Consider the following 57,671-nt stretch of genomic DNA (forward strand, 5'->3'; position numbering starts at 1 on the left):
ATAAGAGACAGGCAGGCCCCCGCGCCCCGCTCCCGACATACGCTCATCCCATGGCAGTCCCCGTCCCGCTCGGCACCGAGGACCGCACCGCCCGCCTCACCCTCCGCCGCCCGGACTCCTGGCGCCGCGAGGACTCAGCCCAGGCGGACCTGCGCGTCACCGGCGACGACGTCGTCCTCACCGTCCGATCCCGCCCCAGCGACCGCGCGATCGGCGACGAGAACACCGGCCTGCTCGAACGGCTGCCCGGCTCCGTCGAGGGCCTGCTGCTCGTCGGCTGCGACCCGTGGACCACCGCCGGCGCCCCGGCCCGGCTGGTCGAGTACGTCCGGCCGGACGAGCACGGCGACGTCGCCGGCACCCACCTGCTCTTCGTCACCGGTCGGCACCGTGTCGACCTGACGATCGAACGCCCGCTCGCCCGGCTGCTCGAGACCGACGACCTCGTGCTCGCCGTCCTCGAGAGCGTCCGCGCCACCGAGACGGCCCCGGTCCGCCCCGAGCGTGACCTCGAACCCCTGCCGGCCCCCGCCCCGTCGGCACCGCTCGACGGCCCACGGCTCAGCACGGACGCGATCGGCACCCTGCAGAGCCTCGCCGGACGCCGGTGGAACCCCACGCTCCTCCGCACCGCGGCGGGCCGCGAACTCATCGAGGCGGGCCTCGTCGGCCGGCTCGGCACGCTGCCGGAGTCGACCCAGACACTCCTCGAACCCTGGCAGGGCGATGCCCAGCCGGTCACGCTGGAACAGCACCTGCCCGACGGGGGCGAGTCGCGCCTCCAGGCCTGGTCGCAGACCGTCGTCGACGGGACCGACGCGGCGGGCGCCGTGGTCGCGTCCGTCACGCCAGACCGGGCCGTCGCGCTGCTGGCCGGGAGGCTCGGCATCGGTCCGACGTGGACCTTCCCGTTCCGCACGGGGTCGCTCCCAGGGCACCTGCTCGGCCGCAGGCTGGCCGGCGGTCCGGACGCACCGGACCTGCCGGAGGCCCTCGTCGAGGCGGACCCCCGCCTCGCGCGGTTCTGGGCGGCGCCGTGGACCGTCTCGTACCTGCGTCGACCCGGCAAGCCGAAGCCGATCACGATCGTGCGGGCCGAGGGGCACGGGTTCGCGCGCGTGGGCGCGACGAAGGCCGGGGAGACCGCCTTCCGGACGGACTCCCCGGCCAACGTCTACCGGTCGGTGGTGCGGGCGCTGCTGGGTTGAGCGCGCCCGGGTTCTCCCGCTACGCGGCGGGGCCGGCGGTCAGGGTGATCGTGACCGTCTTGGCGGCGCCGGTGCTGTCGGTGTAGCGGACGCTCACCTTGTCGCCCACCGAGTGCGACTGGATGACCTTGGTCAGCTGGTCCGAGCTCGTGACCGCGGTGCCGTCGATGCTCGTGATCGTGTCCCCGGCGGTCAGGCCGGCGCTCGCGGCGCCGGAACCCTCGACCGTGCCGGCGACGGCGACGCCGCCCGTGGTGCCGGTGGTGTTGCTGACCTCGACCCCGAGGAACGCGGGCAGCCCGATGGTGATCGTGCTCGAGGACTCCCCGGCGAGGATCTTCTCGGCGATCGTCTTCGCGGTGGTGATCGGGATGGCGTAGCCGGTGACGTCGGCGGTGCCGGAGGACGCTGCCGTGGCCATGCCGACGACCTCGCCCTCGCTGTCGAGCACCGGTCCGCCGGAGTCGCCGGAGACGATGTCCGCCGAGATCTCGATCAGGCCGGTCAGGGACTCGGTGCCGGTGCCGGACTCGCTCTGCACCTGGATGTCCTGATCGGTCGCGGTGACGGTGCCCTCGGCGGCGACGAGGTTGCCGGTGCCCTCGGCGTTGCCGACGTCCTTGACGGTGTCACCGGTGCTCGGCTCGCCGTCGTCGTCGAGCGTGACCGTGGACAGCCCAGAGGCGTTCTCGAGCTTCAGCACGGCGACGTCGTTCGTGGCGTCGGCCCCGACCACGTCGGCCTTGTACTCCTTGCCGGTGGTCTCGTCGGTGACGGTGATGCTCGTCGCGCCCTGGATCACGTGGTTGTTCGTCAGGATCGTGCCGTCGGAGGTCAGGACCATGCCGGTGCCGGCCGCCTGTGACGACTCGTCGTAGTTCAGGACGGTGTTGATCGTCACGACGCCCTTCTTGTCGGCGGCCGTCGCTGCGGTGGCGGGGGACTGGGTCGTGCCGGTGCCGGTGCTGCCGTCGCTGGTGCCGCTGCCGCTGCCGCTGCCGTCGCCGGGCACCGTGAAGCCGTTCGTCCCGTCGCTGCTGCCGGTGCCGCCGGTGCCGCCGGTCCCGTCGGTGCCGGATCCGGTGCCGGGGAGCGTGGTGGTGCCCTGCGACTGGCTCGACGTCGTGGTCGTCCCCTGCGAGGACAGGCCGAGGGCGGTGCCGCCGGCCGCACCGACGATGGCGAGTGCAGCGATGCCAGAGCCGATCATCAGTCCCAGGCGACGCGGGCGCTTCGTCCCACCGGGGTGGTTCGCGGTCGACGCCGAGTACGCCCACGCGTGGTTCGCGCCGGCGAGGGCGGGGCTGCCGATCAGGTACGGGCCGCGGCCGTCCGGCGTGTAGGCGTAGGGGCCGGAGCCGTCCGGACCGTAGAGGTAGGGACCCGAGCCGTCGAACGCGTACGCCGGGCGCAGGGAGGCCGGGTCGGCGTGCGGCGCCTCCCAGTGCATCCCGGGAGCCTGCTGCTGCGCGGCGGGGGTGCCGTCCTCGTCGTGGTCGGCGGCTGCGGGGTTCGGGGTCTCGTTCATCGGTGCTCTCCGGTCGTCCCTCGACGGCCCGGTCGGGCGTCGATGGAGACCAGTACAGGGCGCTTCCCCATGACGAGCCTATGAACGAACCCTGCGCATGCTCCGGGCTTGCTCGGGGGACGCCGAGTGGAGCTGCGGCGTTAGGGTGGCCTTACTTCCATGCCTCCGTCGACGTCCACGCCCCCGGCTCCCAGCTCCGTCCCCCGACTCGTCGGTGCGACCGTGCTGGCGGTCGTCGTCCTCGCCGTGGCGTGTGCGCTGTCGATCGCGTACGGCTCGCGGCCGATCCCGCTCGGCACCGTCCTCGACACGGTGATGCACCCCGGGCGGAGCGACGAGGTCGGGCTCATCGTGCTCGGCAACCGCGTGCCCCGCACCGTCGTCGGACTGCTCGCCGGAACCGCGCTCGGGGTGGCCGGAGCCGTGATGCAGGGCGTGACGCGGAACCCGCTCGCCGACCCGAGCGTCCTCGGCATCAACTCCGGAGCGACGCTGGCCGTGGTGGCCGGGATCGCGCTCTTCGGCGTGAGCGGCACGGCTGCCTACCTGCCGTTCGCCTTCGTCGGGGCCGCCCTCGCCGCCGTGCTCGTGTACGGGATCGCGACCGTCGCCCGTCGAGGCCTCTCGCCCGTCGGGCTCGCCCTCGCCGGAGCCGTGGTCGCCGCCGCGCTGTCGTCGGTCACCACCGCGGTGCTCGTGACCGACCAGAGCCTGCTCGACCAGCTGCGGTTCTGGCAGGTCGGCGCCCTCGCCGGCAAGGACCTCGGCACGGCGGGGATCATCACGGCGCCGGTGCTCGTCGGGCTGGCGATCGCGTTCGGCCTCGGTCGGTCGCTCAACACCCTCGCGCTCGGGGACGAACTCGCGGCGTCGCTCGGGCAGCGGGTCGTGCTCGTCCGCGCCGTCGGCGGTCTGGTCGCGGTGCTGCTGGCCGGCTCCGCGGTGGCCGCCGCCGGGCCGATCGCCTTCGTCGGGCTCGCCGTGCCGCACGCCGTCCGCCGGCTGAGCGGCCCGGACCACCGCTGGACCATCCTGCTGTCGGCGATCGTCGCCCCCGCACTGCTGCTCGTCGCCGACGTCATCGGCCGAGTCGTGGCGTACCCGGGGGAGCTGCAGGTCGGCATCGTCACGGCGCTGATCGGGGCGCCGGTGTTCATCGCGCTCGTGCGGTCGAGGGCGGTGCGGGGACTGTGAGGCAGTTGTTCGGCTCCGGCCGCCCGCGGTCCGGCGGTCTGCGCCGCTCGGCCGGCCTGCGTCGTGAGGTCGCGGTGCTCGTCGCCGTGGTGGCGGTCGTCGTGGTGCTCGTCCTGGTCGGGCTCGGCGCCGGTTCGATCCCGCTCACCCCGGGCCAGGTGCTCGCGTCCCTGTTCGGCCAGGGGGACCGGATCTCGGACTTCGTGATCGGGCAGCTCCGCGGGCCGCGGGTGCTCGGAGCCGTCCTCGTCGGCGCCAGTCTCGGCGTCGCGGGCGCGATCGTGCAGAGCGTCGTGCGGAACCCGATCGCGAGCCCCGACGTCATCGGGATCACCTCGGGCGCTAGCGCCGCCGGACTCACCGCCATCGTGCTGTTCGGTGCGAGCGGTGGCACGCTCTTCTCGGTCGTGCTCGTCGGCGCCGTGGTGGTCTCGATCGTCATCGCCGGGCTCGCCTGGCGACGGGGGATCACCGGCAACCGGGTGATCCTCGTCGGGATCGGCGTCGCGGCCATCTGCCTGAGCATCACCGGCTGGATGCTCACGAGCGGCACCGTCACCCAGGCCGGCACCGCGCTGCTCTGGCTCTCCGGCAGCCTGAACGCCGTCGACCGCGACCTGGTCGGGGTGCTCGGCGTCGCGTTCGGCGTGCTCGGCGTGCTCGCGCTGCTGCAGTCCGCCCGTCTGCAGGTCCTGAGCCTCGGGGACGAGGTCGCCGCCGCGCTCGGACTCCGGCCGGACCGGGCGAAGGTGCTCCTGCTCCTCACCGCCGTGTGCCTGACGGCCGCAGCCGTCGCCACCGCGGGGCCCGTCTCCTTCGTGGCACTGATGGCCGCGCCGATCGCGCGACGCCTCGTCGGCGGCGGACGGGTGGCACTCGCGCCGGCTGCTGCCGTCGGTGCCGCGATCACGCTCGGCAGCGACCTGCTGGCACAGTTCGCCTTCCCCGGCACCGCGCTGCCGGTGGGCGTCGTGACAGGCGTCGTGGGAGCGCCGTACCTGCTCTGGTTGCTCGCGCGGGGACGGTGACGCCGGGTCCCACGGGTCGCTGACGTCGGGTCCCACGGGTCGCTGACGCGGCTCGTGCGTTCGCGGATCGCGGAAGTCCCTCCACAGTCCCAGATCGGGGCTGCCGCTCGGGGCTTCGTTTCCGATACGCTGGTGGGCCAAGAGGAGGAGGTCCACCGATGCCAGATCCAGTGGTCCCGCAGCCGGGCGGTCAGAAGACCCCGGAGCAGCGGCTGGTCGACACCACGCTGACCTTCAGCATGGACATGGGCGCGGCGCTCACCGCCGAGTCCGGTGTCTCGACCGAAGAACGTGAAGCCGTCAACGCCCTGCCCTCCGGGTCAGCGTTGCTCGTGGTCCGTCGCGGCCCCAACGTGGGTGCGCGGTTCCTCCTCGACTCCGACGTCACGACGGCCGGTCGACACCCCGACGCCGACATCTTCCTCGACGACGTCACCGTGTCGCGCAAGCACGCGCAGTTCCTGCGCCACGGCACGAGCTTCAGCGTCAAGGACAACGGTTCGCTGAACGGCACGTACTTCGACGGTGTCCGCATCGACGAAGCGCTGCTCACCGACGGGGCCGAGGTCCAGGTCGGCAAGTTCCGCCTGACGTTCTACGCATCTCGGGTCGACCTGGCGCGCCTGGCGAACGCGTAGTGGCCGCACGGTCCGCTGCGGCCCGGGCGGGGTCCGCGGCACCGGACCTGCTCACCATCGGGCAGGTCCTCGCTCGCCTCAAGCCCGAGTTCCCGGACCTGTCGAGCTCCAAGCTGCGGTTCCTCGAAGAGCGAGAGCTCGTCACCCCGATCCGCACGGCCAGTGGGTACCGCAAGTTCTCCGCTGCCGACCTCGAGCGGCTCCGGGTGATCCTCGGACTGCAGCGTGACCACTACCTGCCGCTCAAGGTCATCAAGGAGTACCTCGCCGACCTCGATGCCGGACGCGAACCCGTCCTGCCCGGCGGAGGCGACGCGCCGAAGCCGTCGATCCTCGGCCGCGAACGCCGGTACACCCGCGACGAGACGGTCCGGGCAGCCGGAGCCTCCCCGATGCTCCTGGCCGACGCGGTCTCGGCCTCGCTGCTGCCGGCCACCGACACCTACGGCGACGACGGCGTCTCCGTGCTGAAGGCCCTGGTCGAACTGCAGCGAACGGGTATCGAGCCGCGACACCTCCGCACGCTGCGCAGCACCGCCGAGCGCGAGGTCGGTCTCATCGAGTCCGCCCTCATGCCGGTCTCCCGCCGGGGCGACGCCACCTCGCGGGCCAAGGCCACGGAGCTCGCGCGTGAGATCGCCGGGCACCTCGAGATCATCCGGTCGAACCTCATCCGCCAGGCCATCGGTCGTCTCGACGCATGACGCCGTCCGGTGCTCCGACAGGGCTTGTGTGTCAGTGGCCGAGGCGTATCCTCGACACGCCGGACGCGCCGGGTCGGATGTCCCGCGCGGGAGCGGTCGGAGTCGCTACCGTGGACCTCGGAACAACTCTCAACCCGTCGTTGAAGCTTCGGGTGGGAGCTCGATCGTCGTGGAAGGCAAGCTCATGAGTGGGAACGACACCCCTGGCACCGAGTCTGATGTGACCCGGTACGACCTCGGGCTGCTCTTCACCGATGGTCTGCCCGAGCACGACGAGCAGAACGGCTACCGCGGCACCGTCGCCGCACGGGCAGCCGGCATCTCGTACCGCCAGCTCGACTACTGGGCCCGCACCGAACTCGTGCAGCCGACGATCCGCGGGGCCGCCGGCTCCGGATCGCAGCGCCTGTACGGGTTCCGCGACATCCTCGTGCTCAAGCTCGTGAAGCGCCTGCTCGACACCGGCATCTCGCTGCAGCAGATCCGCACCGCGGTCAACCAGCTCCGGGAGTCCGGCGTCTCCGACCTGGCGCAGACCACGCTCATGTCCGACGGCGCCTCGGTGTACCTGTGCACCTCCGACGACGAGGTCATCGACCTCGTGTCCCGCGGCCAGGGTGTCTTCGGCATCGCGGTCGGCAAGGTCCTGCGCGAGGTCGAGAGCTCCCTGGTCGAGCTCGACGCCACCGCCGCGGCCGACCCCTCCGACGAGCTCGCCGCTCGTCGCGCTTCCCGCGCTTCCTGACCGTTCGGGTTCGGGCCCGGGTTCAACGGTCGCGAACCGCCGTGTGCGCTTCGCCGAGGGGTCACGAACTGTCGCCTGCGACGTCGCCTGCCGACAGTTGGTGACCTTTCGGCGGACGTGAGCGGCATGTGTGACCGCTGGCCGGGCCGGGGCCGGGCGTGTCTGTCGGGGCCGGGGCGGCCTCCCGGCAGTCGGCGCGTGGTCACGAACCGTCGTGTGCGCGTCGCCGAGGTGTCACGAACTGTCGGCTGCGACGCTGCCCGCCGACAGTTGGTGACCCCTCGCCGGACGTGAGCGGTGTGTTGTGGCCGCTGGGCGAGCCGGGGTCGGGCGTGTCTGCCGGGGCAGGGGTGGGCCTCCCGGGAGTCGGCGCGCGGTCACGAACCGCCGTGTGCGCGTCGCCGAGGTGTCACGAACTGTCGGCTGCGACGCTGCCGGCCGACAGTTGGTGACCGCTCGTCGGACGCGAGCGGTGTGTTGTGGCCGCTGGCTGAGCCGGGGTCGGGCGTGTCTGCCGGGGCCGGGGCAGGCCTCCCGGCAGTCGCCGAGGTGTCACGAACCGTCGCCTGCGACGCTGCCTGCCGACAGTTGGTGACCGCTCGGCGGACGCGAGCGGCATGTCACGCGACCGCGACCGCGACCGCGATCACGACCGCGCCGCGACCGCGTGAGCACCGACCTACGCGGCGCCACCCTCGGCGTACGGACCGATCTTGCCGGTGCGCATGATGCGCTCGAGCAGCTGGTCGAAGTTCTTCGCCATCTCCTGCGCGGACTCGCCGGGCCAAACGTGCAGCGGCTTCGCGGCACCCTGCGCCTGCTGCAGCGACGTGCGCTCCGGCAGCTGCGGGGAGAGCACGAGCGGGCCGAACATGTCCCGGAGTTCCTTGATGCGGAACTGGTGCTCGAGCGACTGCACCCGGGCACGGTTCACGATGATGCCGAGGGGCTGCAGGCGTGGGGAGAGGCCGCGGCGGATCTCCTCGATGGCGCGCAGCGCACGGTCGGCGGCGGCGACGGAGAACAGGCCGGGCTCGGTGACGACGGTGACGCGGTCGGACGCGGCCCACGCGGTGCGGGTCAGGGCGTTCAGCGACGGCGCACAGTCGATGAGGACGAGCTCGTAGTCCTGCTCGACGTTGGCCAGGGCCTCTTCGAGCTTCCAGATGTCGCGGATCGACGGGTGCGGCCCGTCGAAGTTGATGGCGGAGGGCGACCCGACCATGACGTCGATCTTGCCCTGCGACCCCTTCGTCCAGCCCGAGGGGGCGATCGCCTGACGGACGATCTTCTCCTTCGGGTTCTCGAGGACGTCGGCGACGTTGAGGTGGCCGGCGAGGTTGATGTCGAGGCCCGTCGAGACGTCGGACTGCGGGTCCAGATCCACCACCAGCGTGCGCAGTCCCTTGGCGAACGCGGCCGAGGTCAGGCCGAGCGTCACCGTCGTCTTGCCGACACCACCCTTGAGGGAGCTCACGCTGAGTACATGCACGTTGAGCAACGTTACCGCCACTAGGGTTGTCTCACCTCAACCCGGGCTGAAAGGGACGTCGTGTTCACGAAGATCCTCGTTGCGAACCGTGGCGAGATCGCCATCCGCGCGTTCCGTGCCGCCTACGAGTTGGGGGCCCGTACGGTGGCCGTCTACCCGTACGAAGACCGGAACTCCCTGCACCGGCTCAAGGCCGACGAGGCCTACCTGATCGGGGAGCGGGGCCACCCGGTCCGGGCGTACCTGGACGTCTCCGAGATCATCCGCGTCGCCCGCGAGTCGGGGGCCGACGCGATCTACCCGGGGTACGGATTCCTGTCCGAGAACCCTGAGCTCGCCGCGGCAGCAGCCGCGAACGGCATCACCTTCATCGGTCCGGGCGAGCACGTGCTCGAGATGGCCGGCAACAAGGTCACCGCGAAGGAGCACGCGATCGCGGCCGGCGTCCCGGTCCTGGCGAGCACCCCGGCGAGCCGCGACATCGACGAACTGATCGCCGGCGCCGACGCGATCGGGTTCCCGGTCTTCGCCAAGGCCGTCGCCGGTGGTGGTGGCCGAGGCATGCGCCGGGTGGAGACGAAGCCCGAGCTGCGCGACGCCCTCGAAGCAGCCATGCGCGAGGCCGACAGTGCGTTCGGCGACCCGACGATGTTCCTCGAGCAGGCCGTCATCCGTCCGCGCCACATCGAGGTGCAGATCCTCGCCGACGCGACCGGCACCGACTCGGGCACGATCCACCTGTTCGAGCGGGACTGCTCGGTCCAGCGGCGCAACCAGAAGGTCGTCGAGATCGCTCCGGCGCCGAACCTCGACCCCGCGATCGCGCAGGCACTGCACCGTGACGCCGTGGCCTTCGCCCGGTCGATCGGGTACGTGAACGCGGGCACCGTGGAGTTCCTGCTCGACACCGAGGGCGAGCGCGAGGGGCAGCACGTCTTCATCGAGATGAACCCGCGCATCCAGGTCGAGCACACGGTCACCGAAGAGGTCACCGACGTCGACCTGGTGCAGTCGCAGATGCGCATCGCGGCGGGGGAGACCCTCGCCGACCTCGGCCTGTCGCAGGACACCGTCGCCGTGCACGGCGCCGCGCTGCAGACCCGCATCACGACCGAGGACCCGACGCAGGGCTTCCGTCCGGACACCGGCCGGATCAGCACCTACCGCAGCCCCGGCGGCGCGGGCGTCCGGCTCGACGGCGGCACGGTCGCCACCGGCGCGCAGATCAGCCCGCACTTCGACTCGATGCTCGCGAAGATGACGTGCCGCGGCCGTGACTTCCCGGCGGCGGTGTCCCGGGCCAAGCGCGCCCTCGCCGAGTTCCGCATCCGCGGCGTCAGCACGAACATCCCGTTCCTGCAGGCCGTGCTCGAGGACCCGGACTTCGCCCGCGGCGACGTCTCGACGAAGTTCATCGAGGAACGCCCGCAGCTCTTCGGCGGCCACGTCTCGAAGGACCGCGGCACGAAGGTGCTCACCTGGCTCGCCGACGTCACGGTGAACAAGCCGAACGGGGAGCGGTCGCCGCTCGTCACCGACCCGGCCGACAAGCTCCCGGCCACGGACCTGACGGCGCCGGTGCCCGAGGGACAGCGCGACCGCCTGCTGGCCATGGGGCCGGCCGAGTGGTCGAAGGCCCTGCGCGCCCAGACGGCCCTCGCGGTGACCGAGACGACGATGCGCGACGCCCACCAGTCGCTCCTCGCCACCCGGGTCCGCACGAAGGACCTCGTCGCCGTCGCGCCGCACGTCGCGCGGCTCACCCCGCAGCTGCTCAGCGTCGAGGCCTGGGGCGGCGCCACGTACGACGTGGCACTCCGGTTCCTCGGTGAGGACCCCTGGGAGCGCCTGTCCTCGCTGCGCGAAGCGATGCCGAACATCCCGATCCAGATGCTGCTGCGCGGCCGCAACACGGTCGGGTACACGCCGTACCCGACCGAGGTCACCGACGCCTTCGTCGACGAGGCGGCCCGGTCCGGCGTCGACGTCTTCCGCGTGTTCGACGCGCTGAACGACGTCAGCCAGCTGCGTCCAGCCCTGGAGGCCGTGCTCGCGACCGGCACGGCGGTCGCCGAGGCGGCGCTCTGCTACACCGCCGACCTCCTCGACCCCGCCGAGGACCTCTACACGCTCGACTACTACCTCCGCCTGGCGGAGCAGATGGTCGACGCCGGCGCGCACGTCATCGGCATCAAGGACATGGCGGGGCTCCTCCGTGCCGGTGCGGCCGAGAAGCTCGTCACCGCGCTGCGCGAGCGCTTCGACCAGCCCGTGCACGTGCACACCCACGACACCGCCGGCGGCCAGCTCGCGACCCTGCTCGCCGCCTCGCGCGCCGGGGCGGACGCCGTCGACGTGGCCGCAGCACCCATGGCCGGCACGACCAGCCAGCCGAGCATGTCAGCCCTGGTCGCCGCCCTGGCCCACACCGAGCGGGACACCGGTCTGTCCCTCGACGCCGTCGGTGACCTCGAGCCGTACTGGGAGTCGGTCCGTCGCGTGTACGCCCCGTTCGAGTCCGGGCTCGCCGGTCCGACCGGGCGTGTCTACAAGCACGAGATCCCCGGCGGTCAGCTGTCGAACCTCCGGCAGCAGGCGATCGCCCTCGGCCTCGGTGACCGGTTCGAGCAGGTCGAGGACTGGTACGCCGAGGCGAACCGGATCCTCGGACGCCCCACCAAGGTCACGCCGTCGTCGAAGGTCGTCGGTGACCTCGCGCTGCAGCTCGCCGCGGTCGGTGCCGACCCGGTCGACTTCGAGCAGAACCCCGACAAGTACGACATCCCGGACTCCGTGGTCGGGTTCATGGCCGGCGAACTGGGCGACCTGCCCGGCGGCTGGCCCGAGCCGTTCCGCTCGAAGGTCCTGGCCGGGCGCGACGTCCGACTCGAGATCACCCCGGTGCCCGCGGACGAACGCGCGCACCTTGAGACCCCCGGGCCGGAGCGCCAGCAGGCGCTCAACCGCCTGCTCTTCCCGCAGCCGACGCAGCAGTTCAAGCGCGTGCGGGAGCAGTACGGCGACCTGTCCGTCGTGCCGACCGTCGACTACCTGTACGGGCTGCGCCCCGGGCAGGAGCACAGCGTCCCGCTCGGCAAGGGCGTCGACCTGTTCGTCGGGCTCGAGGCGATCGGCGAGGTGGACGCCAAGGGCATCCGCACGGTCATGGCGACGATGAACGGGCAGCTCCGCCCGGTCGCCGTCCGCGACCGTTCGGTGGAGGTCGAGACGAAGGCGGCCGAGAAGGCCGACGCGTCCGACCCCAAGCACGTGGCCGCGCCGTTCTCCGGCGTGGTGACGCTCAAGGTCGCCGTCGGTGACGTCGTCGAGGCCGGTACGCCGGTGGCGAGCATCGAGGCGATGAAGATGGAAGCGGCCATCACGGCGCCCGTGTCGGGCACCGTCGGCCGACTCGCGATCCCGGTGACCCAGCAGGTGGACGCCGGCGACCTCCTGGTGGTGCTGCAGTAAATTGACCGTTCGTCCCATCCGCCTGTTCGGCGACCCCGTCCTCCGCTCGCCGGCCGACCCGATCCGCCCCGAACTGCTCGGGAGCGCCGGGGTCCGTGACCTCGTGCAGGACCTCATCGACACCGTCAAGGAACCCGGACGTGCCGGAGTGGCCGCGCCCCAGATCGGCGTCGGACTCCGTGCGTTCTCGTACAACGTGGACGGTGAGGTCGGTTACGTCCTCAACCCGGAGATCGTCGAGGTGTCCGGCGAGCCCGAGCTCATGGAGGAAGGCTGCCTCTCCGTCCCGGGGCTCGGCTACCCGACGCGTCGCTCCCCGTACGCGAAGGTGCGCGGCGTCGACGTCGACGGCGACGAGGTCGTCCTCGAGGGCACAGGCCTGATGGCCGAGGCGCTCCAGCACGAGTGCGACCACCTCGACGGCACCGTCTACGTGATGACGCTCGACCCCGAGGTCCGCCGTCAGGCACTGCGCGACATCCGTGCACAGGACTGGTTCCACTGAGCGCTTGCACAGTCCCGCGTTCGCCGGCTGTGAACTGTGGTGTGACACCCCCACGGGGGATTGTCGCTTTGTCCTGACGAGGGGGTACCGTGCTGCTGTCGGCCTCCCACCGACGACCATCCCATCCCCCCAGGACTCCCGCATGACCAGTCAGAACGACGAGCTCAGCTCGCACCGCACCCGCACCAACCGTCGACCAGCCGAGACCACCGTCACGACCGGTTCGACCGCCGTCCTCGACGCCCCCGCGACGGAGCAGTCGCAGGAGGCATGAGCCCCGCAGGCGCCCCCGGCGCCCGCTGAACGGCCTGGAGGCCCGGATCACGTCCGACGGACGTGATCCGGGCCTCCAGGCCGTTGCGTCCATACCCGCGCGTACCTGGCGGAATCGGGCGTACCTGGTCGGAAGGATCGACCCGGTACGCCCGAATTGACCCGGTACGCCCGAATCGACCCGGTACGCCCGAATCGACCCGGTACGCCCGGAACTGGTCGCTCAGCGGGGCGGCCGCGCGCGTACCTGGCGGAATCGGGCGTACCTGGTCGAAAGAACCGGCCCGGTACGCCCGAATCGACCAGGTACGCCCGGGGCTGGTCGCTCAGTGGGGCGGCCGCGCGCGTACCCGGCGGAATCAGGCGTACCTGGTCGAAAGAACCGGCCCGGTACGCCCGAATCGACCAGGTACGCCCGGGGCTGGTCGCTCAGTGGGGCGGCCGCGCGCGTCCCTGGCGGAATCGGGCGTACCTGGCCGGAAGAATCGACCCGGTACGCCCGGAACGACCTGGTACGGCCGGAACGACCTGGTACGCCCGAATCGACCGGTACGCCCGAATCGACCGGTACGCCCGAATCGACCGGTACGCCCGAATCGACCCGGCACGCCCGGGGCTGGTCGCTCAGCGGGGCGGCCGCGCGTGTACCTGGCGGAATCGGGTGTACCTGGTCAGAAGAATCGACCCGGTACGCCCGAAACGACCAGGTACGCCCGAAGCTGCCAGCCCGCACTCGCGGCGACCGCCTGGAGGCCCGGCGCCAGTCCGGCGGACCGGCGCCGGGCCTCCAGGTCGTCGCGTCCACGACCATGCGCACCTTACGCAATCGGGCGTACCTGGTCGGAAGAACCGACCCGGTACGCCCGGAACGACCAGGTACGCCCGGCGGGCGCTACGCGCGGTTGCGGCGCCGACCCTCGATCACCGGGGTCGCCGTCGTCTGCACCTTCGACCCGGAGTAGATGTGGTCGATGTCGGCGGCGAAGTCCTTGAGGATCACCGACCGCTTGATCGTGAGCTTTGGTGTGAGGTGCCCCGAGGCCTCGGTCAGGTCCGTGTCGAGGATCGTGAACGACCGGACCGACTCGGCGCGGGAGACCCGGCCGTTGGCGGCGTCGATGGCCTCCTGGACGGCGGAGAGCACGCGCTCGTCGTAGGCGGCCTCGTGCCCGCTCAGCGCCGGGGTGATCCCGCGGGACTCGCACCAGCCGGGGAGCATCTCGCGGTCGAGCGTGACGAGTGCTGCGACGAACGGCTTGCCCTCGCCGACGACCACGACCTGGCCGATGAGCGGGTGCTCGCGGATGCCGTCCTCGAGCGGTGCCGGTGCGACGTTCTTGCCGCTCGCGGTGACGATGAGCTCCTTGGCGCGGCCGGTGACCGTGAGGACCCCGTCGGCGTCGATCCGGCCGAGGTCGCCGGTGCGGAACCAGCCGTCGGCGAAGGCGTGCTCGGTCGCCTCGTCGTTCCGCCAGTAGCGGTCGAAGACGTCGACGCCGCGGATCAGGATCTCGCCGTCGTCGGCGATCCGGACCTCGATGCCGGGCAGCGCCCGACCGACCGTCCCGATGCGGAGTTCCCGGGCCCGGTTGACGGTGGCGGGTGCGGTGGTCTCGGTCAGGCCGTAGCCCTCGAGGATGAGCACCCCGATCGAGCGGAAGAAGTGCGAGAGCCGCGGGGAGAGGGGTGCCGAACCGCTGACGGCGTACTCGACCCGGCCGCCGAGGGCGTCGCGGAGCTTGGCGTACACGAGTCGGTCGAACAGCTTGAACTTCAGCCCGAGCAGGAACGGCACCCTGCCGGCTGCGAGGGCCTCGGAGTGGGCGACCGCGGTGTCGGCCGCCGCGCGGAAGATCCTGCCCTTGCCACCGAGGTCGGCCTTCTGCTCGGCGGAGTTGTAGATCTTCTCGAACACCCGGGGGACCGCGAGCAGGAACGTCGGCTTGAAGGTCGACACCGCCCGCATCAGGTCCTTCGTGTCCGGCTCGTGGCCGACGAGGACGCCTGCGGACACCGACATCGCGGCGATGAACCGGGCGAAGACGTGGGCGAGCGGGATGAACAGGAGGGTCGAGGCGCCGTCGGCGACGACCTCGGGCATGGCTTCGCTCGCGCCCTCCACCGTGGCGGTGAAGTTGTCGTGCCGCAGGACGCAGCCCTTCGGTCGACCGGTGCTGCCCGAGGTGTAGATGATCGTGGCGTCGTCGTGCCCGTGCACGGTCGCGGTCCGGGCGTCGAGTTCGTCGTCGGTGACGTCCTCGCCGAGCCGGGTGAGGTCGTCGAGGCCGCCGCCGTCGATCGTCCAGTGCTGGCCCAGGGACGGCAGGTCGGGTGCGATGGAGGCGACGCGGCGCGCGTGTTCCTCCTGCTCCACGATGATCGCGACCGACTCGGAGTCGGACAGGATCCAGCGCACCTGGTCGGGGGAGCTCGTCTCGTACACGGGCACGGACACCAGGCCGGCTGTCCACACGGCGAAGTCGACCAGGGTCCACTCCAGACGGGTGCGGGACAGGATCGCGACGTGCGCGCCCGGTTCGAGGCCGGCGGCGACGAAGCCCTTCGCGATGCCGCGCACCCGGGCGAGCGTCTCCGCCGCGGTGAAGGTGGTCCAGGTGTCGCCGTGGCGCTGGGCGAGGATCGGACGGTCGGGCGTCAGACGGACGCGGTCGCCGAGGAGCCGCGCTGCCGAGCCGTGGTCCGGGGCGACGGGACCGGCGCTGGGCGGTGTGACGTGCCTCCCGGCCGACGGCGTGGTCCCGGTGGCGGCGCTGCCAGCGGTGGACGTGTCGGTGGAGGCGCTGCTGCGTGCAGGACGCTGATCGTTCACGGTGACTCCCTTGTCTGCCGGTTCGACTCGAGTGCGCCTCAACACCGAGGCGACACCGCCAGCATAGGACGCGTCACCGGGCGTTCCGTGACTTCGCGGCGAACCGGTAGGCTCGTTGCTCGTGCACGCCATCGGAATCGACATCGGGGGCACCAAGATCGCGGGTGCGGTCGTGACGGAACTGGGCGAGATCGTCGCCGAGGACCGCGTGGCCACCAACGCTGCGGACCCGAACGCCATGCTCGACGACGTCGTCTCGATGGTCGAGCGACTCAGCTCGCTCCACCAGGTCGGCGCCGTGGGGGTCGCTGCCCCCGGGTTCATCGACGCCTCGCAGTCGATCGTCTACTACACGCCGAACATCCGGTGGCGGAACGAACCGCTCCGGCAGAAGCTGCAGCAGCGCCTCGGCGACCTCCACATCACGGTGGACAACGACGCGAACGCCGCCGGCTGGGCCGAGTTCCGGTTCGGCGCCGGTCGACTCGTGTCCGACATGACCATGCTCACCATCGGCACGGGTGTCGGCGGCGCCATCGTGACCGAGGACCGCCTGTTCCGCGGGGGCTTCGGCACCGGCGGCGAGATCGGCCACCTGCGCATCGTCCCGAACGGGCTGCCCTGCGGCTGCGGTGCCCGCGGCTGCATCGAGCAGTACGGCTCCGGCCGGGCCCTGCAGCGCATGGCGAACGACGTCGCCGACGCCGGTGGCATCGGTTCGGCACTGGCCGACGCCCGCGCTGACAACGGCGGCCAGCTCGACGGCAAGATCGTCGGCGACCTGATCCTGGTCGACGACCCGGGTGCCCTCGCGGCCCTCCGTCGGCTCGGTCGGCACCTCGGCGAGGCGTGCGCGTCGCTGTCCGCGGTGCTCGACCCGCAGCTCTTCGTGTTCGGCGGCGGCGTCGCCAGCGCGGGGGACCGGCTGCTCGACCCGATCAAGCAGGCGTACCTCAACAACCTGCCGGCCCGCGGGTACCACCCCGAGCCGGACTTCGTGATCGCCGAACTCGTCAACGACGCCGGCGTCGTCGGTGCCGCCGACCTCGCCCGCATCCACGCCCGCACGGCGTAGGGTCGGCGCGCACACACGCACACACGAACGACCGCCCACCCCGGGCCGTGCACCACCCGGACCTTCTCACCACCTGGAGTCGTCGATGACCTACTGGCTGCTGAAGAACTTCGTGCTCGGCCCGCTCATCCTCACCCTGTTCCGGCCGTGGGTCGTCGGGCGTGAGCACGTCCCGACCTCGGGACCGGTCATCTTCGCGTCGAACCACATCTCGTTCATCGACTCGGTGATCCTGCCGGCGGTGCTCGACCGGCGACTCTCGTTCCTGGCGAAGAGCGACTACTTCACCGGCCGCGGGTTGAAGGGCTGGGCGACGAAGACGTTCTTCAACGCCATCGGCCAGCTGCCGATCGACCGCTCCGGCGGCAAGGCGTCCGAGGCATCGCTCCGCACCGGCCTGCAGGTCCTGGCGCGCGGTGAGCAGCTCGGCATCTACCCCGAGGGCACCCGCAGCCCCGACGGCAAGCTCTACCGCGGCCGCACCGGCATCGCCCGGATGATCCTCGAGGGGCGCGTGCTCGTCGTCCCCGTGGCCATGGTCGGCACGCGCGAGGTGCAGCAGATCGGGCAGCGCTTCCCGAAGATCAAGCGCGTCGGGGTCGTGTTCGGCAAGCCGCTCGACTTCTCGCGGTTCCAGGGGTTCGAGACCGACCGCTTCATCCTCCGCAGCGTCACGGACGAGGTCATGCACGAGCTCGCCGGCCTGAGCCGTCAGGAGTACGTGGACGTCTACGCCACCAGCGTGAAGGAGCGGGCGAGCTCCGCGCGCGAGGCCGTCATGCGGGAACGGAAGTCGACGCCTGCACGTTAGGCTCTGATGGTCCCGGCACCCCGCCAGGACGCCCATCGACGACGCGCGGCCCGGTGCCGGTCAGCGTCGTCGGGCCGCCCGCACAGAACACCGAGGTAACGCCCTTGCCCGAGTCGACCGACTTCGTCGCCCTGCAGGATCCGGACGTCATCGAGGGGCTCGACTATTGGCGGACGCTCCCGATCAAGCAGCAGCCGACCTGGCCGGACGCCGCCGCGGCCGAGGCCGCCTCGGCCGAGATCGCCACGCTCCCGCCGCTCGTGTTCGCTGGCGAGGTCGACAAGCTGCGTGAGCGGCTCGCCGCCGCCGCCCAGGGCAAGGCGTTCCTGCTGCAGGGCGGTGACTGCGCCGAGACCTTCGCCGGTGCCACCGCCGACTCCATCCGCGACCGGGTCAAGACGATCCTGCAGATGGCCGTCGTGCTGACCTACGGCGCCTCGATGCCCGTCATCAAGATGGGGCGCATGGCCGGGCAGTTCGCCAAGCCCCGCTCGAGCGACTTCGAGACCCGTGGCGACGTCACGTTGCCCGCCTACCGCGGCGACATCGTGAACGGCTACGACTTCACGCCGGAGAGCCGGACGGCCGACCCGCGCCGCCTGGTGCAGGGGTACCACACCGCCGCTTCGACGCTGAACCTCGTCCGTGCCTTCACCCAGGGGGGCTTCGCCGACCTGCGCCAGGTGCACTCGTGGAACAAGGGCTTCGCCTCGAACCCCGCGAACGCCCGCTACGAGCACCTCGCCAAGGAGATCGACCGCGCCATCCGCTTCATGGACGCCTGCGGTGCCGACTTCGAGGCGCTCAAGCACGTCGAGTTCTACGCCTCGCACGAGGGGCTGCTGATGGACTACGAGCGCCCGATGACCCGCATCGACTCGCGCTCCGGTCTGGCGTACGACACGTCCGGTCACTTCATCTGGATCGGTGAGCGCACGAGGGACATCGACGGCGCCCACGTGGACTTCCTGTCGCGGGTGCGGAACCCGATCGGCGTGAAGCTCGGCCCGACGACGAGCGTCGACGACATGAAGGCGCTCGTCGACAAGCTCGACCCCAACCGTGAGCCGGGTCGCCTGACCTTCATCACGCGGATGGGCGCCGGCAAGATCCGCGACGAGCTGCCCAAGCTGCTCGAGGCGATCAAGGGCATGGACGCCAACCCGCTGTGGGTCACCGACCCGATGCACGGCAACGGCCTGACCACGCCGACGGGCTACAAGACCCGCCGGTTCGACGACGTCGTGGACGAGGTCCTCGGCTTCTTCGAGGCGCACCGCCAGGTCGGGACGTACCCGGGTGGCATGCACGTCGAGCTCACCGGTGACGACGTCACCGAGTGCCTCGGCGGCTCGGAGCACATCGACGAGGCCACCCTCGCCACCCGCTACGAGTCGCTGTGCGACCCGCGCCTCAACCACATGCAGTCCCTCGAGCTCGCCTTCCTGGTGGCCGAGGAACTCGGCGCGCACCAGCCCGACCGCTCGTAACGCAGGAACCGTTTCGCCCAAGCGACAGAACCCCGCGGCATGTTCGCGGGGTTTTGTCGCTTTCGCGTGTCTGACGGGAGGCCCGTGACGGCGCCGCCACGGGCCTCCCGTCCGTCCTGGGGTCGCGTCCAGGGCCGAGGGTGCGGTGTCCGCACCTACTGGTCGTAGGACAGGGTGATCGTGTCGCCGCGGTAGACGGTGGCGCCGGCGCCCGGGTCGGTGCCGGTGACGGGCAACTTCGACTTCCAGTCGTAGAAGCCGCAGAGGATGTTCGTGCAGTCGGGCACGGACACCTTGAGGCCGAGGTCCTCGAGGGTCTTCGTCGCCTCGTTGATCGTGGGCCGCTCCGCTCCGAGGTCCGGCACGGTGATCGGCGTCGGCCCCTTCGACACGACGACGTCCACCGCCGACCCGCGCACGGCGGGGGAGTCCTGCACGGCGGCGGAGACGATCTGGCCGGAGGGCACGGTGTCGCTGTACTCCTCGGTGCGGGCGCCGAGGATCAGTCCGACCTCGTCGAGTGCGGCGGAGGCCTCGTCGACCGTCTTGCCGACCACGTCGGGGACCGGCCCGAGCGAGACGGTGAGGGTGACCGGCCCGGTCTCGCCGTAGGCCTGCACCGTCGTGAGGTCGAGGGCCTTGCCGCCGGACGCCCGACCGGTCGCCGCGACCACGGTGTCCTTCGGGGCATCGGCGGAGAACTCGTACCGGTCGTCCTGCAGCTCGAAGTCGTCGTCGAGCGCGGCCGTCACGGTGGAGAGCGGCTGCCCGACGATCGCCGGCAGCGGGATCATCCGGGGACCGTTCGACACGACGATCTGCACCGCCGTGCCCTTCTGCACCTCGCGCTCCGCGGCCGGCTTCGTCGTGGAGACCTGCCCCTTCGCGACGACGGCGTCGAACCGTGTCCCGGTCTTCGACGCCGCCTGCAGGCCCTGTGCTTCGAGCAGCTGCCGGGCCTGCGAGACCGACTTGCCCGTGACTTCCGGGATCCGCACGTTGCCACCCGGCCCCGGGCCGAAGTACCAGCCGAAGCCGGCTCCGATCAGCGCGAGCACGACGACCACGGACAGCAGGATCCAGCCGCGCTTCCGACGCTTCGCCGACTGGTCGGCGAGCCGCTGTCCGGCGGGGGAGAGCACGCCCGGCTGGGCCCCGGTGCGACGGGGGCCCGGGGCGTTGCCACGCGCACGGGCGGGCGCTCGACCGCGGTCGCCGGTGTCCCGGTCGTCGGACCGGTCGATGATGGCGGTCTCGTCCGCTCCTGCGGCTCCTGCAGCCCCCACCGAGGCCGCGGCCGCTGCGGCGCCGAGTGTGCCGGCGCCACCGGAGGGCAGGATCGCGGTGCCGTTCTCGGGGCGCAGCACGGCCGTGCGGTACTGGCCGGTCGCGCGCTGCTGGTTGCCCGACATGTGGTCGAGCATCTCGCGGGCGTCGCGGGGGCGGTCCTCGGGGTCGCGCGCGGTCGACCAGGCGACCAGTTCGTCGAGCTCCGGCGGCACCCCGGACACGGCGGCGCTCGGTGCCGGCACGGAGTCGTTGGCGTGCTGGTAGGCGATCTGCATCGGCTGCTCGCCCTTGTAGGGCTGCTCGCCGGTGAGCATCTCGTAGAGCATGATGCCGAGCGCGTAGATGTCGCTGCGCGAGTCGGCGGCGCCGCGGGTCACGAGCTCGGGGGACAGGTAGGCGATCGTGCCGAGCAGTGCCGCGCCGGTCGCCGTGTTCGCGGTCGTGGCCCTGGCCAGGCCGAAGTCGCCGAGCTTGATGCGACCGTCGTCGGCGAGCAGGACGTTCTCGGGCTTCAGGTCGCGGTGCACGATCCCGGCGCGGTGGGCCGAGGCGAGGCCGGCCAGCACGGCGCGCAGGATGTCCGTCGCCTGCTCGGGCGTCAGGGCGTGGTGCTCCTGCAGCAGGTCCCGCAGCGTGATGCCGGGGATGTACTCCATGACGATGTAGGCGATCTCGCCCTCGGCGCCCTGGTCGTAGACGCCCACCAGGTTCGGGTGCGACAGCCGGGCGGCCGAACGGGCCTCCTGGATGAAGCGCTCACGGAAGGCCTGGTCGTCGGCCAGGTGCCCGTGCATGATCTTGATCGCGACGCGTCGCTCGAGGCGCACGTCGGTCGCGAGGTAGACGGTCGCCATGCCCCCGCGCGCGATGCGGGAGCGGACGCGGTACCGCTGATCGATCATGCGACCGATCATCGGGTCCGTGGCGGCGTTGGTGGTCATCGGCGGCATTCTACGAATCGAGACCGCACTCGGACGCACCGGCGCACCGGCCGTGACCCAATCTCGATCTTCCGGATGAGGCTCAGAGGGTCGCCAGCCAGCCCTCGGCGGCGCTCGCCCAGGTGGCGTAGGCCTTCGGGTAGGCGGAGAGCTGCACGGCCTGGGCCGCGTCGGTGATGCTCATCGAGGACCAGCCGGGCACGTCGAGCAGCCCGCGGGTCTTGCCGGCGTTCGGGTTGTTCCGCCCGCCGAAGAACAGCGCGGTGGCGTGCGCCGGGTCCTGCAGCTTCGCCGCGCTGCCCCAACCCTGGCTCGGCCGCTGCTGGAACAGGCCGACCGAGTCGCGGTCGCCGTGCGGCAGGTTCCGGAGGCTCGACTCCTGCATCGCGGCGGCGAGGGCCACGACGATGCCGCGGTCCGGGACGCCGAGCGATCGACCCACGGCGACGATGGTCGCGGCGTTCTGGCGCTGCTCGGCGCTCAGGCCGACGGCACCGCTCACCGCGGCGCTGGCAGCGACCGCGGGGGCGGCGGTGGCGTTCGACGACGGGATGACGAGTGTCTTGCCGGCGTAGATCGTGCTCGTGTACGACAGGCCGTTCGCCGACAGGAGCGACTTGACCGAGACGTGGTGCGCGGCGGCGATCGAGGCCACGGTGTCGCCGGCGCTGATCTGCACGCTCGACTTGGTCGACGGGGCCGAGGCGGTGGAGACCGACGGCGTCGACGACGTGCCGTGCGGCACCCGCAGCGTCTGCCCGGGGTAGATGACGCTGCGCTGCGACAGATTGTTCGCGCTGAGGAGGGCCGTGGTCGACACGCCGACGCGGGACGCGATGCCGGAGGCGGTGTCGCCGTGCTTCACGTGGTAGCTCGAGGTGTCCGAGCCGGAGCCGCCGGTCGACCCGGAGGTCCGGACCGCGGCGGTGGTGACGGCGGGGGTCGACGCCAGGTGGAGCGTCTGCCCGGGGTGGATGATCGTGTTCCAGCCGAGGCCGTTGCGCACGAGGATCTCCTGCGCCGACAGGCCGAAGCGGGCGGCGATGCCCGAGACCGTGTCGCCGTGGTGGACGGTGTATGTGGTGGGGGCCTTCGTGGTCGCGGCGACGGTCCGCACGACGGTCTGCGACGGCCGGGCAACGGCGGTGCCGAACACCGGGCGGTCGGTCACGGCGCGGTCCTGGTCGACGTGGCGCTTGTGGTTCGCGTCGGCGTCGTCGTGCCGGGGCTCGGCGTGCGCGACCGGGCCGGTGAGGCCTGCGGTCACGGCGATGGTGCCCGCGAGGACGATGGGCATGGTGGCGAACCGGGCGGATCGTGCGCGCCGGGCGACTTCGTCTGCAGCGTGGTCCACGGGTTTCTCCTGATCTCGACTGAGCCGTGCGCACGCATGCGCGCACTCACAGGTGCCACAACGCTGGCATGGCCTGATTCCCAAGTCAACCAGAGAGTCAGATGGGGTGGATGTGATGAATGTGACGAACGAGGCGCATTCACTCCGGCGGTCACTCTGGCACCATGGGCGTGTGAGTGCCGCACCCGTCGACGACCTGTCCCTCTCCGAACGCTGGCTGACCGTCCCCGAGCTGGTGGACATGTTCAGCACCAGCCCCGGACGGATCCACCGACTCTTCGAGCAGAAGACCCTGCTCGCAGCCCGCGTCGGCGGTGTGCTGCGCGTGCCCGTCGAGTTCCTGGAGGACGGCGAGCCCATGCCCGAACTCCGCGGCACGCTGATCGTGCTCGGCGACAACGGCTTCACCGACGACGAGGCGGTGCGCTGGATGCTCACCGTCGACGACGCGATGGGCACCACGCCGATCGCGGCGCTGCGCGCCGGTCGCAAGGCCGAGGTGCGTCGCATCGCCCAGTCGCTGCTCTAGACGCGTTCCGGACAGACGGGAGGCCCGGTGCCAGCTGGCACCGGGCCTCCCGTCTGTACTGGGGTCGCGTCTAGGACGACCGGCGGCTGACCGTGTCGGCCAGCGACGCGAGCTGCTCGCGTGCCGACGGTGTCAGCGGCGAGGCGTCCAGTGCCGCCTTGGCGCGCTGGACGTGCCGCTCGATCGACCGCTCCACAGCGGCGACGGCACCGGACTCGGTGAGGGTCGCGCGGAGCATCTGCACCTGCTCCTCGTCGAGGTCGGGGTCGCCGAGGAGCTCGTCCAGGAGCTGCCGCGGGCCGCTCGCCAGCGTCTTGCGCGCCGAGGCGATGAGGACGGTGCGCTTGCCCTCGCGCAGGTCGTCGCCGGCCGGCTTGCCGGTGACCTCGGGATCACCGAAGACGCCGAGCATGTCGTCACGGAGCTGGTACGCCACGCCGAGGGGGAGTCCGAAGGCGCGGAGGCCCTCGAGCTGGGAGTCGCTCGCGCCGGCGACCAGGGCGCCGATGACCAGCGGGGCCTCGATCGAGTACTTCGCCGACTTGAAGACGATGACGCGCTGGGCGCGGAGCAGGTGCTCGGACTCGTCGATGACGGGCCAGGCGGTCTCCTCGTGCACGTCGAGGTACTGCCCCGCCGTGACGTCGAGGCGCATCGCGTGGAACTCCTGGCGGACGATGCGGGCCCGCACCGGGTCGAGGAGCGCCAGGCCCTCGTCGAACACCGAGTCGCTCAGCGAGAGCAGCAGGTCGCCGAGGAGCAGCGCGGAGTTGGTGCCGTACTGCCCGCGGTCGCCGACGAAGCCGGACTCCTCGTGCAGGGACTCGAAGCGGCGGTGCGCGGCCGGACGCCCACGACGGGTGTCCGAGCGGTCCATGATGTCGTCGTGCACCAGGGCTGCGGCGTGGAAGACCTCGAGCGCTGCGGCGACCGTGACGACGGCCTCGGCGGTGGTCTGTCGGGACCCTTCGGCCAGCGGGTCGAACGAGCCCGAACGGCCCGCCACCGACTGCCATCCCCAGTAGCAGAACAGCGCCCGGAAGCGCTTGCCGCCGGACAACAGGTCTCGGGCGTACCGGTCGAACGGCGCGAGGTCGGGGCTGATCGCGAGGAGCCGTTCACGCTGCTCGTCGAGTGCCCGGTCGATACGCGCCGATACGAGGTCCACTAATCGCGTACTCTCAGCCACGATCCCTACCCTAGTGGAGTGGTCGAGGCATAGAATCGGTCCACTCAACCCGCGTTTTTCAACCCCGCGTCGATCCCAGGAACAGAGGGAACCAAGATGCCGCTCTCGGAACAGGAGCAGCGCCTTCTCGAAGAGATGGAGCGCAGCCTCTACCAGAACGATTCCGATTTCGTGGCTCGTGTCACACGTCGACAGGGTCGTCCGACGTACACAGCCATCACGCTCGGTGTCCTCGGTGCACTCGCCGGGGTCGCCATCGTCATCGTCGGCCTGGTGATCAAGGCGCCGCTGCTCGGCATCCTCGGTTTCGTCGTGATGCTCGCCGGTGTCCTGTTCGCGCTGCGCCCGGGCATGCGTGCCCCGAGGGCGAAGCCCGCTCGACCGGGCAAGCCCGCGTCCGGAGGGTCGGCGCGTCCGTCCGCCGGCGGTGGCGGGTCCTTCATGGACCGGATGAACGAGCGCTGGGACAAGCGCAACGACCAGAGTCAGTAGCTGACGGGGGTCACCAGGACTCCCTCCACACTCCTCCACGGGGTCGGCCTTCGGGTCGGCCCCGTTTCGTGTTTCCGGGGGCTGGTTTTTGCGGGGTCCGGCCGGGGTCGTGCCGGCGCGAGTGGTCACGACATGCCGTGCGGTGGACGCCGAGGGTGCAGGAACTGTCGGCTGAGGGCTGCGCGAGCGACGGTTCGTGACCACTCGGCGTCGCGGTGGCGGTGCGTCGTGACCACGCGCTGACCGGCGGCCGGGCGTGGTGGAGCCGACCGTGCGCCCGCGTGCGCTCCGCGGCGGTGGTGGGGCGGGCCTCCAGGCCGGGGTGGCCGGGGAGGCCGGGGTGGACCGCCGCCGGTGCGTGCGCGAGTGGTCACGACATGCCGCGCGGTGGACGCCGAGGGTGCAGGAACTGTCGGCTTGGGGCTGCGCGAGCGACAGTTCGTGCGCGCTCGGCGACGAGCGCTCGCGGCGCGCCCCGGGGCGCTCCACCGGCTGCGAAAGTCCTCCACTTTCCTCCACGCCTGCTCCGGCACTCGCGAACCGCATGGATCCGGGCATCCGCGGTCATCCCGGCGGGGCGCATTCCGGCTTCGATGCCCCCAGTAGGGGTGTCGCGGGCGGAAAAGGGAGCGGATTCCTGGCCGAGGGGAGGGGAGTGGAGTAAAGTGGGGCTCGCAACGGTCCGGTGGAGCGGAGGGGAGGCCCGACGTGCTGCTCGGTACTCATGCCCCGAAGCTCGACGAGAAGGGTCGCGTGATCCTCCCCGCCAAGTTCCGGGACGAACTGTCCGGCGGGCTCGTGATGACCCGCGGCCAGGAACGCTGCGTCGTGGTCTTCAGCGCCCGGACGTTCGAGGAACTCCACGAGCGCATCCGGACCGCCCCGATGACGTCGAAGCGCACCAGGGACTACATGCGTCTGTTCCTCTCGGGGGCCAGCGCCGAACAGCCCGACAAGCAGAACCGCGTGACGATCCCGCAGAACCTCCGCGAGTACGCGGGGCTCGAGCGGGACCTCACGGTCATCGGCAGCGGTGACCGTGCCGAGATCTGGTCCACCCCCGCGTGGGAGGCCTACTACGCCGAAGCCGAAGAGGCATTCGCCGACAACGACGAGGAGGTGATCCCGGGGATCTTCTGATCCGCGGATCGGGACTCCCAGCCGTGAAGCCCTGACGCCACTTCCCCGGTGTCAGGTCGCATGGATGGGGATCCGGACCCACGGCCCAGGAGACGAGGGGCTGCACATGGCCGACAACGACAACGAGACGCCACGCTTCCCGCACACGCCGGTGATGCTCCAGCGCATCGTCGACCTCTTCACGCCGACGCTCGAAGGACCGGGCAAGGTCGTCGTCGACGCCACGCTCGGCATGGGCGGCCACTCCGAGGGCCTGCTCGAGCGGTTCCCGGAGCTCACGCTCATCGGACTCGACCGCGACACCGACGCTCTCGGCATCGCGGGGGAGCGCCTGGCCCGCTTCGGCGACCGCGTCCGCCTCGTGCACACCGTGTACGACGGCATCGTCGACGCGATCGAGGGCGAGGGCTTCACGAAGGTCGACGGCGTGCTGTTCGACCTCGGCGTGAGCTCGCTGCAGCTCGACCGGGCCGAGCGCGGGTTCGCGTACAGCCAGGACGCCCCGCTCGACATGCGCATGGACCGGACCGAGGGGCAGACCGCCGCCGACGTCCTGGCCACCTACGACGAGGGCGAACTCCGCCGCATCTTCCAGCGCTACGGCGAGGAGAAGCTCGCCGGCCGCTACGCCCGAGCGATCGTCGAGCGGCGGGCGACGAAGCCGTTCGAGATGTCCGGCGACCTGGTCCAGGTGCTCCACGACGCGACCCCGGTCGCCATCCAGCGTCAGGGGCACCCGGCCAAGCGCGTCTTCCAGGCACTCCGCATCGAGGTCAACGCCGAACTCAGCGTGCTCGAGCGGGCGATCCCGGCGGCGCTCGACGCCATCGCGGTCGGCGGCCGGATCGTCGTCGAGTCGTACCAGTCCCTCGAGGACCGCATCGTCAAGCGGGCCCTGGTGGAGCGCACGAAGTCGAGCGCCCCCGCCGGCCTGCCGGTGGAGCTGCCCGAGCACGCCCCGACCTTCTCCCTGATCGTCAAGGGCGCCGAGCTGGCCGACGAGGCCGAACGCGCCGCCAACCCCCGAGCAACCCCCGTGCGCCTGCGCGCGGCCGAGCGGATCCGGAACTGACATGAGCACGAACCTCGCACTCGTCGACCCTGCGGTCGTCCCGTCGCGGGCCCCGCGCCCCGACCGTCAGCACCGCCCCGAGCTGGTCGAGGTCACCCCGACCGCGGCCCAGCGCCGGGCACGCCCCCGCATCGGGTACGCCGTGGTGGCCGTCGCCGCGCTCGGGATCCTGCTGCTGGCCCAGCTCGGCATCAGCATGGTGCTCAGCCAGGGCGCCTACACGCTCAACTCGCTGTCGGCCGAGCAGACGAACCTGTCCCGCACACAGCAGTCGCTGTCCGAGCAGCTCCGGGTCCTCGACTCGCCGCAGAACCTGGCCCGCAACGCCCAGTCGCTCGGCATGATCGCCAACTCGACGCCCGTGTACCTCGACCCGAAGACCGGTCGGGTGTACGGCACGCCGACGCCGGCGAAGCCCGACGAGGCCACGGCGTCCACCGAGAACCAGGTGCCGAACTCGCTGCTGAACGACGTCCCGCTGGCCACGAAGCCGGGGGACACCTCCACCAGCAAGGAGACGGGCACGACGAGCACGACGGACACGTCGGACACGTCGAGCACGAAGGACTCGTCGGGCGCCACGGGTACCGCGGGATCCACCGACAGCACCGCCACGTCTGAGAAGACGAGCGGCGCCAGCGCGTCGGACCAGGGGACGGCGAAGTCGTCCGTAGAGTCCGACGCGAACCCGCTCCAGGCGCCCTCCACCCGGTGACCGGCGGGTCCGCCGCACCCTCAGCACCGCCCGGGAAGGACCGCACCGCGTGACGAAGACGATCCGCAACCGACGCCTGCGCTACAGCATCGTGATGCTCGCCGTGATCGCCCTCGTCGGGGTGTTCGTGGTGCGGCTCGTCGACATCCAGGTCGTCCAGGCGTCCAAGCTGAACAAGGCGTCGGCGCAGAAGCGCAGCATCCCCGTGACGATCTACGGCACCCGCGGGTCGATCGTGGACCGCAACGGCACCGAACTCGCCGACAGCGTGACCCGGTACAACATCACGACCTCGCCGCGCCTGGTCAAGCAGTTCAAGGGCAGGCTCGGCGGCACACGCATCAAGGACGTCAGCGTCGGCACCGCCCTCAGCGCGCTGGCGAAGGCCTCCGGGGGCGACGTCGCGACCATGCGGAAGAACATCGCCGCGAACCCGAAGTCCGACTTCGCCTACCTGGTCAAGGGCCTCGACGTGCAGCACTACGAGGCCGTGCGGGCACTCGGCATCCCCTGGCTGTACCCGGAGCCACAGGCGGCGCGGGTGTACCCGACGGGTGCGACCACGGGCAACCTCACCGGCTTCATGGGCACCGACGGTGCCCAGGCCGGCCTGGAGTACTCCTACAACCAGTGCCTGGCGGGCACCAACGGGTCCGAGACGTACGAGCGCGGCGAGGACGGTGTGCAGCTTCCGGGCAGCACCGTGACCACGAAGAAGGCCAAGGACGGCGGCACGCTCGAGACCACGATCGACAGCGACCTGCAGTACATGGCGCAGCAGACCATCGCGTCCGCCGCCAAGACCCTGCAGGCGGAGTCCGCGACGGCGACGGTCACGAGCGTCAAGACGGGTGAGTTGCTCGCGGTCGCCGACTACCCGACGGTGGACCCGAACGACGTCGACGCCACGACCGACAAGGGCGCCTTCGGTTCCCGTGCCCTGACGGCGTCGTACGAGCCGGGCTCCACGATCAAGGCCGCGATCGCCGCCGCGCTGCTCGACCAGGGCAAGTCGAACCCCACCGACCAGGCGGTCGTGCCGTACTCGCGCACGTTCCCCTGGGGCGGCACGATCCACGACTCGGAGTTCCACCCCACCGAGAACCTCACGCTGACCGGCATCCTGCAGAACTCGTCGAACGTCGGCATCACCGAGCTCGGCGCACGGCTGACCGCCCAGCAGCGCTTCGACTACATGAAGAAGTTCGGGCTGTTCGAGCCGGAGACGGCCATCGACTACCCGGGCCAGCCCTCGATGGACTACGGCACGAGCCCGAACTGGGACCAGCAGACGAACATCAACTCGATGTTCGGTCAGGGCATCTCGACGACGGCGGTGCAGGTCGCGAGCGTGTTCCAGACGATCGCGAACGACGGTGTCCGGATCCCGCTGCACTTCGTCAAGGGCTGCACCACGGCCGACGGCAAGACGATCGACGCGCCCGACGTGCAGAAGCAGCGGGTCGTCTCCGCAGCCGCCGCCACGCAGGTCACCGGCATGCTGCAGAGCGTCGTCACGGGTGGCACGCTGGTGGGCATGAAGCCGATCTCCGGCTACAACATCGCCGCGAAGACGGGGACCGCCGAGGTGGCCGAGGGGTCGCAGGGCTACGGCGGTCAGCGCATCACGTCGGTGGCCGGAATGGCACCCGCCGAAGACCCCCAGTATGTTGTCACGGTGACGTTCACGAAGCCGCAGACCAACAAGTGGTCCAGCGGAGCGGCTCCGGCGTTCCGCACACTCATGTCCCAGGTGCTCGAGAAGTACCGAGTAGCCCCCTCCGCGTCCGAGGCGAAGCTCTACCCGTCCACGTGGTGAGGAAGAAGGAACACTTGTCCGCACGGATCCCCCCGGTCCTCCGACCCGAACACCCGACCCCGAGGGCCGTCTCCGAACTCGCCAACGCGTTCGGTCTGCGAGTCGTCGGCTCGGTCGACAGCATCGAGACCACCGGTGTCACCCTGAGCGCCACCGAGGTGCAGCCGGGTGACCTGTTCGTCGGCGTGCACGGTGCGAACCGGCACGGCGCACAGTTCGCGACGGAGGCCGCCGAGCGCGGCGCCGTCGCCGTCCTGACCGACCAGGACGGCGTCGCACTGGTCGAGCCGTCCGGGCTGCCGGTGCTCGTCGTCGACGACCCCCGCGCCGCCCTCGGCGACGTCGCGGCGTGGGTCTACCGCACGCACCCCGACGAGGCCACCGACCTGCCGCAGCTGTTCGCCGTCACCGGCACGAACGGCAAGACGAGCACGTCCTACATCCTCGAGGGCATCCTCAAGCAGCTCGGCCTGGTCACCGGCCTGAGCTCGACCGCCGAGCGCCACATCGGTTCGCTCAGCGTGACGAGCCGCCTGACCACGCCCGAGGCCAGCGAGATGCACGCGCTCCTCGCCCGCATGCGCGAGAGCGAGGTCCGCGCGGTCGCCGTCGAGGTCAGCGCCCAGGCCCTCAGCCGGCACCGCGTCGACGGCATCGTCTTCGACGTCGCGGCCTTCACGAACCTGTCGCACGACCACCTCGACGACTACGCCGACATGGAGGAGTACTACCAGGCGAAGCTCCCGCTGTTCCAGCCCGAGCACGCCCGTCGCGGCGTCGTCTCGCTGGACACCGACTGGGGCCACCGCGTGGTGCAGGACTCCCGCATCCCGGTCACCACGATCACCGTGCACCCCGACGTCGAGGCCGAGTGGCACGTCGACATCGTCGAGGCGCACGCCGCCTACACCGAGTTCCGTCTGACCGGCCCCGAGGGCCGCGAGCTGACCACCCGTGTGCCGCTGATCGGCTGGCACATGGCGGCGAACGCGGCACTCGCGATCGTCATGCTCGTCGAGGGCGGGTTCGAGCTGGGTGCCATCGCACACGCGCTGGAGAGCAACCACCGCCGCTACCCCGACGAGGACGACGCGAGCGAGCGTGACGGCGAGACCCACCGCGTCTCCGCCATCGAGTGCTACCTGCCCGGCCGCACCGAGCGCGTCTCCGGCGAGCACGGCCCGAGCGTCTACGTCGACTTCGGCCACAGCGCCGACGCGTTCGAGAACACCCTCGCCGCGGTCCGGCAGTTCACCTCCGGCAAGGTCCTCATGCTGTTCGGCGCCGACGGCGACCGCGACACCACGAAGCGCGGCGACATGGCACGCGTGGCCGCAGCCGGCAGCGACATCCTCGTCGTCACCGACCACCACCCCCGCTTCGAGGACGCCGCGTCGATCCGGAAGACCCTGGTCGACGCCGCACGTGCGGCGTACCCCGACCACGAGATCCACGAGGTCAGCCCGCCCGAGGCCGCCATCCGCACGGCCGTGAGCCTGGTCGGCGAGGGGGACTCGATCCTCTGGGCCGGCCCGGGCCACCAGGACTACCGCGACATCCAGGGCGTCCGCACGCCGTACTCCGCCCGCGACGAGGCCCGCGTGGCCCTGCGCGAGGCCGGCTGGGAGCCGAACTCCGGTCCGGCGGAGGACGTCCGATGATCGCCATGACCCTCGCCGAGATCGCCACCGCGGTCGGCGGCGAGCTGATCGGCGGCGCGCAGGCGACCGACGTCGCCGAGCCCGGCGACCTGGTCGTCGAGGGCTCGGTCGAGACCGACTCCCGCCTGGTCCGCCCCGGCAGCGTCTTCTTCGCCCTGCCCGGTGAGGTCACCGACGGCCGACGCTTCGTGCCCGCAGCGGTCGACGCCGGTGCCGCCCTGGTGATCACGCCCGACCGCGTGGAGACCACCGCGCCGCAGATCGTCGTCGCCGACGGGTACGAGGCCCTCGCCGCGCTCGCGCACGAGGTCGTCACGCGCGTCCGGATGAGCACCGCAGACCGCGTCGACGCTGACGGTCGCCCGGCACCCTTGCGGGTCGTCGGCATCACCGGCTCGAACGGCAAGACGAGCACGAAGAACATGCTCCGCACGATCCTCGAGCAGCACGGCGCGACCGTCGCGCCCGAGGGCTCGTTCAACAACCACGTCGGCGCACCGATCTCGATGCTCCGCGTCACGTACGACACCCGGTACCTGGTGGTCGAGATGGGCGCGAGCGGCGTCGGCCACATCGCCAAGCTCGTCTCGATCGCCGAGCCCGACCTCGGCGTCGTCCTCAAGGTGGGCCTCGCGCACGCCGGCGAGTTCGGCGGCATCGAGGCGACGCAGCGCGCGAAGTCCGAGATGGTCACCGACCTGCCCGAGACCGCCACGGCCCTGCTCAACGTCGACGACGACCGCGTCGCGTCGATGCGAGACCTGACGGCCGCGCGGGTGGTGGGCTTCGGCACGTCGACGGACGCCGACTACCGCATCACCGGCATCGAGACGGACCGCAGCGGCACCCGCTTCACCCTCACCGCGCCTCCAGGACAGCCTGGAGGCCCGGATCACGTCGACGTGCGCCTCGCGATCCTGGGTGAGCACCACGCCATGAACGCGTCCGCCGCGCTCACCGTCGCCCACCTGTGGGGCGTCCCGCTCGCCGACGGCGCCGCGGCGCTCGCGTCGATGACGCGCGCCGAGCGCTGGCGCATGGAGCTGCTCCAGGGCGGCCCCGAGGGCGTCACCGTCATCAACGACGCGTACAACGCGTCGCCCGACTCCACCGCGGCGGCGCTGCGGACCCTGGCGCAGATCGTGCGCCCGGGGGAGCGGACCGTCGCCGTGCTCGGTGAGATGGCCGAGCTCGGTGAGTACTCCGTCGAGGAGCACGACCGCATCGGTCGGCTCGTCGTCCGCCTCGGCATCGGACAGCTCGTGGTCGTCGGCCGCGGCGCGATGCCCATCCACCAGGCCGCCACCCTCGAGGGATCGTGGGACGGCGAGTCCGTGTACATCGAGGACGTCGACGACGCCGTCCGTGCCATGCAGGAGATGCTCCGCCCCGGCGACGTCGTCCTCGTCAAGTCCTCGAAGTCTGCCGAACTGCGATTCCTCGGCGACCGCCTCGGAGGTGTCACCGAATGATCGCGCTCCTCATCGCCGGCGCCACGTCGCTGGTGTTCACGTTGCTGCTCACCCCGTCCTTCATCAAGCTCTTCCACCGTCTCGGGTGGGGGCAGTTCATCCGTGACGACGGTCCGCAGTCCCACCACACCAAGCGCGGGACCGCCACCATGGGCGGCATCGTCCTGATCATCGGTGCGGTGATCGGGTACTTCGTCGGCCACCTGATCGGAGGCGACTCGATCACGCTGTCCGGCCTGCTCGTGCTGTTCCTGATGGTCGGGCTCGGGTTCGTCGGCTTCATCGACGACTTCCTCAAGGTGCGCCGTCAGCGGAGCCTCGGGCTCGGCGGCTGGGCCAAGATCCTCGGCCAGGTCATCGTCGGCGTCATCTTCGCCACGATCGCCCTGGTCGTGCCCACGTCGAACGGCAAGCCGCCGGCGTCCACGATGATCTCGGCGATCCGCGACGTGCCGTGGCTCGACTTCATGGCGCTCGGCACCGTCATCGGCACCGTGCTGTTCCTCGCCTGGATCGTCCTGCTGACGGTGTCCACGTCGAACGGCGTGAACGTGGCCGACGGGCTCGACGGCCTGGCCACCGGGTCGAGCATCCTGGCGATCGGCTCGTACGTCATCATCGGCTTCTGGCAGTCGAACCAGATCTGCGGCGGGGCACGGCTCGACTCGAACACCGCCCACGCCTGCTACACCGTCTCGAACCCGCTCGACCTCGCCGTGGTCGCGGCCGCGGTCTGCGGCGGGCTCATCGGGTTCCTCTGGTACAACACCTCGCCGGCGCAGATCTTCCTCGGTGACACCGGGTCGCTCGGCCTCGGCGGTGCCCTGGCCGGCCTCGCGATCCTCAGCCGCACCGAGCTGCTGCTCATCCTCATCGGTGGCCTGTTCTTCATCGTCACCGGCTCCGTCATCCTGCAGCGGGCCTACTTCAAGATCACCCACGGCAAGCGCATCTTCCTGATGAGTCCGCTGCACCACCACTTCGAACTGAAGGGGTGGGCCGAGGTGACCGTCGTCGTCCGCTTCTGGATCATCGCCGGGCTCTTCGTCGCGGCGGGGGTCGGACTCTTCTACCTCGAATGGATCGCACGCGTTGGTTGACCCGGTGTCCTCGCCGTCCCGCCTCCAGTCCCTCGACAGCTGGTACTCCGAGGGGTGGAAGGGGCTCAACGTCGCCGTCCTCGGCCTCGGTGCCACCGGGTTCTCGGTCGCCGACACGCTCGTGGAGCTCGGCAGCGAGGTGACGGTCTACTCGTCCGACGCCCCCGCCGACAGCGTCGAGCTGCTCGACGTGATCGGTGCCCGGTTCCTGCAGACGCCGCTCGACACCGTGCCGGACGCCCTCGTGCAGCAGGCACCCGACGTGGTCATCGTGTCGCCGGGGCTGCCCCCGCACAACGCCACCGTGCAGTGGTCGGTGACGAACAGCACCGTCTGGGGGGACATCGAGCTCGCCTGGCGCGTGCGCGACAAGGTCGTCCGCGGCCCGGTCGCGGCCCCCTGGATCACGATCACGGGCACGAACGGCAAGACCACGACGACACAGCTCACGACCGCGATGTACGAGGCCGGCGGCCTGCGTGCCGTCGCGTGCGGGAACATCGGCGTGCCGGTGCTCGACGTCGTGCGCGACCCGGTCGGCTACGACGTGCTCGTCGTCGAGCTCTCGAGCCACCAGCTGCACTACGCGGCGACGTCCGGTGACGGCGCCGTGGTGCCGCTCGCGAGCGCCTGCCTCAACATCGCCGACGACCACCTGGAGTGGCACGGCTCCGCCGAGGCGTACCGCGCGGCGAAGGCCAAGGTCTACGAGCGCACCGTGATGGCGTGCGTCTACAACACCTCGGACGAGGCCACCCGGCAGATGGTGCAGGAGGCCGACGTGGTGGAGGGCTGCCGTGCGGTCGGCTTCACCCCCGGCGTCCCCGCTCCCGGTGACGTCGGCATCGTCGAGGACGTCCTGTGCGACCGGGCCTTCAACGAGGACCGCCGCAACAGCGCGCTCGAGCTGTCGACCATCGCCGACCTCGAGGCCGCCGGGCTCGCCAGCCCGCACATGACCATGAACGTCCTGGCCGCCGCTGCCCTGGCCCGTGCCGGCACCGTCCAGCCGAGCGCCATCCAGTCGGCCGTCCGGGCGTTCCGCGCCGACCACCACCGCACCGAGCTCGTCGCCCAGGCGAACGGCATCACCTGGGTCGACGACTCCAAGGCCACGAACCCGCACGCCGCCACCGCGTCGCTCGCGTCGTTCGACACCGTGGTGTGGATCGTCGGCGGTCTGTTCAAGGGCGTCGACGTCGACGGGCTGGTCGAGCGCTTCGGCCCCGGCGTCCGCGCCGTCGTGGTCATCGGCACCGACCGGACCCCGGTCCTCGAGGCATTCGCGCGACACGCGTCCACGGTCCCGGTGCTCCAGGTGGAGACGACGGACACTGATCAGGTCATGCGCGAGGCGGTCCGGCATGCCGCATCGGTCGCGAGGCCGGGCGACACCGTCCTCCTCGCCCCGGCGGCTGCGTCGTTCGACCAGTTCGGCTCCTACGCCGACCGGGGGCAGCGTTTCGCGGCCGCGGTCAACGAGCACCTGGGAGGAGAAGTCGATGGCGACGACACCGACGGATCTTCCGAACAGCCGTAACGGCCGGACCGCGACGACCCCACGACGGACGAACGGCGCGATCGTCGCCGTCAAGAACGTCTTCGTCGCGGAGTCCAGCACCTTCTACACGATCCTCGGCGTCACGCTGTTCCTCGTCGTCTTCGGCGTCGTGATGGTGCTGTCCTCGTCGAGCGTCGAGGAGTACGCGGCGACCCACGACTTCTTCGGGGCGGCGTCACGCCAGGGCCTGTACGCCGTGCTCGGCGTGCCGCTCATGCTCATCGCCAGCCGGGTCCCGACCCGGATCTGGCGGAAGTGGGCGATGCGGCTGCTCGGTGCGGCGCTCGTCCTGCAGCTGCTCGTGTTCACCCCGCTCGGCATCGACATCCAGGGCAACCGGAACTGGATCGAGCTCGGGTCGTTCACCGCGCAGCCGTCCGAGGTCGTGAAGCTCGGCCTGGTGCTCGGCATCGGCGCCATCATCTACGTCAAGCGGGACAAGCTCGACGACTGGAAAGAGGTGTTCATCCCGATCGGGATCGCCTCGATGCTCTCGCTCGGGCTCGTCGTCCTCGGCGGTGACCAGGGCACCGCGATGGTCATGCTCATCCTGGTGTTCGGCGCGCTGTACATCGGCGGCGTCCGCGCCCGGCACCTGCTCGTCGGCCTCGGCGCGTTCGCCGTGATGCTGCCCTTCGTGACGATGGCCTCGGCCTCGCGCTCGACCCGCATCAGCGCCTGGCTGTCCGGGTGCACCGACACCAGCCAGTACCAGGACATCTGCTGGCAGCCCGTGCACGGCATGTGGGCGCTCGCGTCCGGCGGTGTGTTCGGCGTCGGCCTCGGCAACTCGAAGGCGAAGTGGTCGTGGCTGCCCGAGGCGGACAACGACTACATCTTCGCGATCATCGGCGAGGAGCTCGGCCTGATCGGCGCCGTCGTGGTGCTCAGCCTGTTCGTGGTGCTCGCCGTCGGCATGATCAAGATCATCCGGCAGTCCCGCGACCCCTTCGTGAAGACGGTCACCGGTGGCATCCTCGCGTGGATCATCGGCCAGGCGCTCATCAACATCGCCGTCGTGCTCGGCCTGCTGCCCGTCCTCGGTGTGCCCCTGCCCCTCATCTCGGCCGGTGGTTCGGCCCTCATCATGACCCTGGTGGCGATCGGCGTCGTGCTCTCCTTCGCCCGTGACCTGCCCGGCAAGAACGACCCCGGCCTGACGAACGCCCCACTCGGCCGGACCTCCACGAACGGATCACTGCGGTGAGCAAGTACCTCTTCGCCGGCGGCGGCACCGCCGGCCACGTCAACCCCCTGCTCGCGGTCGCCGACCGGCTGACCGAGCGGGAGCCGGGCGCCGAGGTGCTCGTGCTGGGCACCGCCGAGGGCCTGGAGTCCCGTCTCGTCCCGATGCGCGGCTACGAGCTGCTGACGATCCCGCGCTTGCCGTTCCCGCGGAAGCTGAACGGAGCCGCCCTGCGCTTCCCGCAGCGGTTCGCGGCGGCGGTCAAGCGGACCGAGCAGATCATCCGCGACCACGAGATCGAGGTGGTCCTCGGTGTCGGTGGCTACGCGGCCGCTCCGGCGTACGTCGCCGCCCGCCGCACCGGCACCCCGATCGTCGTGCACGAGCAGAACGCGAAGCCCGGGCTGGCGAACCGCCTCGCCGCGTTCCTCACCGAGCACGTCGGCCTCACCTTCTCGAACACCCGCCTGCGTCACGGCCGCGTCGTCGGCATGCCGCTCCGTCGCGAGATCGAGTCGCTCGACCGCCGTGCCGTCCGGGCCGAGGGGCTCGCCGAGTTCGGGCTCGACCCGGACCGGCCCGTGCTGCTCGTGACCGGTGGCTCCTCGGGCGCACGGAGCATCAACCGGACGATCAACAAGTCCGCCGCCGCGATCGTCGGAGCCGGCTGGCAGGTCCTGCACGTCGTGGGCGCCGCGTCGGACATCGGCCCGAGCGACCTCGACGGCTACCACGTGCTGCCCTACTGCGACCGGATGGACCTGGCGTACGCGGCGAGCGACTTCGTCGTGTCGCGCTCCGGCGCCGGCATGGTGTGCGAGCTGACCGCCGTCGGGCTGCCGAGCGTGCTCGTGCCGTACCCGGTGGGCAACGGTGAGCAGCGCCACAACGCGAAGGACGTCGTCGACGCCGGGGGCGCCGTCCTGGTGGCCGACGGGGAATTCGACCAGGACTGGGTGACGTTCCAGCTGCTGAGCATCCTGCAGGACCGCTCCCGCATCGCGGACATGACCGTGCGGGCGGGCAGCGTCGGCCACCGCGACGGCGCCGACCGGATGACCGACCTGGTCCTCGACGCCGCGAAGCAGGCCCCCAGCACCACGGAGGAACGATGACCATCAAGCCGGACCTGACCCAGCCGATCCCGGACGACCTGGGCACGGTGCACTTCGTCGGCATCGGCGGCGCGGGCATGAGCGGGATCGCGCGGATGTTCCTCGCCGCCGGGCACCGCGTGACCGGCAGCGACTCCCGCGAGACGGAGACGACCGGCACGATGCGCGACCTCGGCGCGACCGTGCACATCGGTCACGACGCCGCGAACGTCGGCCAGGCCGACACCATCGTCGTCACGAGCGCGCTCTGGCCCGACAACCCCGAGCTCCTCGAGGCGCAGCGCCGCGGTCTGCCGGTGCTCCACCGCTCGCAGGCCCTCGCCGCCCTGATCGCCGAGCACCGCCTGGTCGCGGTGGCCGGTGCGCACGGCAAGACCACCTCGACCGGCATGATCGTCACCGCGATGGTCGAGCTCGGCCTGGACCCGAGCTTCGTCAACGGCGGCGTCATCCAGTCCCTCGGCACCAGCTCGGCCCCGGGGTCCAGCGACCTGTTCGTGGTCGAGGCCGACGAGTCCGACGGCTCGTTCCTGCTCTACGACGTCGCCGTGGCCCTGATCACCAACGTCGACGCCGATCACCTGGACCACTACGGCAGCGAGGAGGCCTTCACCGAGGCCTTCGTCGAGTTCGCCGCGAAGGCGAGCGAGCGCGTCGTCATCTCGAGCGACGACGCCGGAGCAAAGACGGTCACGGCCGGCATCCGCCAGCGCCCGGACGCCCCCGAGATCGTCACGTTCGGCGAGGCCGTCGACGCGGACGTCCGCATCGAGGGCATCACCGAGTCGGCGGGCGTCGAGGTCGACTTCCGCGCCGGTGGCGAGGCGTACCACCTGACCCTCCGCGTGCCCGGCCGCCACAACGCGATCAACGCCGTCGGCGCCTTCGCGGTCCTGACCGGCCTCGGCGTCGCCCCGGCCGACGCGGTCCGCGGGCTCGAGGCGTTCGGTGGCACCCAGCGCCGCTTCGAGCTGCACGGTGTCGAGCGCGGCGTCTCGGTCTACGACGACTACGCGCACCACCCGACCGAGGTCGCCGCGGCGCTCAAGGCCGCCCGCAACGTCGTCGGCGACGGTCGCATCATCGCGATCCACCAGCCGCACCTGTACTCGCGCACCCGCCTGATGGCCGGCGACTTCGCCAAGGTGTACGAGGAGCTCGCCGACCACACGGTCGTGCTCGACGTCTACGGCGCCCGCGAGGACCCGGAGCCCGGCGTGACCGGTGCCCTGGTGCAGGAGCGCTTCGCCGACCAGTCGCGCGTCGAGTTCCTGCCCGACTGGGACGAAGCGGCGGCCCGCGCGGCCGCGGTCGCCCGTGACGGCGACATCATCATGACGCTCAGCTGCGGCGACGTGTACCGGATCATCCCGCAGGTGCTCGGCGCCCTGGGCACCGACGGAGCGTCGTCCCGGTGAAGCGCCCCGAGGGGTTCGACGAGGGGGACGCCCGCAGGGACGCCCCGGCCGAGGCCGCGGAAGCGCCCCGGCAGCGTCGTGGTCCCTCGAAGCCGCGGCTGCCGTTCCGCGGACGCGTCGCCGACGACCGGGAGGCCCGTCCCGCGTCCGCCGAGTCGGCTGCGGCCGTCGCGACCCCGGCCCCCACCACCCCGGGCAACACTCCGGCACCCGGTGCCTCCGGATCGCGCCCCCCAGCGGTCGGTGCGCCCCCGAGCGTCGGGGCGCGACGACCGTCCGCGGGAGCGGATCCGACCACCGATGCCGCCGACTCGACGCGCGACCGCGTCGGCGCCCTCGCGGGCGCGGCCGGCCGTCGCGTCGGCGCCGGCTTCGGGGCGGTCGCCGACCGCCTGCGCGAGTACACGCCGGACGAGGACCACCGCGATCCGCGCTCCGACGCGGGCAACGCGCCCCGAGGAGACGGGGCGCGACGACCGTCCGGGGGCGCGGCGGGCAGTGCACGCGACCACGACGCGACCGTGACCGACGTGCTCGACGCGGGCAGTGCCTCCCGGACCGACCAGCACACCGAGGCGCCCATCGGGGCGCGGGTGCGCGCTGCCGAGACCGCCCGCGAGGCGCGCATCGCGAAGCGACGCCGTCGGCTGCTCGAGCGTGCCGAGGTCCGCCGGTTCACCCGGCGCAGCCGGCACCGCCGCGCCGCGTGGATCACGGCGGCGAGCGTCGTCCTGGTGCTCGGGGTCTCGATCCTCGTCGCGGTGTTCTCCCCGTTGATGGCGCTCCGCACGATCGAGGTCAAGGGCACGAACCGCGTCGACGAGTCCGCGCTCCGCCAGGCCCTGTCCGACCAGATCGGCACGCCCCTGGCCCGGCTCGACTTCGACGCGATCAAGCGGGACGTCGCCGGGTTCCCGCTCATCGAGAGCTACGTGACCGAAGAGGCCCCGCCGCACACGCTCGTCGTCACGGTGACCGAGCGCACGCCGGTGGTCGCGGTGCGCTCCGGCAGCACCTTCGACCTCGTCGACCCCGCGGGCATCGTCGTGCAGTCGTCGCCGAAGCGCCCGGCGACCATGCCGCTCGCCGACATCGCCCGCGCGCGCCTGGGGTCCTCGAGCTTCCGCACCATGACCGAGGTCGTGCTGGCGCTGCCCTCGACGGTCCGGTCCCAGGTGACGCGCGTCGCCGGGTCGACGGCCGACGACGTCACCCTGACGCTCAAGGACGGCTCGACCGTCGTGTGGGGGAGCCCGGACGACTCGGACGCGAAGGCCGAACTGCTCGCCGCGCTGGTCAAGGACCACGCGGCGCGGAACCCCGGCGTCGTCGTCGAGTACGACGTCTCGGCACCGGACAACGGCGTGATCCGCGCCAAGGACTGAATTGCCGGACCTGATCGGCGACACGCGGCGTGGCGGGGCGACACTGCGCCGAACGCACCCGTAGCGTCGGAGCCAGCACCACATCTACCAGCATTGCCCCTGAACTTCAAGTAGAGGTTGAGGGTTCTACCGGAGGCCTGACTGACGTGACCACGAACCACAACTACCTCGCCGTCATCAAGGTCGTCGGTGTCGGCGGCGGCGGCGTCAACGCCGTCAACCGCATGATCGAGCTCGGTCTCCGTGGGGTCGAGTTCATCGCGATCAACACCGACGCCCAGGCGCTGCTGCTCAGCGACGCCGACGTCAAGCTCGACGTCGGCCGCGAGATCACCCGCGGCCTCGGTGCCGGCGCGGACCCCGAGGTCGGCCGTCGTGCCGCCGAGGACCACGCCGAGGAGATCGAAGAGGCCCTGGCCGGCGCCGACATGGTGTTCGTCACCGCGGGCGAGGGTGGCGGCACCGGCACCGGTGGCGCACCGGTCGTCGCGCGCATCGCGAAGTCCATCGGCGCACTGACCATCGGCGTCGTCACGAAGCCCTTCAGCTTCGAGGGCAAGCGTCGCCAGTCGCAGGCCGAGAACGGCGTCGCGGGCCTCAAGGACGAGGTGGACACGCTCATCGTCGTCCCGAACGACCGCCTGCTCGAGATCAGCGACCGCGGCATCTCCATGGTCGAGGCCTTCGCCACGGCCGACCAGGTGCTCCTCGCCGGTGTGCAGGGCATCACCGACCTCATCACGACCCCGGGCCTGATCAACCTCGACTTCGCCGACGTCAAGAGCGTCATGCAGGGTGCGGGTTCGGCGCTCATGGGCATCGGCTCCTCGCGCGGCGCCGACCGTGCGATCAAGGCGGCCGAGCTCGCCGTCGCGTCGCCGCTGCTCGAGGCCTCGATCGACGGTGCGCACGGCGTGCTGCTGTCGATCCAGGGTGGCTCGAACCTCGGCATCTTCGAGATCAACGACGCCGCGCGTCTGGTGCAGGAAGCCGTGCACCCCGAGGCGAACATCATCTTCGGTGCGGTCATCGACGACACCCTGGGCGACGAGGTCCGCGTGACCGTCATCGCCGCGGGCTTCGACGGCGGCGAGCCGGCGCAGCAGCAGAAGGAACGTCGCTCGAGCTACGTCGACCCGGAGTCGAGCGCAGCGGCGCCCGTCGCCGCCTCGACCGGCGCGATCGAGGACTCCACCACATCGAGCCCGTCCTGGGCCTCGCAGGAGCACCAGCCGCCGGTGCAGCGCGCCGCCGACCCGGCGTTCGACGACGACGACGAGCTCGACGTCCCCGACTTCCTGAAGTAACCCACCCTTGGTAGCCGACACGCGCCTCCCGTCCGCCTCGTCTCACGACGACGGACTGGAGGCGCGCGTTGCGTCCGTCCGGAGCGGCATCGCCGACGCGGCGCGCGCCGCAGGGCGCTCACCCGACGAACTCACGCTCGTCGTCGTCACGAAGTACCACCCGGCGTCACTCGTGCGCGAGCTCGCCGCACTCGGCGTGACGGACGTGGGGGAGAACCGCCACCAGGAAGCGCAGGCGAAGGCCGCCGAACTGGCGGACCTCGGCCTGACCTGGCACTTCGTCGGGCAGCTGCAGTCGAAGAAGGCCCGGCAGGCCCGGCGGTACGCCCACGTCGTGCAGTCGCTCGACCGTGGCTCCGTCGTCGACGCGTTCGCCCCGACCGAGGCCGAGCCGGAGCCGCCGGTCATCGACGGCTTCGTGCAGGTCAACCTCACCGACGACCCCGGCCGTGGCGGGGTGCAGCCGGACGACGTCGAGGCGATGGTGGCCGGTGTCCTGGCCACCGGGACCATCCGACTGCGGGGTGTGATGGCGGTCGCGCCCCTGGACGAGGAGCCCCGAGCCGCCTTCGCCCGACTCCGCTCGATCTCCGAACGGGTCGTGTCGCTCGAGCCCGGCGCCACCGACATCTCGGCCGGCATGAGCGGGGACTACGCCGAGGCGATCCTCGAGGGCGCGACACACCTGCGGATCGGCACCGCAATCACGGGAAACCGGCCGCCCGCACCCTAGCCTCGTTGCAGGGCACCACGAGCACGAACCCCGGAGGAACCATGGCCAACCCGCTGAAGAAGACGATGGTCTACCTCGGCCTCGCCGATGAGGAACTCGACTACGAGGACGAGCAGCAGGCCGAGCCCGCGCGCCAGCAGGCAGCCCCTGCTCGCCAGGCCGCAGCGGCTGCTCCGGCGCCCGCCGAACCGCAGGAAGCCCCCGCCGCGGCAGCAGCCCCGGCGGCCGCTCCCGCAGCGGCGCCGGCTCCCACCAAGACGCACACCCACCAGCGCGGCGCCCAGGTCACTCCGCTCCGCCGCTCGCACACGACCGCACAGAAGGCGACCCCGGTCCAGGAAATGAACGAGATCCTCACCGTCCACCCGCGCGAGTACAAGGACGCCCAGTCCATCGCCGAGAGCTTCCGCGACGGCATCCCCGTCATCATCAACCTCTCGCAGATGACCGAGGGTGACGCCCGACGCATGATCGACTTCGCCTCCGGGCTGTCGCTCGGCCTGTTCGGCAAGATCGAGCGCGTCACGAACAAGGTCTTCCTCCTGTCGCCGGCCCACGTCGCAGTGAGCGGTGAGCCCGCTGAGGTAGAGTCCGACATCGAGGCGAACTTCTTCGCCCAGTCCTGAGCCGTACCCGGCACACCCGCCCCTGAGCGTCGTCTGACGACGCTCGCCCGAGACGAGCGAGCCCCATCGTGTCCGTGATCCTAGGGATCATCTCCCTCGCGTTGCTCCTGTACTTCTTCGTGATGTGGGGGCGCTTCGCGCTCGACCTCGTGCAGAGCTTCAACCGTTCCTGGCGGCCGCGCGGGGGCATGCTCGTGGTGTCCGAGTTCGTCTACACGGTCACGGATCCGCCCATCCGAGCGGTGCGACGGGTCCTCCCGCCGCTCCGCCTCGGGCCGGTGGCGCTCGACTTCGGCTGGACGATCGTGATGCTCGTCGTCATCATCGCCCGGTTCGTGGTCGCCGCTCTGGCACGCGGTATCTGAGCGGACTCCCGTCCGCGACACGCGCCACGCCCGGCGCAGGTCACGGTTCCGCCCCATCGTCGGTGTACGGTGGTCGGGATCGATGCCCGCTCCGGTGGCGCATCCGCACCGCACGGTACGACTGGTAGATTCGGTCGAACCGCACGCGGTTCCACACGTTCAGCAGTTCTATTGAGGTGACGGCAATGGCTTTGACGCCGGAAGACGTAGTCAACAAGCGGTTCCAGCCGACGAAGTTCCGCGAGGGCTACGACCAGGACGAGGTCGACGACTTCCTCGACGAGGTCGTGGTCGAGCTCCGTCGCCTGACCGCGGAGAACGACGAGCTCCGCCAGCGCCTGCAGGCGGCCGAGTCGGCCCCGCAGCCGGCGCAGGCCGAGCAGCCGGCTCCCGCAGCCGAGCCGGAGCCCACCCCGGCCCCGGTCGAGGCAGCACCGGAGCCCGCTCCGGTCGCCGCGGCGGCTCCGGCCACGACGGTCCCCGCCGACGAGGACACCGAGGGCACCACGAACCTCCTGACCCTGGCGCGGCGTCTCCACGAGGAGCACGTCCGCGAGGGCATCGAGAAGCGCGACGCGCTCATCGCCGAGGGCACGGCCCAGGCGGCTCGCCTGGTCTCCGAGGCCGAGGCGAAGCAGCGCCAGATCATCGCCGACACCGAGAACACGAACCGTCAGCGTGTCGCGGTGCTCGAGCAGGAGCAGCGCCAGCTCGAGGGCAAGATCGACGAGCTCCGGACCTTCGAGCGCGACTACCGTGCGCAGCTCAAGAGCTACATCCAGGGTCAGCTCTCCGAGCTCGACACCTCGGGCGAGCAGTCCGGTCTCACCCCGGCGCCGGCTTCGGCGCAGGGCTTCGGCAACTGACGTTGTCGCGACCAGCATCACGAGCGAAGGTCAGTGTCCGCGCGATCGCGGCACTGGCCTTCGCCGCTGTCGTGGTGGTGGCGTTCGACCAGGTCGCCAAGACGCTGGTCGTCGCGAACCTGCCCTACGGCACCCCCGTACCGGTCCTCGGCGGGGCGTTGCAGTTCCTGTACGTCCGGAACCCGGGGGCCGCGTTCTCGTTCGCGGTGAACATGACCTGGGTGTTCTCGGTCATCTCGGCCGCGGTCGTCGTCGCGATCATCGTGTACTCGCGTCGCATCCGGTCGATGTGGTGGGCCATCGTGCTCGGCATGCTGCTCGGCGGCGCGCTGGGCAACCTGCTCGACCGGCTCTTCCGTGAGCCGGGCTTCGGTCGCGGCCACGTCGTCGACTTCATCTCGACGCCGTGGATGATGCCGGCGATCTACAACGTCGCCGACTCCTTCATCTGCATCAGCATGGTGGTCTTCGTGCTGCTGGTGATCCTCGGGGTGAACCTCGACGGCACCCGCACGCTCTCGGCCAAGCGCCAGGCGCAGCTCGACGCGGCGCAGCCGGTCGACGCGGCGGAGCCGCTCGACGGTGGGGCCGCGTTCTCGTCGACCGATGCCGCTCTCGACGAGCCGACCCGCGCCTCCAGGCCGGAGGACCGCGACCGTCGCGACACGCTGGGCCACGACGCCACGTGAGCGAATCGCGTTCTCTTCCCGTGCCCGACGGGCTCGCCGGTGAGCGCGTCGACGCCGCCATCGCGAAGCTCCTCGGCTTCAGCCGGTCGTTCGCGGCCGACGTCGTCGCCGCCGGTGGCGTCCGCGTCGACGGTGTCACCGTCGACAAGTCGGACCGGCTGCACGCCGACTCCTGGCTCGAGGTCGAGTGGACCCCGAAGGAGCCGCCGCGCATCGTCCCGGCGGCCGTGCCGGGCATGACGATCGTGCACGACGACGAGGACATCGTCGTGGTGGACAAGCCCGTCGGTGTCGCCGCGCACCCCTCGCCGGGGTGGGACGGCCCGACCGTGCCCGGAGGCCTCGCCGCCGCCGGGTTCACGATCGCGACGTCGGGCGCCGCCGAACGCGCCGGGATCGTGCACCGCCTCGACGTCGGGACCTCGGGCCTGATGGTCGTCGCGAAGACCGAGCTGGCGTACACGCACCTGAAGCGGGCCTTCAAGGAGCGCACGGTCGAGAAGGTCTACCACGCACTCGCGCAGGGCCACCCCGACCCGACCTCGGGCACGATCGACGCCCCCATCGGCCGGCACCCGTCGAGCGACTGGAAGTTCGCGGTCACGTCGGAGGGCAAGCCGAGCGTCACTCACTACGAGACGCTCGAGGCCTTCCGGGCCGCCACCCTGCTCGAGGTGCACCTGGAGACCGGGCGCACCCACCAGATCCGGGTGCACATGGCTGCCACACGCCACCCGCTCGTCGGGGACACGATGTACGGCGCCGACCCGGTGCTCGCGGCCGAGCTCGGGCTGACGCGCCAGTGGCTCGACGCCGTCCGGCTGGGCTTCGACCACCCCCGTACGGGCGAGTGGGTGTCCTTCGAGGCGCAGTACCCGGACGACCTGCAGGCAGCGCTGGAGCAGATCCGGAGTGCGTCGCTCTGACGCGCCCGGGCGCTTGCGCCGAGGGGTCGCGAACTGTCGGCTGCGGCGCCGCCAGGCGACGCTTTCTGCGCCCGCGGCGGCCGGCGTGCGGCGTGTCCTGCTCCCTCGGCGGGGCGGCCCGCGCGTGTCCTGACCGACGCGCCCGGGTGCTCGCGCCGAGGGGTCACGAACTGTCGGATGCGGCGCCGCCAGGCGACGCTTTCTGCGCCCGCGGCGGCCGGCGTGCGGCGTGTCCTGCCCTCTCGGCGGCGCGCCCCGCGCGCGTCGCGGCCCGGTGCCGGCCTGGAGGCGCGGTGCGGCCCCGACCCGCGCCTCCAGGCCGACGCGCCCGACCGCACGCGCCGAGGGGTCACGAACTGTCGGCTGCGGCGCCGCCAGGCGACGCTTTGTGTGCTCGCGGGGGAGCGCGTGCGGCGTGTCCTGCTCTCTCGGCGGGGCGCCCCGCGCGTGTCCAGACCGACGCGCCCGGGCGCCTGCGCCGAGGGGACATGAACTGTCGGCTGCGGCGCCGCCAGGCGACGCTTTCTGCGGAATAGGCGGGGCGCCCCGCGGGGGTCGCGACCCGGTGCCGGTCGGGAGGCGCGGTGCGGGCCCTCCACGCGCCTCCCGGCACGCCCGGGCGCTTGCGCCGAGGGGTCACGAACTGTCGGCTGGGGCGCCGCCAGGCGACGCTTTCTGCACCCGCGGCGGTCTGCCTGCGGCGTGTCCTGCCCCCTCGGCGTGGCGCCCCGCGCGCGTCGCGACCCGATGCCGGCCTGGAGGCGCGGTGCGGCCCCGCCCCGTGCCTCCAGTCCGCCCCGACGCGCGCGGGAATGTGGGCGGCCGCGGTTAGGCTGTTCCCACCCCGCAGCACACCGTACGAACCGGAGGTTCCGTGTCGGATTCCGACTCCTTCGTCCACCTGCACGTGCACAGCGAGTACTCGATGCTCGACGGTGCCGCCAGGCTCTCCGACCTCGTGGCGGAGACCGCCGCGCAGGGGATGCCCGCCGTGGCGGTGACCGACCACGGCAACATGTTCGGCGCCTTCGAGTTCTGGAAGGCCGCCAAGGCCGGTGGCGTCAAACCGATCATCGGGACCGAGGCGTACATCACGCCCCGCACGCACCGCTCGGACAAGACCCGTGTGCGCTGGGGTGACGGTGGTGGCGACGACGTGTCCGGCGCCGGCTCGTACACGCACATGACGATGTTCGCCGAGAACACGACGGGCATGCACAACCTGTTCCGGTTGTCGTCCAAGGCGTCGCTCGAGGGCTACTACTTCAAGCCCCGCATGGACATCGAGCTCCTGCAGGAGTACCACGAGGGCATCATCGCCACGACCGGCTGCCCCTCGGGGGAGATCCAGACGCGCCTGCGGCTCGGCCAGTACGACGAAGCGGTGCAGGCCGCCGCCGACTACCGCGACATCTTCGGCAAGGAGAACTACTTCGCCGAGGTCATGGACCACGGCCTCGAGATCGAACGCCGGATCATGAGCGACCTGATCCGCCTGGCGAAGGACCTCGACATCCCGCTGGTCGGCACCAACGACCTGCACTACACGCACGCCCACGACGCCAAGTCGCACGCGGCACTGCTCTGCGTGCAGTCCGGCTCGACCCTGAACGACCCCAACCGCTTCAAGTTCGACGCCGACGAGTTCTACCTGAAGACCCCGGCGCAGATGCGGCACGTCTTCCGCGACAACCTCGAGGCCTGCGACAACACGCTGCTCATCGCGGAACGCTGCAACGTCGAGTTCGACACCTCGGCCAACTACATGCCGAAGTTCCCGGTGCCCGAGGGCGAGACCGAGCACTCCTGGTTCGAGAAAGAGGTCGCGAAGGGGCTGGACTACCGGTACCCGGACGGCATCTCGAAAGAGGTGCAGGACCGAGCCGACTACGAGGTCGGCATCATCAACCAGATGGGGTTCCCGGGCTACTTCCTGGTGGTCGCGGACTTCATCAACTGGTCCAAGAACAACGGCATCCGCGTCGGTCCGGGTCGTGGCTCCGGCGCCGGCTCGATGGTGGCGTACGCGATGCGCATCACCGACCTCGACCCGATCCGGCACGGCCTGATCTTCGAGCGCTTCCTCAACCCGGACCGCGTCTCGATGCCCGACTTCGACGTCGACTTCGACGACCGGCGCCGCGGTGAGGCGATCAAGTACGTCACCGAGAAGTACGGGTCGGAGCGCGTCGCGCAGATCGTCACGTACGGCACGATCAAGGCGAAGCAGGCGCTGAAAGACTCCTCGCGCGTCCTCGGGTTCCCGTTCGGTATGGGCGAGAAGCTCACGAAGGCCATGCCGCCGCCCGTGATGGGCAAGGACATCCCGCTCACCGGGATCTTCGACAAGGACCACCCGCGCTACAAGGAAGCCGTCGACGTCCGCACCGTGGTCGAGACCGACCCCGAGGCGAAGACCGTCTTCGACACCGCACTCGGGCTCGAGGGGCTGAAGCGTCAGTGGGGCGTGCACGCGGCCGGCGTCATCATGTCGAGCGACCCGCTGATCGACATCATCCCGATCATGAAGCGGGAGCAGGACGGCCAGATCGTCACGCAGTTCGACTACCCGGCAGCGGAGTCGCTCGGCCTGATCAAGATGGACTTCCTGGGGCTCCGCAACCTGACGATTATCAGTGACGCCCTCGACAACATCAAGACGAACCGTGGGACCGAGCTCGACCTCGAGAACATGGGGCTCGAGGACCCCGAGGCGTACGCGCTCCTGCAGCGCGGCGACACCCTCGGTGTGTTCCAGCTCGACGGTGGGCCGATGCGTGGCCTGCTGCGGCTGATGAAGCCCGACAACTTCGAGGACATCTCCGCGCTCATCGCCCTGTACCGCCCGGGGCCCATGGGTGCGAACTCGCACACGAACTACGCGCTCCGCAAGAACGGCGAACAGCCGATCACGCCGATCCACCCGGAGCTCGAGGAGCCCCTCAAGGACATCATCGGTACGACCTACGGCCTGATCATCTACCAGGAGCAGGTCATGGCCATCGCGCAGAAGGTCGCCGGGTTCTCCCTCGGCCAGGCGGACATCCTCCGCCGCGCGATGGGCAAGAAGAAGAAGTCCGAGCTCGACAAGCAGTACGCGGGCTTCCAGCAGGGCATGAAGGACAACGGGTACTCCGACGCGGCGATCAAGACGCTGTGGGACATCCTGCTGCCCTTCTCCGACTACGCGTTCAACAAGGCGCACTCGGCGGCCTACGGTGTGGTGTCCTTCTGGACCGCGTACCTCAAGGCGCACTACCCGGCTGAGTACATGGCGGCGCTGCTGACGAGCGTCGGCGACGCCCGGGACAAGCTCGCGCTCTACCTGAACGAGTGCCGCCGGATGGGCATCAAGGTGATGCCGCCGGACGTCAACGAGTCGATCGGCTTCTTCGCCGCAGTCGGCGACGACATCCGCTTCGGCATGGGTGCCATCCGCAACGTCGGGTTCAACGTCGTCGACGACATCGTCAAGGCGCGGACCGAGAAGGGCGCCTTCGAGTCGTTCCACGACTTCCTGCGCAAGATCCCGATCTCGTCGGCGAACAAGCGCACGGTCGAGTCGCTCATCAAGGCCGGCGCCTTCGACGAGTTCGGTGACACCCGCCGAGCCCTGGTGGAGATCCACGAGGGCGCGGTCGAGGGCGCGGTGAAGGTCAAGCGCGACGAGGCCCACGGCAACGTCGGGTTCGACTTCGACTCGCTCTTCGCCGAGGCAGCCGAGGACGCCCCGAGCGCCGCGGTGTCCCAGGTGCCGGACCGTCCGGAGTGGTCCAAGCGCGACAAGCTGGCCTTCGAGCGGGACATGCTCGGGCTCTACGTGTCCGACCACCCGCTCGCGGGTCTCGAGATCGAGCTCGCGAAGCACCAGTCGATCACCATCGCCGACCTGCTCACCGCCGACGACTCGATCGAGGGCGAGACGGTCACCGTCGCCGGCCTGCTGACGAGCGTGCAGCACCGGGTGGCGAAGACGAGCGGCAACCCGTACGGCATCGTCGACATCGAGGACTTCGGCGGCCAGATCGGCGTGATGTTCCTGGGCAAGACCTACCAGGAGTTCGGCCCGTCCCTGGTGCCCGACTCGATCGTCGTCCTGCGCGGCCGCGTCAACGTCCGCGACGACGGCAAGGCCCTGCACGCGGTGAGCATGTTCCAGCCGAACGTCGGCGATGCGATGGGCTCCGGCCCGCTCACCCTGTCCCTTCCGGAACGACAGGCCACGACGACCACGGTGACGGAACTCGCCGCCGTGCTCGGCCGCCACCAGGGTGACACCGAGGTCCGGCTGAAGCTGCTCAAGGACGACGTCGCGCGCACGTTCGAGCTGCCGTTCCCGGTGAACCTGACCCCCGACCTGTTCGGCGAGCTGAAGAGCCTGCTCGGACCCCGCTGCCTGGTGTAGGAGCACCGACCATGGCCGGTCACCGGATCTTCGGGACGCCCGTCGCGGACGTCTACGGGCACTACCTGGCGAAGGTGGAGCGGAAGGGCCACACGAAGGCGGAGCTCGACACCGTCATCGAGTGGTTGACCGGTTTCGACGACCGGGCGCTCGCGCAGCACCTGGCCGACCGGACCACGTTCGAGGACTTCTTCGCCGGCGCGCACCTCAACCCGAACGCCCCGCTCATCACCGGGGTGATCTGCGGGGTGCGGATCGAGGAGCTCGACGACCCGCTCATGCGGCAGATCCGGTACCTCGACAAGCTCGTCGACGAGGTGGCCAAGGGCCGGCCGATGGCGAAGATCCTCCGGACCGCGTGACCCACTCGCGGCCGGCGCCCCCGGACCCCGGATTGCTCGCCGCGTTCGGTGCGGGAGCAGCCACACCGGTGCCACTCGTGGGGGGCCGCGGGCTCTCCTGGCGGGCGGGCGACATCGTCCTCCGGCCCCACGACGGTGTGCTCGTGACCGACTGGCGCGCTGCGGTGCTGACAGACCTGGGCCACACGTCGGCGTTCCGGACTCCGAGACCGGTGCCCACTCGCGCCGGTGCCTGGAGGTGCGGGGAGTGGGAGACGTGGGAGTTCGTCGCCGGGGTCGCTGACGAGACCCGTGTCGACGACGTCATCCGAGCGGGTCGGGCCTTCCACCGCGCAGTCGCCGACGTCGGGTGCCCCGCGTTCCTCCGGACGGCCGACCCCGAGACCGACGACCCGTGGCGTCGCGCCGACCGCATGGCCTGGGGCGAGGCACCACTGCCGACCGACCCGACCCTCGACCGCCTGGCCGCGGCGTTCCGTCCCGTCCACGCGCCGGCGCAGTTGATCCACGGGGACCTGCTGAGCAACGTCCTGTTCGCGGAGGGACTCGCGCCCGCGATCATCGACTGGCCACCGTACTGGCGTCCGGCCGGCACGGGAGCCGCGATCGCCGCGGTGGACGCGGTCTGCTGGCACGGCGTGTCCGTCGACCGCCTCGACGATCTCGGCGAGGGCGAACACGAGTGGCGGCAGTTGCTCCTGCGCGCCCTCGTGTTCCGGATCGCCACGCTGCACCTGCTCGGTGCGTTCGACGTGGCCGGCATCACGCGACACCGCGCGGTCGTCGACGCACTCGCGTGACGGACGGGAGGCCCGTGGCGGCGCCGCCACGGGCCTCCCGTCCACTCGTCGGTCGTCGCTCAGGCGCCGCGGCCGGCGATCGCGCGGAGGCGGGCGACGATGCGCGGGTTGCGCGCACCGAACGTGAGCGCGGCGAGGCGTCGGACCGACACCGTCGCGCGGTGCACCAGGAGGCCGGTCGCTTCGGCGATGTCCGAAACCGCATGCCAGCGAGCACGAAGGGACGCCGGGTCGATCTCGTTCGCGGCGGCTGTGCGGACGAGCCGGACGAGGTCGTCCCCGTCGCGCCAGCTCGTGCTCTGGTTCTCGAAGCGGCGCAGGATGCGGTCGATCGCCGACGCACGGTGGTTCGCGACCGCGTGTGACCACCGGACGTCCTGCGACACGGGGTCGACGAGGATCCAGCGGGGAGCGTTGGCGTTGAGCGCGGAGAGCTGCGCGAACGTGGTCAGGGCGCCGAGCGCGACCGCGACGTCGAAGATCTGTCGTGGCCGGCCCCCGACGGCGATCGCAGCGCCCGGGAACGCCTCACGGGCGTCCCGGATCTGCGACTTCGCGACGATGACCGTGACGACGACGTCATCCGGCGCTGCAGTGAGGGTGCTGCGGGTCCGGGCGATGACCTCGTCGGTCAGGTCGGCCGGGAGGTGCAGCGCCACGCGGACGACGTCGTCGTCGGGCAGGAACGCATCGGCGAACACGTCGACGGCGTCACGGTACCGGGCGAGGAAGAGCGCGATCGCGCCGCCGTAGAAGGGGTAGCGCTCGAGCAGGATCCGCTCGTGCTCGAGTCGGAGCGAGGGACCGCGATCCCCGCTGAAGCTCGTCGAGCCCGTGTGCAGGACCAACGCGCGGTTCGCCAACACCGAGGTGAAGCCGTGCTCGTTGATCCGCAGGCAGAAGTCGTTCTCCTCGCCGTAGCCGGGGGAGAAGACGTCGTCGAACAACCCGAAGCGGTCGACCATCTCACGCCGGATGAGGAAGCAGAAGCCCATCGCCACCGGGGAGACCGTGTGCCGCGGGAGCAGGTACTTCGTCCGGCCGTGCAGCTCGCGGGTGCGGCGCGGTGCGAGGCTCGCGCGCGGGTTCCGCCGCGCGTAGGGGAAGGACGCGATCGTGGCGTTGTCGCTCCTCGCGCACACGACGCCGATCGAGTCGTCCGAGGCCAGGACCGCGGTCATCTCGTCCAGGAACCCCGGCATCGGGACGGTGTCGCTGTTGAGGAGCAGGACGTCGTTGCCCGTGCGGTCGAGCTCGAGGACCGCCCGGTTGCAGTTGCCGACGAAGCCGAGGTTGCGGCTGTTGCGGGTGTACTCGAACCCCTCGTGGTCACCGACGAGCTCGAGCACCCGGGCCTCGATCGCGTCGACGCGGGGGCCCATGTCGTTCGCCAGGAGCACGCGGTCGACGGCGAAGTCCACCGTCTCGAGCAGTGCCTCGATGCAGCGCTCGAGACCGGGGAGGTCGTCGTAGATCGGGACCACGATCGTGACCGGACGACGGTCGCGCGTCATCGCCGAGCCAGCTTCCGGACGACGACGCCCGGCCGGGCGAGGAGTCGGCCGACGGCCCCGGAGCGGGATCGCACGCGGCTCGCGAGGAGTCCGACGGCGGCTCTGGCGCTCGTCGCACCGAGCGAGGCGTACGCGCCGGGCAGCTCGAACCAGTAGCGCGCCGCCTGGGGGAGCCGGTAGCCCTCGGTGCCGACCAGCGCGACCAACCGTGCGATGGCCGCCGCGTTGTCGTGGCCCGCACCCGTGACGGTGGCGAGGCGGTCCGGTGCAGCCGCACCGTGCCTCCTGGCCGTGTCCGGGTCGGCCGCGTACGCGGCGAGGGCGTCGGCGAGGGCGTTCGTGTCGTCGGCATCGACCAACGCGCCGGTCACGCCGGGCTCCACGAGTTCCGCGCTGCCGCCTTGGCGCGTGGCGACGACGGCCCTGCCGAGCGCCATGTACTCGGCGGTGGTGCGACCGAAGGCCTCGATGGTGGACGGCGTGACGCAGACGTCGGCCGCCTGGATGAAGGGCGCGGGCGTGTGCTGCTCGCCAGCGAAGACGACGTGCTCGGCGACACCGAGCGCGCGGGCGCGGTCGGTGAGCCGCTGGTCCTCACCCGGGTGCTTCCAGCTCCCGACGAAACAGACGCTCGCGGTCACGCCTCGTCGGCGCAGCGCGCCGAGCGCGTCGACGACGCGGTGTTGCCCCTTGGACTCCTCGACGCGGCCGAGGACCGTGATCCGGAGGCCGGGTTCTGCCTGCGGGAAGGGGGTGACGGCAGGCGTGTCGTCCTTCGTCGCCAGGAGTCGGCTCGTGTCGACCGTCGGGTACGCGACGGAGAGCTTGTCGGCAGGGATGTACTGCGCCAGGTGCTCGCGCATCGCCTCGGAGTTGGTGACGACGGCCCCGGACAGCAGGCCGATGTCGCCGAGGACGCCCGCACGGCCCGTCTGGAACTGCAGACCGTGGTCGAGGTCGCCGTACTCGCGGACGAACCACGCCTGCGGGATCCCGAGGACCGCGGCGGCGAACGACGCCCACGGGGCGACGAGTGTGTTGGTGACGACGAGGTCCGGGCGCTCGCGCTCGTACTTCCGGATGATCGCGTTGACGGCGGCGTAGTCGACGGTCGCGAAGGCGGCGCGTTCGGCAGCCGGTGCGGGCTGTGGACTCGGCAGGGCCCAGCCGCGGAACCGCAGCGCGTCGTACGACCAGCCACGCTCGTCGAGGGCATCGATGAACTTGCCGCGCGGGGCCTTGGTGATGAAGGTCGGCGTCATGGCCGGGTCCTGCGCCTGCCAGTCCTCCACGAAGCGGATGAGTGACCGTTCCGCCCCGCCGAGGTTCACCGGCGCGGTGGAGTGGTTGGCGAAGCTGACGATCACCCACCAACCCTACTCAGGTTTCACCAGGTGTTCGTCTCCGCGGCACCCGCAGCAGACAAGCATCACCGAGTCGAACGTGGCAAGTGCAACCTTTGTGCGAGAATGTCTCGTCCCCGAATCCCTGTGAGGAGCGCTGCGTTGCGCCCCGGAGGAGCCTGCACCCGAAGCATGACGTACCTGAACGAGCTCATGTCGTCGCGGGAACTCCTGGCGAACCTCACCGCCCGCGAGGTCAAGGGCAAGTACCGCCGCACGGTCTTCGGGCAACTGTGGTCCCTGATCAACCCGCTCGCGACGATGCTGATCTACACGATCGTGTACTCGTTCATCTTCCGGGCACGACTCGAGGTCGGTGACCCCAGCGGGCTGAACATCTACCCGCTCTGGCTCATGTGCGGGCTGCTGCCCTGGATCTTCGCGCGCAACGTCATCAACTCCGGCATGACGTCGATCGTCGCCAACGGCTCACTGATCAAGAAGGTGTACTTCCCGCGGATGACCCTGCCGCTCGCGGCCGTCGGGTCCTTCGGGTTCACGTGGCTGGTGGAGATGGGGGTGCTGCTCATCGCGCTCGCGATCGCCGGGTCGAACTTCTGGCTCTACCTGCCGCTGATCGCCCTGACGATGGTGTTCCTCGCCATGTTCTCCGCCGGCCTCGGGCTGATCCTTTCGATCATCAACGTGCACTTCCGCGACATGCAGCACCTGGTCGGCATCGCACTGCAGATGTGGATGTACCTGTCGCCGATCATCTACCCGCTCTCGCTCGTCGAGGACGCCGCCAACAAGGCCGGACACCCGTGGATCATCCACGTCTACAAGCTCAACCCGATCGAGCGGTTCTCCGAGGTCTTCCGGAACCTCATGTACGACAACCGCCTCCCGAACTGGACCGACCTGGTCGCGTGTGCCATCGCGGGGTGCGCCTCGCTCGCCATCGGCTACGTCGTGTTCTCCCGCAACGAGAAGAAGCTGGCTGAACTCCTGTGAACGACTCCGCCGTCTCCGTCGAACACGTCTCCAAGCGCTTCCGCATGTACCACGAGCGCAACGACTCGCTGAAGAGCATGGTCATGCGCGGGAAGAAATCGGTGCACGAGGACTTCTGGGCGCTGAAGGACGTGTCGTTCGAGGTCCCGCACGGATCGACGTTCGGCCTCATCGGCAAGAACGGGTCGGGCAAGTCGACGCTGTTGAAGTGCCTCGCCAAGATCCTCTGGCCGGAAGAGGGCTCGATCACCGCGCGTGGCAAGCAGGCGTCACTGCTCGAGGTCGGCTCTGGGTTCCACCCCGAGCTCTCCGGTCGCGAGAACGTGTTCCTGAACGGCTCGATCCTCGGGATGAGCCGCAAGGAAGTGGCGCGGAAGTTCGACGACATCGTGTCGTTCTCCGGTGTGGGCAACTTCATCGACCAGCCGGTGAAGAACTACTCGTCCGGCATGTACGTGCGGCTCGGGTTCTCCGTCGCCGTCGCGGTCACGCCGGACATCCTGGTCGTGGACGAGGTGCTGGCCGTCGGCGACGCGACGTTCCGAAAGCGCTGCCAGACGAAGTTCAAGGAGATGAAGGACGAAGGCCGCACGGTCATCCTCGTCTCGCACTCCATGGGGACCGTCAAGGACATGTGCGACCAGGTCGCCTGGCTCAACGAGGGCGAGCTGAAGATGATCGGCCCGACCAAGAAGGTCGTGTCGGCGTACGAGGCGACCGTCTGAGCGTGCTCCTGCGCTGCACCTAGGCTGGAACCGTGCAAACGGATGTTGAGGAGCTGTCGGCCTACTCGGACGACCGCGGGAACCGTATCGAGTACGCCGGCCCGAAACGGGGGAGCGTCAAGATTACGTTCCGCGGGTCGAACAACGTCGTGCGGGTCCACCAACGTGCGCGTCTCGGGCGGATCGTGGTGAGCATGGACTGTGACAACGGTCTCCTCGACATCGCGGAGAACCACGGTGCGCCGGCGTTCGTCGCGAACATCAGGATCGGGCAGGACTCGTCCGTGCTCGTCGGCGCCAACGCATCCACCACCGCCAACTGCGTGATCTCGGCGACGGAGGGGACGACCGTGCGGATCGGCGACGACGTCATGATCGCTTCGCACGTCCAGATCCGGGCGGACGACGCGCACCCGATCTTCGACGTCCGCACCGGAGCGCGGGTCAACGTGTCGAGGTCGATCGACATCGGTGACCACGTCTGGCTCGCACTCGGCGTCACGGTCCTCGGCGGTACCACCGTCGGGCGCGGCTCCGTGATCGGGACCGGGTCGATCGTGACGGGCCGGGTCCCCAACAACTGCATCGCCGTCGGGACACCGGCACGGGTCGTGCGGCGCGACGTCGCCTGGGAGCGGCCGCACCTCTCGCTGAAGGAGCCCTTCTACAAGCCGGACGCGTCGACGGTCGAGCGTTCGCCGTTCTGGGAGCTCACGGAAGCCGAGGACTGATCCTCGGCGGGCAGCGCGGCCTCGGGCTCGGCTGGTCGTGGTCCGCCCGTCAACCACTCCATCATCTGGATGACGCGTTCCGAATTGCGCCCGTCCCGCGTGACGAAGGTCCGTCGCGCGCGTTCCCGGAACGTGTCCGACGGGCGGAACCCAGCCTCTGCGATCCGTTCGACAGCGCCTTCCACTTCCCGGACGGACCCCGTGACCTCGCCGAACCCGGCTTCGTCGTAGTCGAAGTACCCGCGACGACCACTGTGCGAGCCGCCGAAGAACTCGCGGAGGTCGAAGTGGAAGTACACCACCGGGACGTCGATGAATGCGGCGTCGAAGGCCAGCGACGAGAAGTCGGTCACGAACGCGGCACTCCGCGCGAGGACGTCCTGCACGCCGTCGACGGCGAAGTCGAGGATCGCCACGTCGTCGGGCAGGTGGAAGTCGGTCAGGTACGGACGGAGGAGCGGGTGCGGCATGAGCGCGAGGCGCTTCCCGGTCCGCTTCGCGAGTGCGCGGAGCTCCGGCGACGACATGAGCGCCGTGTACTCCTTGGCGAAACGGCTCTCCATGAACCGGTCGTCACGCTCCCACGCTCCGGATCCGGCGACCTGCGCCCCGACGAGGTAGTGACGCCAGGTGGGCATGACGAGGATGAGGTCGCGCTCGGTTTCCTGCTTCGCCCGGCTCTTCTCGAGGAGCGCGTCGAAGCGGGGCAGCCCGGTCAGGACGACCTCGTGCTGGGAGAAGATCCACTGCCCGTGGCCCGCGATCGCGTCCCGCTCCTGCGGGGTCGAGACCACGAACAGGTCGGGTCGCTTCGAGTTGAGCCACCGCGACAGG

The 57,671-nt window shown here is 70.8% G+C and carries 48 protein-coding genes (1 of these 48 running past the window's edge); 39 read left to right on the forward strand and 9 right to left on the reverse strand.

Translation table 11 applies throughout. From position 1 onward, the window contains the following. Nucleotides 1-50 precede the first annotated feature (50 nt). Complete coding sequence (locus tag DEJ09_RS13370; RefSeq protein ID WP_111088917.1) at nucleotides 51-1,208, forward strand: hypothetical protein; 1,158 nt, start codon at nucleotides 51-53, stop codon at nucleotides 1,206-1,208. Between the two features lie 19 nt (nucleotides 1,209-1,227). Here the strand turns inward: DEJ09_RS13370 and DEJ09_RS13375 are convergent, their stop codons facing one another. Next, nucleotides 1,228-2,736 (reverse strand): S1C family serine protease, encoded by a 1,509-nt coding sequence (locus DEJ09_RS13375; RefSeq protein WP_258373902.1) that lies wholly within the window; start codon nucleotides 2,734-2,736, stop codon nucleotides 1,228-1,230. Between the two features lie 159 nt (nucleotides 2,737-2,895). Between DEJ09_RS13375 and DEJ09_RS13380 the strand changes: the two genes are divergently transcribed. From DEJ09_RS13380 to DEJ09_RS13400, 5 genes are all read left to right on the forward strand, one after another. Then, nucleotides 2,896-3,930, forward strand: a complete 1,035-nt coding sequence (locus tag DEJ09_RS13380) for an iron ABC transporter permease (protein WP_111088918.1) — start codon at nucleotides 2,896-2,898, stop codon at nucleotides 3,928-3,930. Then, nucleotides 3,927-4,958, forward strand: coding sequence for an iron chelate uptake ABC transporter family permease subunit (locus DEJ09_RS13385; RefSeq protein WP_258373903.1), 1,032 nt, complete (start codon nucleotides 3,927-3,929; stop codon nucleotides 4,956-4,958). The genes DEJ09_RS13380 and DEJ09_RS13385 overlap by 4 nt, the downstream gene beginning before the upstream one ends. Nucleotides 4,959-5,116: 158 nt before the next feature. Then, nucleotides 5,117-5,596 carry an FHA domain-containing protein gene (locus tag DEJ09_RS13390; RefSeq protein ID WP_051596676.1) on the forward strand — a complete coding sequence of 160 codons (480 nt, stop codon included), beginning with the start codon at nucleotides 5,117-5,119 and terminating at the stop codon, nucleotides 5,594-5,596. Then, nucleotides 5,596-6,300 (forward strand): MerR family transcriptional regulator, encoded by a 705-nt coding sequence (locus DEJ09_RS13395; protein ID WP_027465230.1) that lies wholly within the window; start codon nucleotides 5,596-5,598, stop codon nucleotides 6,298-6,300. The genes DEJ09_RS13390 and DEJ09_RS13395 overlap by 1 nt, the downstream gene beginning before the upstream one ends. A 184-nt stretch (nucleotides 6,301-6,484) precedes the next feature. Next, entirely contained in the window at nucleotides 6,485-7,045 is a 561-nt protein-coding gene (locus DEJ09_RS13400) for a MerR family transcriptional regulator (protein ID WP_027465231.1), read from the forward strand. A 679-nt stretch (nucleotides 7,046-7,724) separates the two neighbouring features. Here the strand turns inward: DEJ09_RS13400 and DEJ09_RS13405 are convergent. Next, complete coding sequence (locus DEJ09_RS13405) at nucleotides 7,725-8,537, reverse strand: ParA family protein (RefSeq protein WP_027465232.1); 813 nt, start codon at nucleotides 8,535-8,537, stop codon at nucleotides 7,725-7,727. A 60-nt stretch (nucleotides 8,538-8,597) separates the two neighbouring features. Here DEJ09_RS13405 and DEJ09_RS13410 point away from each other — a divergent pair, with 60 nt between their 5' ends. The 3 genes from DEJ09_RS13410 (at nucleotide 8,598) to DEJ09_RS18420 (ending at nucleotide 12,787) form a co-directional block, all read left to right on the forward strand. After that, nucleotides 8,598-12,008, forward strand: coding sequence for a pyruvate carboxylase (locus tag DEJ09_RS13410; protein WP_111088919.1), 3,411 nt, complete (start codon nucleotides 8,598-8,600; stop codon nucleotides 12,006-12,008). 1 nt (nucleotide 12,009) lies between these two features. Then, nucleotides 12,010-12,513, forward strand: a complete 504-nt coding sequence (locus DEJ09_RS13415; RefSeq protein ID WP_071405406.1) for a peptide deformylase — start codon at nucleotides 12,010-12,012, stop codon at nucleotides 12,511-12,513. Nucleotides 12,514-12,655: 142 nt separating this feature from the next. Further along, the gene (locus DEJ09_RS18420; RefSeq protein WP_258366694.1) at nucleotides 12,656-12,787 is read left to right on the forward strand and encodes a hypothetical protein; all 132 of its coding nucleotides are present in this window, start codon (nucleotides 12,656-12,658) and stop codon (nucleotides 12,785-12,787) included. A gap of 891 nt (nucleotides 12,788-13,678) precedes the next feature. Here the strand turns inward: DEJ09_RS18420 and DEJ09_RS13420 are convergent. After that, entirely contained in the window at nucleotides 13,679-15,616 is a 1,938-nt protein-coding gene (locus DEJ09_RS13420) for a long-chain fatty acid--CoA ligase (protein ID WP_111088920.1), read from the reverse strand. Nucleotides 15,617-15,737: 121 nt separating this feature from the next. Between DEJ09_RS13420 and DEJ09_RS13425 the strand changes: the two genes are divergently transcribed. The 3 genes from DEJ09_RS13425 to DEJ09_RS13435 all read left to right on the forward strand — a co-directional run bounded on the left by DEJ09_RS13425 (nucleotide 15,738) and on the right by DEJ09_RS13435 (nucleotide 18,992). Beyond that, nucleotides 15,738-16,691: an ROK family glucokinase gene (locus DEJ09_RS13425; RefSeq protein WP_111088921.1), complete on the forward strand. Its 954-nt coding sequence runs from the start codon at nucleotides 15,738-15,740 to the stop codon at nucleotides 16,689-16,691. An 85-nt stretch (nucleotides 16,692-16,776) separates the two neighbouring features. After that, the gene (locus DEJ09_RS13430) at nucleotides 16,777-17,502 is read left to right on the forward strand and encodes a 1-acyl-sn-glycerol-3-phosphate acyltransferase (protein WP_071405408.1); all 726 of its coding nucleotides are present in this window, start codon (nucleotides 16,777-16,779) and stop codon (nucleotides 17,500-17,502) included. 104 nt (nucleotides 17,503-17,606) lie between these two features. Further along, nucleotides 17,607-18,992: a class II 3-deoxy-7-phosphoheptulonate synthase gene (locus DEJ09_RS13435; protein ID WP_110864693.1), complete on the forward strand. Its 1,386-nt coding sequence runs from the start codon at nucleotides 17,607-17,609 to the stop codon at nucleotides 18,990-18,992. Nucleotides 18,993-19,147: 155 nt separating this feature from the next. Here the strand turns inward: DEJ09_RS13435 and pknB are convergent, their stop codons facing one another. Then, nucleotides 19,148-21,223: a Stk1 family PASTA domain-containing Ser/Thr kinase gene (gene pknB, locus DEJ09_RS13440; RefSeq protein ID WP_111088955.1), complete on the reverse strand. Its 2,076-nt coding sequence runs from the start codon at nucleotides 21,221-21,223 to the stop codon at nucleotides 19,148-19,150. Nucleotides 21,224-21,305: 82 nt separating this feature from the next. Continuing rightward, nucleotides 21,306-22,577, reverse strand: coding sequence for a LysM peptidoglycan-binding domain-containing protein (locus tag DEJ09_RS13445; protein ID WP_258373904.1), 1,272 nt, complete (start codon nucleotides 22,575-22,577; stop codon nucleotides 21,306-21,308). 172 nt (nucleotides 22,578-22,749) lie between these two features. Between DEJ09_RS13445 and DEJ09_RS13450 the strand changes: the two genes are divergently transcribed. Beyond that, complete coding sequence (locus tag DEJ09_RS13450) at nucleotides 22,750-23,106, forward strand: Rv2175c family DNA-binding protein (protein ID WP_171907813.1); 357 nt, start codon at nucleotides 22,750-22,752, stop codon at nucleotides 23,104-23,106. 70 nt (nucleotides 23,107-23,176) lie between these two features. On the opposite strand, the gene DEJ09_RS13455 is transcribed toward DEJ09_RS13450, so the two are convergent. Beyond that, on the reverse strand, nucleotides 23,177-24,295 hold the full coding sequence (locus DEJ09_RS13455; RefSeq protein WP_071405410.1) for a polyprenyl synthetase family protein: 1,119 nt from the start codon (nucleotides 24,293-24,295) through the stop codon (nucleotides 23,177-23,179). Nucleotides 24,296-24,391: 96 nt separating this feature from the next. Here DEJ09_RS13455 and DEJ09_RS13460 point away from each other — a divergent pair, with 96 nt between their 5' ends. The 23 genes from DEJ09_RS13460 to DEJ09_RS13570 all read left to right on the forward strand — a co-directional run bounded on the left by DEJ09_RS13460 (nucleotide 24,392) and on the right by DEJ09_RS13570 (nucleotide 51,510). Further along, nucleotides 24,392-24,787 (forward strand): DUF3040 domain-containing protein, encoded by a 396-nt coding sequence (locus DEJ09_RS13460; RefSeq protein WP_111088922.1) that lies wholly within the window; start codon nucleotides 24,392-24,394, stop codon nucleotides 24,785-24,787. Nucleotides 24,788-25,495: 708 nt separating this feature from the next. Then, on the forward strand, nucleotides 25,496-25,927 hold the full coding sequence (gene mraZ / locus DEJ09_RS13465) for a division/cell wall cluster transcriptional repressor MraZ (protein ID WP_017886616.1): 432 nt from the start codon (nucleotides 25,496-25,498) through the stop codon (nucleotides 25,925-25,927). A 106-nt stretch (nucleotides 25,928-26,033) separates the two neighbouring features. After that, nucleotides 26,034-26,999: a 16S rRNA (cytosine(1402)-N(4))-methyltransferase RsmH gene (rsmH, locus tag DEJ09_RS13470; RefSeq protein WP_071405412.1), complete on the forward strand. Its 966-nt coding sequence runs from the start codon at nucleotides 26,034-26,036 to the stop codon at nucleotides 26,997-26,999. A gap of 1 nt (nucleotide 27,000) precedes the next feature. Beyond that, nucleotides 27,001-27,714, forward strand: a complete 714-nt coding sequence (locus DEJ09_RS13475; protein ID WP_111088923.1) for a hypothetical protein — start codon at nucleotides 27,001-27,003, stop codon at nucleotides 27,712-27,714. Nucleotides 27,715-27,763: 49 nt separating this feature from the next. Continuing rightward, nucleotides 27,764-29,533, forward strand: a complete 1,770-nt coding sequence (locus DEJ09_RS13480; RefSeq protein WP_111088924.1) for a penicillin-binding protein 2 — start codon at nucleotides 27,764-27,766, stop codon at nucleotides 29,531-29,533. Between the two features lie 14 nt (nucleotides 29,534-29,547). Beyond that, on the forward strand, nucleotides 29,548-31,194 hold the full coding sequence (locus DEJ09_RS13485) for a Mur ligase family protein (RefSeq protein ID WP_071405414.1): 1,647 nt from the start codon (nucleotides 29,548-29,550) through the stop codon (nucleotides 31,192-31,194). Further along, nucleotides 31,191-32,666, forward strand: coding sequence for a UDP-N-acetylmuramoyl-tripeptide--D-alanyl-D-alanine ligase (gene murF, locus DEJ09_RS13490; RefSeq protein ID WP_111088925.1), 1,476 nt, complete (start codon nucleotides 31,191-31,193; stop codon nucleotides 32,664-32,666). Before DEJ09_RS13485 ends, murF begins: the two co-directional genes overlap by 4 nt. After that, nucleotides 32,663-33,766 (forward strand): phospho-N-acetylmuramoyl-pentapeptide-transferase, encoded by a 1,104-nt coding sequence (mraY, locus tag DEJ09_RS13495; RefSeq protein ID WP_071405416.1) that lies wholly within the window; start codon nucleotides 32,663-32,665, stop codon nucleotides 33,764-33,766. Before murF ends, mraY begins: the two co-directional genes overlap by 4 nt. 4 nt (nucleotides 33,767-33,770) lie before the next feature. Next, nucleotides 33,771-35,306, forward strand: a complete 1,536-nt coding sequence (gene murD / locus DEJ09_RS13500) for a UDP-N-acetylmuramoyl-L-alanine--D-glutamate ligase (protein WP_111088926.1) — start codon at nucleotides 33,771-33,773, stop codon at nucleotides 35,304-35,306. Continuing rightward, nucleotides 35,269-36,534 carry a putative lipid II flippase FtsW gene (gene ftsW / locus DEJ09_RS13505; RefSeq protein ID WP_110864618.1) on the forward strand — a complete coding sequence of 422 codons (1,266 nt, stop codon included), beginning with the start codon at nucleotides 35,269-35,271 and terminating at the stop codon, nucleotides 36,532-36,534. The genes murD and ftsW overlap by 38 nt, the downstream gene beginning before the upstream one ends. Next, the gene (gene murG / locus DEJ09_RS13510; protein ID WP_111088927.1) at nucleotides 36,531-37,628 is read left to right on the forward strand and encodes an undecaprenyldiphospho-muramoylpentapeptide beta-N-acetylglucosaminyltransferase; all 1,098 of its coding nucleotides are present in this window, start codon (nucleotides 36,531-36,533) and stop codon (nucleotides 37,626-37,628) included. Before ftsW ends, murG begins: the two co-directional genes overlap by 4 nt. Further along, complete coding sequence (gene murC / locus DEJ09_RS13515; protein WP_111088928.1) at nucleotides 37,625-39,046, forward strand: UDP-N-acetylmuramate--L-alanine ligase; 1,422 nt, start codon at nucleotides 37,625-37,627, stop codon at nucleotides 39,044-39,046. Before murG ends, murC begins: the two co-directional genes overlap by 4 nt. Further along, on the forward strand, nucleotides 39,043-40,431 hold the full coding sequence (locus DEJ09_RS13520; RefSeq protein WP_111088929.1) for an FtsQ-type POTRA domain-containing protein: 1,389 nt from the start codon (nucleotides 39,043-39,045) through the stop codon (nucleotides 40,429-40,431). The genes murC and DEJ09_RS13520 overlap by 4 nt, the downstream gene beginning before the upstream one ends. Before the next feature lie 146 nt (nucleotides 40,432-40,577). Next, nucleotides 40,578-41,738 (forward strand): cell division protein FtsZ, encoded by a 1,161-nt coding sequence (ftsZ, locus tag DEJ09_RS13525; protein ID WP_027465251.1) that lies wholly within the window; start codon nucleotides 40,578-40,580, stop codon nucleotides 41,736-41,738. A gap of 7 nt (nucleotides 41,739-41,745) precedes the next feature. Beyond that, entirely contained in the window at nucleotides 41,746-42,471 is a 726-nt protein-coding gene (locus DEJ09_RS13530; protein ID WP_111088930.1) for a YggS family pyridoxal phosphate-dependent enzyme, read from the forward strand. 41 nt (nucleotides 42,472-42,512) lie between these two features. After that, nucleotides 42,513-43,097 carry a cell division protein SepF gene (locus DEJ09_RS13535; RefSeq protein ID WP_071405422.1) on the forward strand — a complete coding sequence of 195 codons (585 nt, stop codon included), beginning with the start codon at nucleotides 42,513-42,515 and terminating at the stop codon, nucleotides 43,095-43,097. Between the two features lie 68 nt (nucleotides 43,098-43,165). Beyond that, nucleotides 43,166-43,462, forward strand: coding sequence for a YggT family protein (locus DEJ09_RS13540; protein WP_084741074.1), 297 nt, complete (start codon nucleotides 43,166-43,168; stop codon nucleotides 43,460-43,462). Between the two features lie 185 nt (nucleotides 43,463-43,647). After that, nucleotides 43,648-44,328, forward strand: coding sequence for a DivIVA domain-containing protein (locus tag DEJ09_RS13545; RefSeq protein WP_071405424.1), 681 nt, complete (start codon nucleotides 43,648-43,650; stop codon nucleotides 44,326-44,328). 2 nt (nucleotides 44,329-44,330) lie between these two features. Beyond that, on the forward strand, nucleotides 44,331-45,017 hold the full coding sequence (gene lspA / locus DEJ09_RS13550) for a signal peptidase II (RefSeq protein WP_258373905.1): 687 nt from the start codon (nucleotides 44,331-44,333) through the stop codon (nucleotides 45,015-45,017). After that, nucleotides 45,014-45,943: an RluA family pseudouridine synthase gene (locus DEJ09_RS13555; RefSeq protein WP_111088931.1), complete on the forward strand. Its 930-nt coding sequence runs from the start codon at nucleotides 45,014-45,016 to the stop codon at nucleotides 45,941-45,943. Before lspA ends, DEJ09_RS13555 begins: the two co-directional genes overlap by 4 nt. A 925-nt stretch (nucleotides 45,944-46,868) precedes the next feature. Next, nucleotides 46,869-50,348, forward strand: a complete 3,480-nt coding sequence (gene dnaE, locus DEJ09_RS13560; protein WP_071245757.1) for a DNA polymerase III subunit alpha — start codon at nucleotides 46,869-46,871, stop codon at nucleotides 50,346-50,348. A gap of 11 nt (nucleotides 50,349-50,359) precedes the next feature. Then, the gene (locus DEJ09_RS13565) at nucleotides 50,360-50,710 is read left to right on the forward strand and encodes a DUF2200 domain-containing protein (protein WP_111047157.1); all 351 of its coding nucleotides are present in this window, start codon (nucleotides 50,360-50,362) and stop codon (nucleotides 50,708-50,710) included. Between the two features lie 143 nt (nucleotides 50,711-50,853). Further along, complete coding sequence (locus DEJ09_RS13570; protein ID WP_146245728.1) at nucleotides 50,854-51,510, forward strand: hypothetical protein; 657 nt, start codon at nucleotides 50,854-50,856, stop codon at nucleotides 51,508-51,510. A gap of 59 nt (nucleotides 51,511-51,569) precedes the next feature. Here the strand turns inward: DEJ09_RS13570 and DEJ09_RS13575 are convergent, their stop codons facing one another. Continuing rightward, a complete protein-coding gene (locus DEJ09_RS13575) occupies nucleotides 51,570-53,024 on the reverse strand; it encodes a glycosyltransferase family 2 protein (protein WP_111088933.1) in 1,455 nt (484 codons plus the stop codon). Then, a complete protein-coding gene (locus DEJ09_RS13580) occupies nucleotides 53,021-54,391 on the reverse strand; it encodes a glycosyltransferase family 4 protein (protein WP_111088934.1) in 1,371 nt (456 codons plus the stop codon). The genes DEJ09_RS13575 and DEJ09_RS13580 overlap by 4 nt, the downstream gene beginning before the upstream one ends. A 168-nt stretch (nucleotides 54,392-54,559) precedes the next feature. Between DEJ09_RS13580 and DEJ09_RS13585 the strand changes: the two genes are divergently transcribed. From DEJ09_RS13585 to DEJ09_RS13595, 3 genes are all read left to right on the forward strand, one after another. Next, nucleotides 54,560-55,381: an ABC transporter permease gene (locus DEJ09_RS13585; protein WP_111030339.1), complete on the forward strand. Its 822-nt coding sequence runs from the start codon at nucleotides 54,560-54,562 to the stop codon at nucleotides 55,379-55,381. Then, nucleotides 55,378-56,106, forward strand: coding sequence for an ABC transporter ATP-binding protein (locus DEJ09_RS13590; RefSeq protein WP_258367169.1), 729 nt, complete (start codon nucleotides 55,378-55,380; stop codon nucleotides 56,104-56,106). The genes DEJ09_RS13585 and DEJ09_RS13590 overlap by 4 nt, the downstream gene beginning before the upstream one ends. A 194-nt stretch (nucleotides 56,107-56,300) precedes the next feature. Further along, nucleotides 56,301-56,837 carry an acyltransferase gene (locus DEJ09_RS13595; RefSeq protein ID WP_111047177.1) on the forward strand — a complete coding sequence of 179 codons (537 nt, stop codon included), beginning with the start codon at nucleotides 56,301-56,303 and terminating at the stop codon, nucleotides 56,835-56,837. On the opposite strand, the gene DEJ09_RS13600 is transcribed toward DEJ09_RS13595, so the two are convergent. After that, on the reverse strand, nucleotides 56,771-57,671 hold the end of the coding sequence (locus DEJ09_RS13600) for a CDP-glycerol glycerophosphotransferase family protein (RefSeq protein WP_111088935.1). Its footprint extends 1,829 nt past the window's final position; 901 of the gene's 2,730 nt are visible here — the last part of the coding sequence; its start codon lies off the right edge, out of view — the gene reads right to left on this strand; it ends in the stop codon at nucleotides 56,771-56,773. The genes DEJ09_RS13595 and DEJ09_RS13600 overlap by 67 nt on opposite strands.

Source organism: Curtobacterium sp. MCLR17_055 (assembly GCF_003234305.1).
Lineage (GTDB): Bacteria > Actinomycetota > Actinomycetes > Actinomycetales > Microbacteriaceae > Curtobacterium > Curtobacterium flaccumfaciens.

Coding starts and splice junctions, on each gene's coding strand:
- DEJ09_RS13575 (WP_111088933.1), bottom strand. CDS start 53,024: ATGACGCGCGACCGTCGTCCGGTCACGATCGTGGTCCCGATCTACGAC.
- rsmH (WP_071405412.1), top strand. CDS start 26,034: ATGGCCGACAACGACAACGAGACGCCACGCTTCCCGCACACGCCGGTG.
- DEJ09_RS13475 (WP_111088923.1), top strand. CDS start 27,001: ATGAGCACGAACCTCGCACTCGTCGACCCTGCGGTCGTCCCGTCGCGG.
- DEJ09_RS13370 (WP_111088917.1), top strand. CDS start 51: ATGGCAGTCCCCGTCCCGCTCGGCACCGAGGACCGCACCGCCCGCCTC.
- DEJ09_RS13400 (WP_027465231.1), top strand. CDS start 6,485: ATGAGTGGGAACGACACCCCTGGCACCGAGTCTGATGTGACCCGGTAC.
- DEJ09_RS13460 (WP_111088922.1), top strand. CDS start 24,392: ATGCCGCTCTCGGAACAGGAGCAGCGCCTTCTCGAAGAGATGGAGCGC.
- pknB (WP_111088955.1), bottom strand. CDS start 21,223: ATGACCACCAACGCCGCCACGGACCCGATGATCGGTCGCATGATCGAT.
- DEJ09_RS13375 (WP_258373902.1), bottom strand. CDS start 2,736: ATGAACGAGACCCCGAACCCCGCAGCCGCCGACCACGACGAGGACGGC.
- DEJ09_RS13390 (WP_051596676.1), top strand. CDS start 5,117: ATGCCAGATCCAGTGGTCCCGCAGCCGGGCGGTCAGAAGACCCCGGAG.
- DEJ09_RS13565 (WP_111047157.1), top strand. CDS start 50,360: ATGGCCGGTCACCGGATCTTCGGGACGCCCGTCGCGGACGTCTACGGG.
- ftsW (WP_110864618.1), top strand. CDS start 35,269: ATGGCGACGACACCGACGGATCTTCCGAACAGCCGTAACGGCCGGACC.
- DEJ09_RS13585 (WP_111030339.1), top strand. CDS start 54,560: ATGACGTACCTGAACGAGCTCATGTCGTCGCGGGAACTCCTGGCGAAC.
- DEJ09_RS13380 (WP_111088918.1), top strand. CDS start 2,896: ATGCCTCCGTCGACGTCCACGCCCCCGGCTCCCAGCTCCGTCCCCCGA.
- DEJ09_RS13595 (WP_111047177.1), top strand. CDS start 56,301: ATGGACTGTGACAACGGTCTCCTCGACATCGCGGAGAACCACGGTGCG.
- murF (WP_111088925.1), top strand. CDS start 31,191: ATGATCGCCATGACCCTCGCCGAGATCGCCACCGCGGTCGGCGGCGAG.
- murC (WP_111088928.1), top strand. CDS start 37,625: ATGACCATCAAGCCGGACCTGACCCAGCCGATCCCGGACGACCTGGGC.
- dnaE (WP_071245757.1), top strand. CDS start 46,869: ATGCTCGACGGTGCCGCCAGGCTCTCCGACCTCGTGGCGGAGACCGCC.
- DEJ09_RS18420 (WP_258366694.1), top strand. CDS start 12,656: ATGACCAGTCAGAACGACGAGCTCAGCTCGCACCGCACCCGCACCAAC.
- DEJ09_RS13430 (WP_071405408.1), top strand. CDS start 16,777: ATGACCTACTGGCTGCTGAAGAACTTCGTGCTCGGCCCGCTCATCCTC.
- DEJ09_RS13545 (WP_071405424.1), top strand. CDS start 43,648: ATGGCTTTGACGCCGGAAGACGTAGTCAACAAGCGGTTCCAGCCGACG.
- mraY (WP_071405416.1), top strand. CDS start 32,663: ATGATCGCGCTCCTCATCGCCGGCGCCACGTCGCTGGTGTTCACGTTG.
- DEJ09_RS13535 (WP_071405422.1), top strand. CDS start 42,513: ATGGCCAACCCGCTGAAGAAGACGATGGTCTACCTCGGCCTCGCCGAT.